We start from the raw sequence: 49,546 nt of genomic DNA on the forward strand, positions 1-49,546 counted from the left end.
CTTAGTCCCAGGCACGCCCGACAGGGCCGTCGGCGCAGACGCCGGCGGCCCTGTCGTCGTCCCGGCCCGGCAGGCTCGGCGAACCCGGGTCGGATGATCGGGCCGCCTTCAATACCAAAACGGACGTTTCACTTGCTGGGACGTCGACCGGGCGTACGATGACGGGGTACTTACGTGGAACTTCCACGGTTTACCCGTCGCGGTACATCCGGAGACCCAGATGCGGTTCCTGATCGTTCGCACCAGCATCCGCGCCGCCGCCGACACCGACATCACGGCCGCCTGGGCCGACGGTCACCGGCTGCGGGACGAGACCACCCGACCCGAGCTGCGCCGCCAGGTCGTCCACGCCGAGGACCGGGACGCCGCGTTCGTCCTCGCCCGAGCCCTGGCCACGGTCGGTGCCGTACGCGCCGGCAAGCAACGGATCAAGGTACTGCCGCTGGACGACCCGCGGCACCCGCCGGCCTGCCGACCGGCGCCCGACAGCTGACCCATCCCACGTCCGTCGTGGTCGACCGGCTCCCCCGCCGTGTTCCTCACCCAGCCGACCACGACGGCCCGTGTCCCCGGCCCGTGACCGCCGCGGCAACGACGGTCACGGGCCGGGGCCGCACACCACACGGGTATCGGCTCACCCGGCGGGTGGCCGCGCAGGGTCATCCCGATCCACCGCCGGGGCGTACCGGCCGGGGCCAGCTGACTCAGCAGTGCCCGTCGAGCCAACGGTGGATCAGGAACAACGCGATCGACGACGGCGGAGGCAACCGCAGCTCAGCGCCGCCCACGTCGACGGGCCGGCCGGCCAGCGCGGCGCCGATCTCCTGCCGCGAGAACCAACGCGCCTGGGCGATCTCCGCGGGGTCGACCCGCACCGGGTGCTCCGGGTCCGCGGTCGCCAGGAAGCCGAGCATCAACGAACCGGGAAACGGCCAGGCCTGGCTGCTCACGTACCGGACCTCGGTGACCGGTACGCCGACCTCCTCCTGAACCTCCCGTGCCACCGTGGCCTCGGCCGACTCCCCCGGCTCCACGTACCCGGCCAGGCAGGAGAACCGACGCTGCCCCTCGGCACTGGGCCAGGTGGCGTTGTTGCCCAGCAGGCACCGGCCGTCGACCCCGTCGACGCCGTCGTGCACGAGCACGATCATCGCCGGATCCGTACGCGGCCAGACCCGCTCGCCACCGCTGTCCACCCGGGACCAACCGGCCTCGTCCGACCTGGTCGGCTCGCCGGTCACCGGATGGTAGAGGTGGCGCAGGTGCCAGTTGGTCAACGCCAGCGCCGTGGTGAACAGGCCGGCGTCCCGGTCGCCGAGCAGGTGCCCGACCTGCCGCAGCTGCGCCGCCCGGGTGTCCGGCACGGCCGCCAACTCCGTGTGCACACAGAACACCGGCGCCCCGTCCGGCTCGACGCCAAGGAACATCGCACCGGCGGCCAACTCCGCCGGCAGGTCCACGGCGTCGACGAGGACCAGCGTCGGCACCGGGGCGTCGGTACGCACCAGGGCCCGCCCCCCGGACTCGACGTCCAGCACCAGCACCCGCGCCCCGGCCCACGCCTGGGCCAACCACTCCGGGTCGGTACGCCGGTGCGCCGCCCGGTCCAGGGTGGACCGGGCCAGCGGCGGGGCCGTCTCGCCGTGGCTGACCCGCCGGGCACCATCGCGCCGGGCACCATCCGGGCCGGCACCGTCGAGACGGGCGGTGGCGGGTCGGGTCACGACGGCACCGGCGCCGTCTCGACCGGGCTCAACGTGCTCAGCGACGAGGCGATCCGCTCGGCGTCGCCGAGCACCACGGTGACCGCCCGCGTCGGGGCAAGGTAGCGCGCCGCCGCCTCGGCCACGTCCTCGGCGCTCGCCCGGGCCAACCGGGCCGCGTGCTCGGCCAGGAAGTCCAGCCGCAGGCCGTTGCCCGCGTACGCGCTGACCAGCGATGCCAGTCCGGTCTGGGTGGAGACGCCGAGCTGGAGCGTGCCCAGCGCGTACTGCCGGGCCTGTTCCAGCTCCTCCGACGTCGGCGGCACGGTGGCCAGCCGGCCCAACTCGTAGCTGGTCTCCAGCAACGCCGGGGCGGTCACCTCGGTGGCCACCTCGGCGGAGGCCACCAGCAACGAGCCGGCCACCGAGTGCTCCACCAGCGAGTGCGGACCGTACGTGTAGCCCTTGTCCTCGCGGATGTTCTCCACCCAACGGGAGGAGAAGTAACCGCCGAAGACGAGGTTGGCCAGTTGCAGCGCGGCGTGGTCGGGATGGGTGCGCGGCACCGCCGGCAACGCCAGTCGCAGCGACGACTGCACCGAACCGGGCCGGTCGAACAGCTGCAACGGACCGGGCACCAGCGGCGGGGCCGGCGGCAACTCGGCGGGATACCCGTCGCCGTCCCAGCCGTCGAGGGCCTTCTCCGCCGCGTCCAGCGCCCGTTCCGGCCGTACGTCGCCGACCAGCACGAGCACCGCGCCCGCCGGACGCACCCGCTGGGCGTGCAGCGTCCGCAGAGCACCCGGGCGCACCGCCCGGACCTGCTCCGGCTCCGGCGTCTGCACCGCGTACGGGTGCCGACCGTAGATCCGCCTGAGCAGGGCGGTACGGGCCAGGTGAGCCGGCTGGCTACGGGCCACCTGGATCCCGTCGACCAACCGGTCCCGCTCGATGTCCACCCACTCGGCCGGGTAGCTGGCGCCGGTGAGCACCTCGGCGAGGATCTCCAGCAGCCGGTCCAGCCCGGTGGCCAGGCTGGTACCGGAGAGCATCAGCCGATCCGGGTCGAGCCCGGCGGAGAGTCCACCACCGATCCGCTGCAACTCGGCCGCGATCTGCACGCTGCTCATCGTCTCCGTGCCGGAGAGCATGGTCTGCGCGAGCAGATGCCCACGGGCCAGGTGCGCCCGAACGAACGGCATCCAGAGCCGAAGCTCGACCAGCGGGACCGCCGGGCGGCGTACCACGATCACCGTCAGCCCGTTACGGAGCGTCCGCTCGGCCTGGCGCGGCAGCTTCAGCCGACGGGTCGGACCAAGCGGCGGCAACGCCCGCACACTCATCGGGGCCACTCCTTCGTTCGCGACTGCGGGGCTCGCAAGACCGGCTCACTCCTCGCGCTCACCGAGCCCACTCCTTCGTTCGCGACTGCGGGGCTCGCAAGACCGGCTCACTCCTCGCGCTCACCGAGCACCTCCGGGGATGACTTCGACGGACGCGCGGCGTTCCGACCGCAGGGTGGTGGCGGCGGCGCGGACCTGGTCGTCGGTGACCTCGCCGACCAGTCTGGGCAGCTCGCCCAGCAGGCCCGGGTCGGTGCGCTGCTGTTCCAGCACCGCCATCCGCAGTGCCCGGCCGAGCACCGCGTCGGTGTCGCGCAGCAGGTGGGTGGCCATCCGGGCCTGGGTGCGGGCCAGCTCGCCGTCGGTGAGTCCGTCGGTGGCCAACCGGTCCAGTTCCTCGTCGACGGTACGCAGCACCTTGTCGACGTCGCCGCCGGGCGGCAGGTGCGCCTGGAGCAGCAACGCGGTCGGGTCGCGCACGTCGAACGGATCCCCCATGAACCCGAGGTACCCGCCCACGCTGGTCACCGCGCGGTCGGTGTGCACCAACCGCCCGACCAGCCGGGACGCGTCACCGTCGGTAAGCACCTCGGCCAGCACCACGTACGGCAGGTAGGCGGTGAAGTCGTCGATCGGGTCAGGCACCCGCCAGGCCGACGCCACCGCCGGCAGCGGAGCCAACTGATCGGTGTACGAGCTACGCCGCTCGGCGGTCAGCTCCGGCTCGGCGAAGTCCGGCCGATCCGGCGCCGGTCGGGCCGGTACGTCGCCGAAGTGGCGCTCGATCAGCCTGGCCGCCTCGGCCACGTCGAGGTCCCCGCTGACCGCGAGCACCGCGTTGCCACTGGCGTAGTAACGCCGGAAGAAGTCCGCCGCGTCGTCGACGGTGGCCGACTCCAGGTCGTCGAAGGAGCCGTAGCCGTCGTGCGCGTTGGGGAAGGTGTCGAACATGACCGGCGGCAGGGTCAGCCACGGGAACCCGCCGTACGGCCGGTTGAGCACGTTGACCCGGATCTCCTCCTTGACCACGTCGACCTGGTTGCGCAGGTTCTCCTCGGTCAGCCGCGGGCCGCGCATCCGATCCGCCTCGAGGAACAGCGCCCGCTCCAGGGCGTTGCTCGGCAGCGTCTCGTAGTAGTCGGTGTAGTCCAGGTGGGTGGAGCCGTTGAAGGTGCCACCGGCACCCTGCACGTGCCGGAAGTGGGCGAGCTTCTCCAGGTTCTCCGAGCCCTGGAACATCAGGTGCTCGAAGAGGTGGGCGAAGCCGGTACGTCCCTCGGGTTCGGAACGTATGCCCACGTCGTAGACGACCGCCACCCCGATGACCGGGGCGCTGCGATCGGGGGTGAGAACCACCCGCAGGCCGTTGTCGAGGGTGAACCGCTCGACCGGATACCTCGTCGCTGGGATTCTTGCTCTGCGCGTCGGCACGGATCCGACCCTAACCTCTCGGCGGACCCGAGACGTCAACCTATCCGCAGCCGACCCCCGCCGCGCCGGTCGACCGAACCGATAGTGCCGGTCATCCGGACGCGGTGCCGGGCGGGTCGGGCAGGTCCGCCGGGCCGTGCAGATCCACCAGGCTGGACGGTGCGGCCCCACCCGGCGTCACCGGCCAGGGCGTGAACGCCGCCGCCGTCGCGAGCAGCAGCCCGATCGCCGCCACCGCGACCACCAGGAGCAGTTCGCGTACCGTCGCGGAGCCCACCATGGCCCATCCTCCCCGCGCCGGGCCGTCGCCACGACGCTCCCCCAGGATCCAGCGTTCCTCGGTCGGAGGGTGCCGAACAGTCACCCACCCGACCGTCCGACGGCTGATTACCGACTCAGGGTTCCGGCGGACGGCACCGGATGTGCGAACGGCCGGGTCACCTCCGGCCGAACGTCGACCGGAGGTGACCCGACCGTTGCGATCAGGTCACGCACAAATCTCGCGCAGGCCAAAGGCGCGCGAGCCCGTGATCAGAGCGGGCGGATGTTCTCCGCCTGCGGGCCCTTCTGGCCCTGGACGACCTCGAACTCCACCCGCTGGTTCTCGTCCAGGCTGCGGTAGCCGGAGCTCTGGATCGCCGAGAAGTGGGCGAAGACGTCGGCGCCGCCGCCGTCCGGGGTGATGAAGCCGAAGCCCTTGTCAGCGTTGAACCACTTGACGGTGCCAATAGCCATGCTTGTTTCGTCTCCTTGACGGAACGTCGAACCCGCACCTGTTGCGGGGCCGGAGGGAGAAATGCCCCGTGCGGACGTGCGCGGAACACCTGTCGCTTCTGGTCGCCCCGCCCGGAGAACTCCGGACACAACAAAGTGCGCCTGGGTCGCAAATCCGCCAGGCGCACACAGAGCTGGTAACCAAAACTGCAACGCTGAGCACCGTACCACGGTTCCGGCCGGACGTCAGCAGTTCAGGACAGTTCCGGGACCGAGGCGAGCAACGCGGTGAGCCCGTCGACGTCGAGTAGGTCCGCCGGGCGGACGGTCACCCCCTCCCGCACGTAGTGGAAGGCCGCGCCGACCCGGTCGACCGGCACGCCGGCCAGCTCCGCCCAGGCCAACCGGTAGACCGCCAACTGCACCGCGGCCACCTCGGCGGCCGGGCCGGACGGGCGGGCCCCGGTCTTCCAGTCGACCACGTCGAACCGGTCGCCGGGCCGGCGGAACACCGCGTCCATCCGGCCCCGGACCACCACACCACCGATCACCGTGGCGAAGGGCACCTCCACCTCGATCGGTGCCCGGTCGGCCCACTCGCTGGCCAGGAAGCGCTGCTGCAACTCGGCCAACGCCTCGTCCGGCGCGGCGTCCGCGTCGGCCGCACCGGGCAGCTCGTCGGTGTCGAGCAGCCGGTCGGCCCCGAACCGCTGCTCCAACCAGGCGTGGAAGGCGGTGCCCCGGCGGGCGTACGGGTTCGGCTCGGTCGGCAACGGGCGGCGCAGCGTACGGGCCAACGCCACCGGATCCCGGCGCAGGGCGACCAACTGCGTCACCGACAGGTGCTCGGGCAGCACCACGTCGACCGGGCCGGACAACCGGCTCAGCTCCGCCCGCTCGGCCAGCAGCAGATCGGCCTCGCGCCGCCACCGGAGCACCTCCGGATCCACCGCGGCAGCGTCCTCGCCGGCCACGTCACCGTCGGTCAGGAACCGCCGTACCAGCGTCGCCGCCTCGGTCAGGGCCGGACGGCGCACGCCCAGCGGGTCGGCCGGCCACTCGGCACGCAACACCACCTCGGTGGTCGGGTTCACCGCGTCGGGCGTCGGCTCGGGCGCCCACTCGTCGACCAGATAGCCGGCGCCGCCGGCCAGGCAGGTGTGGTGCACCTCACGCAACAGCGCCGACGGCCCCCGTGGCCGCTTGGTGCCCTCCCCCCACCAGTGGCCCGAGCAGAGCAACAGCCGCCGGGGACGGGTGACCGCCACGTACGCCAGCCGCCGCTCCTCCCGCTCGTCGTGCGCCCGCCAGGCGTCGCCGAAGTCCGCCACCGCCCGGGCCACCCCGCGCTGGTCGTCCGCGTCGGCCAGGGCCAGTTCCGGCAGCCCGTCGGCGTCACCGCGCAGCGGGAACGGCAACACGCCCAACCCACCGAGCCAGTGGTCGGAGTTGCGTACCTGCCCCGGCCACACCCCGCGGCTGAGCCCGGCCACCGCGACCACGTCCCACTCCAACCCCTTGGCGGCGTGCGCGGTGAGGATCTGCACCGCGCCCTCGACCACCTCCACCTCGCCCGCGGCGAGCCCACGCTCCTCGTCCTCGGCCGCGGCGAGGTACGCCAGGAAACCGGCGAGCGTCGCGCCCGGGGTGTCGCCGCTGAACCGGGCGGCCACGTCGCCGAGCGCGTCCAGGTGACCACGGGCCAGGCCGGCGTCACCGGCACCGTCACGGCCGGCCCGCACCGCCACCTCGACGTCCAGGCCGGTGGTCCGTTCGATGTCCGCGATCAGCTCCGGCAACGTCTGGTCCAGCCGGTAGCGGAGCAGGCCGAGTTCCCGGGCGTACGCGCGCAACCGCGCGTACCCCTCCGCCGAGTACGCCGGTGCCGGGCCGAGATCCGCCAGCGCCTCGACCAGCGTCGCCTCGTCGAGCCGGTCCGCGACGATCTCCGGATCGCCGTCGTCGGCGAGTTGCCGGCGGGCCGCGGCGATGGCCTTGGCCCGACGGTGCAGGGCGACCAGGTCCCGCGGCCCGATCCGCCAACGGGCACCGGTGAGCAGGCGCAGCAGGGCGGCACCGTCGGTCGGGTCGGCCAGTACCCGCAGCGTGCACACCACGTCGCGGACCTCCGGGGTGTCCAGCAACCCGCCCAGCCCGACCACCTCCACCGGCAGCCCACGCTCGCGTAGGGCGGCGGCGATCGCCGGGATCTGGCTGCGCAACCGAACCAGCACCGCCGTCGTCGGGCGCAGCACGACCGGGATCTGTTCGGGCAGCGCACCGGGCATCCGGGCCGCTCCCCGCCAGGCGCCGAGCAGGCTGTCGGCGATCCAGTCGGCCTCGTCGGCGTACGTGGACAGCAGCGCGCAGTGCACGGTGCCGGCGGCGGCGCCGCGCGGGCTGCGGTGCCCGATGGGTTCGCGGACACTGAGCGCGGCGTGTAGTTCGGGCACCTGGGCACCGGCGGCCCGCAACGGGGTGGCCAGGGCGTTGGCCACCGCGAGGATCTCGGGGCGGTTACGCCAACTGGTGGTCAGCCCCAGCACCTGGGCCGGGCTGCCGTCGGTGCGGGCGAACTCGGTCGGGAAGCGGTCCAGGGTGCCGGCGCTGGCTCCCCGCCAGCCGTAGATGGACTGGCAGGGATCGCCCACCGCGGTCACCGGATGGCCGCCGCCGAACAGCGCGCCGAGTAGCACCACCTGCGCGTGGCTGGTGTCCTGGTACTCGTCGAGCAACACCACCCGGTAGCGGTCGCGCTCGATCTCGCCGACGCCCGGATGCTCCCGGGCCACCCGGGCGGCCCGGGCCAACTGGTCGGCGAAGTCCATCGCCTCGAAGTCGTCCTTGCGCCGGGCGTACGCGCGCACCAGCGGCAGCAGCTTCAACCGGGTCCGTTGCAGGGCCAGGGCCTTGCGCACATCGGCGTAGACCCGCCCCGGACGGGCCTGCACGTCGGCGAAGAACCGGCCCGTCCAGGCGGCCAGGACGTCCGGATCGACCAGGTGCTCGTCCAGCTCCCCGGCGAGCGCCAGCACCGCGTCCGTGACGGTGCTGGGCATCCGGTCCACCTCGGACATGTCCCCGTCGTAGTTGCGCACGATCAGGTCGACCAGCTGCCAGCGGGACGCCTCGGTGAGCAGCCGGGTGGACGGCTCGTAGCCGGCGCGCAGCCCGTGTTCGGTGACGATCCGTCCGGCGTACGAGTGGTAGGTGGCCACCGTCGGTTCCCCGGCCAGCGGATCGTCGAACGAGTCCCGACCGCGCCGCCCGATCCGCCGGATCAGCTGGTCGAGCCGGGTACGCACCCGGTGGGCCAGCTCACCGGCGGCCTTGCGGGTGAAGGTGAGGCCGAGGATCTGCTCCGGCCGGACGTACGAGTTCGCCACCAGCCAGACGACCCGCGCGGCCATCGTCTCCGTCTTGCCCGAGCCGGCACCCGCGACGACCAGCAGTGGCTCCACCGGGGCGGCGATGATCGCCGCCTGTTCCCGGGTCGGTGCCGGCAGCCGCAGCAGCTTGGCCAGCTCCACCGGGGTGTAGCGGGGACCGGAGTCGGCCGCCCGGGGCGCCGGTGCGCTCGGGTTGAACAGGGCGGGCTGGGTCACGGCTCGACCACCTGCCGGCCCTGCCCCGACACCGGGCAGCTGGTGCGTACCGGGCAGACCCGGCACTTCGAGTTGGCGACCGCGGCGAAGGTGGCCGCGGCCATCGTGTCGGCGGTGCGCCGGACCAGCGCGGTGGCCCAACCGGCCTCCGGTCCGTCGGTGCTGGCCGGTTGGGCCTGCTCCCGGGCGTCGCGGGCGCCGGTGCCGAGCTGCACCAGGGCCGCCCCGCCCGGCTCGTCGCCGAACTCGGCGAACGCCCCCGCCTCCACCGCCGCCTGGTACGCGCCCAGCTGCGGATGCTCGGCCACCTCACGCTCGGTGACCGCGGTGGACTTGCCGGTCTTGAGGTCGATCACCACCAGCCGCCCGTCCTCGTCCACCTCCAGCCGGTCCACCCGGCCGACCAGCTCGACCGGCCGCCGTGGGTCGTCGAGGCGTACCGCGAACTCGTGTTCGATGGCGAGCAGCCGGCGCGGGTTCGCGGCCAACCAGCGCAGCAGCTTGTCGACCATCGCCTCGGCGCGGGTCCGCTCCGGCCCGACCATCCAGCGGGCGGCCAGCTCGATCGCGTCGAACCGGGCGGCGACGTACTCCAGCAAGGCGCTGCGGTCGGCGCTGGCGTCCTCGGCGAGCATCGCCGCCGCGTGCACCAGGTTGCCGACGCCCTGCGCCGCGCTGGCCGGGGTGCTGCCGCCGTGCCGTTCGAGCAGCCAGCGCAGGCTGCACCGCAGCGCGCTCTCCATGCCCGAGGGGGTGACCCGGACCGCCTCCCCCGGGTCGACCAGCGGACGGTCGTCGGAGAGCGGCCGCAGCCCCCACCAGTCGTCCGGGTGCGCCCCGGGGACACCGGCGGCCGCCAACCGGGCCAACTCGGCCGCCGCCAGCCGGCGCCGGGCCGGCGACGCCGCCGGATCGACCGTCGCGGTACGCAGCTCCGCCACCAGCGCGGGCAGGGTGAGCGCCCGCGGCGGCCGGCTCACCGGCAGGGTACGCGGCCCCGCCTCGTCGCCCGCCTCGGCGCGCTCCGCACCGCCCGGCTCCGCACCGCTCGGCTCGGTCACGGGCAGCTCGGTCACGGGCAGCTCGGTCACGGGCGGATTCCGGGGGTCGTCGGCGGGTGCCGCGCAACCGCCACCCGGCCCCGTCGGACCGGCGGTGGACGGGGACGGGGAGCCGGTGCCGTCGGCGGGTGGCGTGCCGGGGCCGAGTTCGTAGAGGAAGCGGCTGGGTTGCTCCTCGTGGTCGTCGCCGCCCACGGCGGCGGAGGCGACCGCGCTGACCAGTAGCCGGCGCCGGGCCCGGGTCACCGCGACGTGGAACAGCCGCCGCTCCTCGTCCAGCAGTGCGGAGGTCTGCCCGACCCGGCTGGCCACCCCGTCCGCACCGTCCGCCCGGCCGGCCAGCACGTCGACCAGTCGTTCCGAACCGAGCAGACTGCCACGCAGGCGCAGGTCGGGCCAGACTCCCTCCTGCACCCCGGCGACGGCGACCAGATCCCACTCCAGTCCCTTGGCCGCGTGGGCGGTGAGCAGCCGGACGGCGTCCCCCCGGTCGGCGGTCGGGGCGAGGGTGTCGGCGGGCAACTCCTGACCGAGCACGTGGTCGAGGAAGACCTCGGTACGCGCACCGGGCAGCCGATCGGTGAACCGGGCGGCCGCGTCGAAGAGGACCAGCACGGCGTCCAGGTCGCGGTCGGCCGCCTCGGCCCGGCGACGGCGGGCGAGATCACCCTCACCGGCGACGGCCGGGCCCGGCGTCAGGGCCGACGACCACAGCTCGGCGAGCCCGCTGGCCCGCCACACGGCCCAGAGCACGTCCTCGACGGTGGCGCCCGGCCGACCGGCCGTCTCCCGGGCCACCGCCAGCAACCCGGCGACGGTCTGCGCCGGCTCGGCCCAGCGCCGCTGCACCGCGGCCAACTCGGCCGGATCACGCAGCGCCTCGACGATCAGCTCGCCGGAGGGGCGACGGTCGCCGCCGGCCAGGGCGATGGCCCGCAGCCCCTGCCGCAACCGCCGCTCGGCCAGCGGATCGGCGCCGCCGAGGGGCGAGTGCAGCAGGGCGACCGCCGCCTCCTCGTCGAGCCGCTCCGGCTCCAACGCGCAGCGCAGCAGCAACAACAACGGCGCGACCGCCGGTTGCAGGTGCAGCGGCAGGTCCTCGCCGTGCACCACGGTGGGTACCCCCGCCGCGTGCAGGGCCCGGCGTAGCGCCGGCAGCTGCCGGCCGGTGGAGCGGACCAGCACCGCCATCCGCGCCCAGGGCAGCCCGCCGAGCAGGTGCGCCTCGCGCAACGCGTGTGCCAGCCAGGCCGCCTCGCTGGTGGCCGAGCGGAAGGTGCGGACCTCCACCGCACCCGGCGGCGCGTCCGGCAACGGACGCATCCGGCGGTGCGTCGCCGGGCCGCGCAACCGTCGGGCCAGCCGGTTGGCGGCGGCCAGCAACCGCGCACCACCGCGGTGGTTGGTGGTCAGCAACACCTGCGCGGCGGGCGCCCCCGAGGCGGTCCGGAACCGGTGCGGGAAGGTCGTCACCCCGGCCGGGTCGGCGCCCCGGAAGGCGTACGTGGACGAGTCCGGGTCGGCGAAGGCGACCAGCGGTGGACCGCCACCGGCGACCGTCTCCAGCAGGTCGAGCTGGGCGGGGTCGGTGTCGGCCAACTCGTCGACATAGACGTGGGTCAACCGATGTCGCTCGGCGGCGAGCAGTTCCGGGTCGTCGCGCAGCAGCCCGGTGGCCGCCCGGACCAGTTCCGCCGGGTCGTATGCCACCGAGCCCCGGTTGGCGACGTCGCGCAGCGCGAGGACGGCGACGTACTCCCGGAGGAACCTCGCAGCGGCGGGCCAGTCATCGCGGCCGAGCCGCTCGCCGATGCGGGCCAACTGCGCCGGGCCCACCCCCCGCTCGGCCGCCCGCATCAGCAGGTCGCGCAGCTGGGCCGCGAACGCCCGGGTCCGCAGTGCCGGGCGCAGGTCCGCCGGCCAGCCGACCGGGTCGGCGTCCGGCTCCTCGCCGACCGCGTCGAGCAGCTCGCGGATGATCAGATCCTGTTCCGGACCGGTGAGCAGCCGGGGCGACGGCTCGCCCCGCTGGGCGGCCGCGCGGCGCAGCAGTCCGAAGGCGTACGCGGGGAAGGTACGCACCAGCGGCTCGCGCAGCACCCGCTGCCCGGTGGCGGCGATCCGCGCCTCGATCCGGTGCCGCAGGTCGGTGGCGCCCCGCCGGCTGAAGGTGAGCACCAGGATCCGCTCCGGGTCGACGCCCTCGGCGACCCGCGCGGCGACCGCCTCGACGAGGGTGTGGGTCTTCCCGGTGCCCGGTCCACCGAGGACCAGCATCGGCCCGGCGGTGTGCCCGACGACCTCGGCCTGCCCCGGGTCGTCCACCGGCCCTTCGGTGGAGCCGGGCCCCTCGGTCGACCCCCCGGACCCGCCAAGCCCCTCGGTCGACCCGGTGGGCCCACCAGGCACCTCGGTCGGCCTCCCGGGCCGACCGATCCCCCCGGTCGGCCCGCCGGGCCGACGCACCAGCCGGTACGCCTGCATCCCGACATCCCATCACGGCCCTGCGACAGCGGTTACCGCACCACGCCCGCCCGAGCCCCAGCTCACGCTCTGCCTGCCCGGCGGCGACGGGGAGTCAGGGCAGCTGCGATTCGATGGTGTCGAGGGCGGCGGGAACGGTGTCGACGAGCCGGAGCAGGTCGAAGCCGGCGGGTTTGAGGAAGGTCTGGTCGGTCAGCGCGCGCAGCCAGTCCAGCAGCGGGGCGTAGAAGCCGTCGGTGTCCACCAGCACCATCGGCTTGCGGTGCAGGGCGAGCGTCGCGGTGGTCCAGACCTCGAAGAGTTCGTCGAGCGTGCCGAGACCGCCGGGCAGCGTGAGGAAGGCGTCCGACTTCTCGATCATGACGATCTTCCGGCTGGCCATCGAGTCGGTGACCACCAGTTCGTCGGAGGCGAGGTCGGCGACTTCGAGGTCGACCAGCGCCTGCGGGATCACGCCGACCGTGCGGCCACCGGCCGCCCGGGCACCGTCGACCAGCGCGCCCATCATCCCGACGCAGCCGCCGCCGCTGACCAGGGTGTGCCCCCGCCGGGCGAGCTCCGCTCCGGTGGCCGCCGCCAGGTCCAGCCAGCGCTGGTCGAGGGTGCGGGAGGAGGCGCAGAACACGCAGATCGCCGCCATCTGGTCAGCGCTCCGATTCCGCGGCCGCCGCCTGCTGGTCGGCCGCGGTACGGGCCACCGCGTCCTCGCGTACCGCCTCCTGCTCGGCGTTGAGCGCGGCCTCGGCCTCCACGATGTGCCGGACCGCCGCCGCCACCTCGTCGGTGACGCAGATCAGGTCCAGGTCCACCGGACCGATCTTGCCCTCCGCGGCCATCGTGTCGCGCAGCCAGTCGAGCAGGCCCTGCCAGTAGTCGACGCCCATCAGCACCACCGGGAACCGGGTGACCTTGCCGGTCTGCACCAGGGTGAGCGCCTCGAACAGCTCGTCCATGGTGCCGAAGCCGCCGGGCAGGACGACGAACGCCTGGGCGTACTTGACGAACATGGTCTTGCGGGCGAAGAAGTAGCGGAAGTCGATGGCCAGGTCGACCCAGTCGTTGATGCCCTGCTCGAAGGGGAGCTCGATGCCGAGGCCGACCGACCGCCCGCCGGCCTCACTCGCGCCCCGGTTGGCCGCCTCCATCACGCCGGGACCACCACCGGTGATCACCGCGTAACCGGCCCTCGCCAGCGCCGCTCCCAGCGCCTCGGCGAGTTGACACTCCGGGCTGTCCGGTTTGCTGCGGGCCGAGCCGAAGACGCTGACCGCCGGCGGCAGGTCGGCGAGGGTGTCGAACCCCTCGACGAACTCGGACAGTATGCGCAGCGCGCGCCAGGAGTCCTTGGTCCGCCAGTCGGCTCGCGCCCGTGAATCCAGCAGCCCCTGATCGGCGGTGCTGGTGGGGATCGCCTGCCGACGCATCGTGACGGCGCCGCGATGCCGCTCCTGTCCTGGTTCGCGGTGGTTGCTCTGGCTCATGGGAGCAACCGTAGTGGAGTCCCGCCGAAGAACCCGGCAAACACTTCGTGATCTTGTGCAACCAAATCGCTTTGCCGTACGTCTTACTATTCACATACCGGGTATGCCCCGGCACGCAGGCTTCGGGGGAGGAGACGGCGTGATCACCAGTAACGAACGGATTCGGATCCGGCGCCAGATGCAGCGGCGCATCCGCGACGTGGTGGCCGAGCGCCGCCGGGCCCGCCTGCTGGAAGGCCCGCCCGAGCCGCCCACCGAACCCGCCGCCGAAGCCCACCTCACCGCGGTCTGACCTGCCGACACCGCGGCCTGAGCCGCCACGCCGCCGGCTGAACCGCCACGCCGCAGTGCTCAGGTCGAGGCGAGCCAGCGGTGCAGGGTGGCGGCGCCGTCGCGGATCTTGCCGATCTCGACGTGCTCGTCCGGGTGGTGGGCCAGGTTCGGGTCACCCGGGCCGAAGTTCAGCGCCGGGATGCCGAGCGCCGCGAACCGGGACACATCCGTCCAGCCCAGCTTGCCGACCGGAGCGGCACCGACCGCGGCCAGGAACTCCCGCGCCGGCAGGGCGTCCAGCCCGGGCAGCGCACCGGGTGCGCAGTCGGTCACCGTCAGCTCGTAGCCCGCGAGGACCTCGCGCAGGTGCGCCTCGGCCTCGGCCGGCGTACGGTCCGGCGCGAAGCGGTAGTTGACCTCGATCTCGCACCGGTCCGGCACCACGTTGCCGGCGACCCCGCCGTGGATCCGCACCGCGTTCATCCCCTCGCGGTACTCGCACCCGTCGATGGTGACCCGGCGGGCCTGGTACCCGGCGAGCCGGCGCAGCACCTCACCGGCGGCGTGCACGGCGTTGACGCCGTGCCAGGAACGCGCCGAGTGGGCCCGCACACCGGTGGTCACCACCGTCGCCCGCATGGTCCCCTGGCAGCCGGCCTCCACCAGGCCGTACGTCGGCTCCAGCAGCACCGCGAAGTCGGCCTCCAGCCACTCGGGATGCGCCGCGGAGACCAGGGTGAGCCCGTTGTACCGGGACTCGATCTCCTCCGCCTCGTAGAAGAAGTACGTCACGTCGTAGCGCGGGTCGGGCAGATGCACCGCCAGCTGGAGCGCGAAGGCCACCCCCGACTTCATGTCCGAGGTGCCGCAGCCGTACATCAGGTCGCCCCGCACGGTGGAGGGGAAGTTGTTGTTCAGCGGGACGGTGTCCAGGTGCCCGGCCAGCACCACCCGGGTGGCCCGGCCCAGGTCGGTCCGCGCCATCACCGTGTTGCCGTGCCGGTACGTGGTCAGGTGCGGCGCGGCACGTAGTACCTCCTCCACGCAGTCGGCGATGGCCTTCTCGTCGAGGGACACCGACTCGATGTCGACCAGGGCGCGGGTCAGCGCCACCGGATCGGCGAGGACCTCGGGGGTAAGCGGGTTCTCCATGGTCCGCACGGTACCGTCACAATCGGCGACCGCGAGACGCGAGCCCTTCGGCGCAGCGCGCGGAGTGCGCTCGCAAGCCCCGCGGCCGCGAGCAGCAGCCAGCACACGAAGCGCACGCAGGGCGTTCGCGAGCCGCAGTCGCGAGCACAGCCCGCGCAGCATGGGAACAAGGGGTGAGTAAGTGACGTCCACACAATCCGCGTGGGGCATCGGCCTGGCCACCGTCACCGCCGAAGACCAGGTCCTCGACACCTGGTACCCGACCGGCAAGTTGGGTCTGGGCGAGTTGCCGCTGGTGCCCGGCGAGGACGAGGCCGACGTGCTGGACCTGCCGCCGGGGGCGATCGGGGACCGGGCGCTGCCCGGTCTGCGTACCGTGCAGGTGGTCACCGTGATCGGCTCGCTGGACGACCCGATCAAGGACGCGGCCGACGCGTACCTGCGGCTGCACCTGCTCTCGCACCGCCTGGTGCGACCCAACGAGCTGAACCTCGACGGCGTCTTCGGCAAGCTGGCCAACGTGGCCTGGACCTCCGCCGGGCCGTGCCCGCCGGAGCGGGTCGACGAGCTGCGCGTGATCGAGCGGGCCGCCGGCCGCCACCTGGCCGTGTACGGGGTGGACAAGTTCCCCCGGATGACCGACTACGTGGTGCCCTCCGGGGTGCGGATCGCCGACGCCGACCGGGTCCGCCTCGGCGCCCACCTCGCCGCCGGCAGCACGGTCATGCACGAGGGCTTCGTCAACTTCAACGCCGGCACGCTCGGCACCTCCATGGTCGAGGGCCGGATCGTGCAGGGCGTGGTGGTCGGCGACGGCTCCGACATCGGCGGTGGGGCCTCCATCATGGGCACCCTCTCCGGTGGCGGCACCGACCGGGTACGCGTCGGCGAGCGCAGCCTGATCGGGGCGAACGCCGGAGTCGGCATCTCGCTCGGCGACGACTGCGTGGTCGAGGCGGGCTGCTACATCACCGCCGCCTCGAAGATCACCCTGCCGGACGGCCGGGTGGTCAAGGCCCGTGAGCTGTCCGGCGTCGACGGGCTGCTGTTCTGGCGCAACTCGGTCAGCGGAGCGCTGGAGGCGAAGCCGCGTACCGGGCAGGGCATCACCCTCAACGCCGCCCTGCACGCCAACGACTGAGACACGGGTGCCCCGGTGGGCCCGGCGCCACCGCGCCGGGCCCACCGTGCGGCTCACCGCAGGCGGTACGCCTGGATGGTCCGCTGGGTCACCGTGCTGCCGGTGCTGTCCTCGGCACTGGCCCGCAGCGACACGTGACCGGCACCGCGCGGGTGCCGCACGGTGGCCTGCCAGCCACTACCGACCTTCTTCACCTTGGCCCGCTGCCAGGTCCGGCCGCCGTCGTAGGAGACCTCGACGGTCAACGACCTGGTCCGCCCGGCCGAGGCGCCGCTCTGACGCTGCACCTGGACCGGGATGACGAAGGACCGGCCGGCCGGCGCGGCGTTGTTCGCGTCCAGTCGGGGCGCGAACCTGATCAGACCGACCGGCAGCCGGACCGGCTCGTCGCCCCGTACCTGCCGGGACCGGAAGGTCCACGTGGTGGCGACCTCCGTGCCCAGGTCGGTGAAGCTGCGCTTGGCCGACGTCTCCAGCCGGTACGTCGCCTTCCCGGCCGGTACCTCGAACTGTCCCCAACCGTGCTCGGGGCCCTCCCCGACCAGCTTGCCGTTGCGGTACAACGCGGTACGCGAGACGTCCGCCAGCGAACCACCCGGGTGACCCGCCGCGTCGCTGTGCATCGGTACGGCCAGCGTGATCACGTCACCCTGCCGGGTCACGCCCTCCTCCGGCCACCTCGGCTGCGGGAACGACGGCCCGTACGGCGCCCCGTTCCAGGTGTCCTGGTAGTGCCGACCAGCCCGGTACGTCATCGGCTCGGACCAGAAGGCGGCCACCAGGTCCAGCCACGGCAGGTCCTCGACCGGCGTGCCGAAGGCCAGTTCGGTACTCCAGCGCACCTGCCTGGTGTTGTAGTACTCGACCCGCTGCCCCGGCACCTTGACGTGCAGCACGGCCGCCCAGCCACCCAGGTCGGGTTCGGCGACGGGGAAGGCGAGCCGTTCGGCGAGGGCACCGGGATAGCCACCCTGGAACCGCTGGGTGACCTTGGCCAGGTCGGTGTTGCGGTAGTGCTTGGTCACCCCGTTGGGCAGCCGGCCGGGGAAGTACTCGGCCAGGCCGTAGAAGTACGGGCTGTTGGTCACCGCAAGGTCGGCGAACTGGCTGGCCACCGAGCCGACGAAACGGTCCGCCGGCACCGCCCGGCCGACCTGCCCGATGGCGAGGCCGGTGAAGTCCTCGGCGAGCACGCCGAAACCGGCGCTGCCGAGGTCGCCGAGCAGGAAGGTGGCGTCGGCGACGACCAACGCGGGCTTCGCCGAACGGTCCGGCACGGTCAGCCGCACCGGGCCCGCCTTGCGCGCGTCGAGCGTCATCGCGGTCGCCCCGTCGACGGTCAACTCCGGGCGGACCAGCATGGCCACGCTCTCGGTCGCCTCATCCCACAGGTAGCTGGCGACGCCGTACCGGCCCTTGGGCACCCGGATCTCGACGGTACCGGACGGGTCGTACGCGTAGACGTCGCTGAAGTCGTCCAGCCCGATCAGGAAGGTGAGGTAGTCGTCCGGCGCGGATCCGTCGAGGCCCAGGTGCCGCAGGGTCACCGGGTAGCTCTCCACCTCCTTGTGGACCGCCACCGGGGTCGTCGCCACCGTGTCACCGGAGCGGGCGAGCACCCGGCCGGTGTAGTAACCGTCGGGGCTGTCGACGCTGGTGTCGGCGGTGACGGTGACCGACGCCGTACCGCCGGCCGGCACCACGACCTGCTGGGCGCTCAGCGCGAACATGCCGGCCGGGGTCGGCTCCCCACCGGGGCCGGCGAGCTGGAGCGTGAGGTCCAGGGTGATCGCCGTGTCGCCGGTGTTGCGCCAGCTCAGCTCCCTGGTGATCGGCTCGTCGTCGTCGTGCGGCCAGAGGGTACGACCGAACGAGACGCTGGCCGGCTCGCTGACCACCGTCTGGGTGATCGCCCGGGCGACGTCGACCCGACCGGCCCCCTGCTGGTACGCGCTCAACTCCGGGTGGGGCTGGGCGGAGGCCATCAGGGTGGCCTTGAGCTGCTCGGCGGTGGCGTCGCCGCGCTGCTGGGCGAGCAGGGCCGCGGCCCCGGCCACGTGCGGCGCGGACATCGAGGTGCCGGAGAGCGAGACGTACTGCTCCCCGACCGGTTCGCCGAGCAGCGTGCCGGCGCCCCGAGCCGCGACGATGTCGACGCCGGGAGCGGTGATCTCCGGCTTCAACGCGTCGTCGCCGGTACGCGGACCCTGGCTGGAGAAGTAGGCGAGTTCGTCGTCCCGGTCGACCGCACCGACCGCGAGGGCGGCGTCCGCGCTGGCGGGCGAGCCCACGGTGCCAGCCCGGCCGCTGTTGCCGGCCGAGATGACGAAGAGCGCGCCGGTCTGCTCGGTCAGCGTGTTGACGGCCTCCTCCAGTGGGTCGACCTCCGGAGTGTCCATCCCGCCCAGACTCAGGTTGATCACGTCGGCCTGCTGGTCGACGGCGGCCCACTGCATGCCGGCCAGGATGGCCGACTCGGTGCAGCCGTACTCCTCGCAGACCTTGCCGGAGAGCAGGGTCGCGTCCGGAGCCACGCCCCGGTTCCGCCCGCCGGAGGCGGCACCGCTGCCGGCGATGATCGAGGCGACGTGGGTGCCGTGCCCCACGATGTCACCCGGATCCGCTTCCTCGGTGAAGTTGTACGCCTCGGCGACCCGCCCGGTCAGGTCCGGGTGGGCGGCGTCGACGCCGGTGTCCAGCACCGCCACGCGCACCCCCTGGCCGGTGTAGCCGGCCTGGTGGGCGGCGGGGGCACCGATCTGCGGCACGCTGTGCTCCAGCGTCAGCTGGCGCCTGCCGTCGAGCCAGACCCGCTCGACACCCCCCGCCACGTCGATTCGGGCCTGACTGCCGGCCATCGCGGCCCAGAGCTGGCCGACCCGCTGCTTGTCGGCGGTCGCCGCGGACCCGCCGATGGCCGGCAGGTCCCGGACCACGGTCACCGCGTCGGGTGCGGAGCTACGCCGGGCCGTACCCGCCTGGTAGGTCAGCAGCAGCGGCAGATCGTCCCGCCGGGCGTCGTCGTAGCCAGCGGCGATCAGCCCGGCCACGTCGAAGAGCCGCCGGTCGACCCGGCCGTCGCGGATCAACGGCAGGGCGTCCTGCGGGATGACCCAACGGTGGCCATCCTGCCGCTGGGTGAGGAAGCGGATGCCGGAGCGTCCCTCGGCGGGTCGTACGCTCGCCGCCCCGGACGCGCTCAGGGTGACCCGGTCACCGGTGATCAGGGTGACGGTCTGCTGCCCCACCGACGCCGGTGCGGCGGCGGTGACCTGGGTGGACTGTGGTGCGGTCGGTTCGGCGGGCGCGGCCGGCGCGGCGCCGGGCGCGCCGAGCACCAGCACCATCGCCAGTCCGATGGCGGTCAGTTTGCTGCTTCGTTGCAACTGATCCTCCTCGTGGAGCGTCTACATCGATGAGGACACATCGATGCCCCTAGACTTGCATACCGAGTATGCAAAGTGGAGTCCAGAATTCGACGAAGTTGATTCCAGACTTCGAACCCGGCGGGCATGATCGGCGGATGGGATCCATGAAGGAACGCATGCTGGCCGGCGAGGCGTACCTCGCCGACGACCCGGAACTGGTCGCCGACCACCTCCGCGCCCTGCGCCTGCTCGATCGGATCAACAACGGCGGCATCGACGACCGGGAGGCGCGGCGGGCGGCGCTGCGCGAACTGCTCGGCGAACTCGGCGAGGAGACCGGGATCCGACCACCGTTCTACTGCGACTACGGCTACAACATCCGGATCGGGCCGCGCAGCTTCGTGAACTTCAACGCGGTCTTCCTCGACGTCACACCGATCACCCTCGGCGCCGACGTGCAGGTCGGCCCGAACGTGCAACTGCTCACCCCGACCCATCCGGTCGACCCCGAGCAGCGCCGGGCCAAGTGGGAGGGCGGCCAGCCCATCACCATCGGTGACAACGTCTGGCTGGGCGGCGGCGTCATCGTCCTGGCTGGAGTCACGGTAGGTGACAACACGGTGGTCGGCGCGGGCGCCGTGGTGGCCCGCGACCTACCGGCCAATGTCGTCGCCGTCGGCAACCCCGCCCGGGTCGTACGTCAGATCGACTGACCCTCCACACCCCATCTCACCTGCATAAACATCTCCCCCGACGGGTGGCACTCGACAGCGAAGTCGAGCACTCTGGGTATCAGAGTCGTCACCGGGAGGCTGCACTATGGGAGGTCGCGTCCTCGAACTGCGGGTACACGGAGTGTCCAACACCCCGCCCGCCGAGATCCTGGGGCTGGCCTCCGAGCCGGGCGGTGAGGATCCTCAACCGCGGCTGGTGGCCGGTGGGCCGGTCACCGGCTTCTACCGCTCCGCCACCGCCTCCCCGGTCGATCCGGTCGCCGTCGAGGCGTACAGCTGGGGGCAGTTGACCTCCGGCGCACGGACCGCGCGCGACGTGGAACGGGCGTTGTGGACGCTGCTGCTGCCGTTCACCCTGGCCAACGTGGCGCTACACGCCAGGACCGACATCCCGGCCGACCCCAGAGACGAACGATTCACCGACCGGCCCGGCATCACCGCCTGGCTGATCCGGCTGTTCTGCCTGAGTCTGACCGCCACCCCGGTGCTCGCCCTCACCACCGTCGGCGTCGACCTGATCGGCTGGCAGTGCGTGGACGCGGCCTGCGTGAGCCGGATACCCGGGCCGTGGGACTTCCTCGCCAGCACCTGGTGGCAACAGGGCGGGCGGGCCCTCGCCGTCGGCCTGACCGTACCGCTCGCCATGATCGCGGTGCTCGGCGTGGTCACCTGGCGGACGTACCAGTACGAGGCGGTGATGCCCGCCGGGCCCACCGACCCACCGGTACGCCACGCGTCCGCGCCGACCGACGCCGACCCGCCGGCCGCCCAGCCGGTACCGGACCCGCCACCGGCGCCCGAGCCGCCCGCCGGGCCGCTCACCAACCCGCTCGAAGATCCCACCTTCTGGTGGGGCGAAGGACAGCTACGGCGGGCCGCCGTGCTGCACCTGTGCACCGCCACGGTGGGGGCGGCGGCAGTTCCCCTCGGCACCGTCCTCGTCCTGGCCCCGCCGGACGGCGCCCGCGCCACGGTCGCCTGGACCAGCGCGACGGCGCTCACCGCCGTACTGGTGATCACGCTCGTCGCGCTCGGCCGCCCCTTCCTCACCCGGCGCGACGGCGCCACCCCGCTCGGCCACTGGAGCGTGGCGGTCATCGCCCTCACCGGACTCGGCCTGGCCGGCACCGTCCTGGTGCTGATGCTGCCCGACGGTGCGGCCGGCGCCTCCTTCGCCGGGCTACGCCCACCGGTCGGCTGCGCGGCCGATCCGTCGCTGCCCGGCTGCCTGGAGGACCGTTCGCTGCCGGGCCTCGACCGGATCGTCACCCTGCTCGTCACCGGTCAGCTGCTCCTACTCATCGCCATCGGCGGTACCGCCCGCTCCGGCCGCCGGGGCGGCGCCCCACCCGCCGTCGCCACGGCGCTGCTCGCGGTCGCGACCGCCTGGTGCCAGGGTTGGCTGCCCGGCGTCGGGCCGGCCCCGCTGCAACTGTGGCAGGTCGCCCTGGCCCTGCTGCTCTTCGCCGTCGTCGGCCTGCTGCTGCCCCGCACCCGCACCGAGGTCGGCAAGCAACCGCTCGGGGCCCACACCGACCTGGCGTGGCGCGGCCAGGCCCCGGCCGTGATCGCCGGCTTCGGTTGGCTGCTCTGCCTGGCGTACTGCACCGGACTGCTCTACTGGGTCACCGACCGGCTCAACGGCGACGCCACGCCCAGCGGCCGTTCGGTGGTCGCCCCACCCACCCCGGTGACCTGGGCCGGTCTGCTCTTCGGCATCGCGCTGCTGGTGCTGGTCATGATCGTGGTACGGGCCATCGTGCTGTTCCGCCGGCTGCGTCAGCAGGAGTACGCCGAGCTGCGGGCCAGCGGCCCGCTCTCCGCCCACGACCTGCGCCGCGGCCGGGACGTGAGCACCCATCGGGCCCTGCACCGACTGGTCGGCGAACACGCGCTACGCCTGATCGGTTGGTACGCCGCCGCGATGTGTGTGCTGGCCGTCCTCGGCTGCGTCGCGGCGCTCTCCCCCGCCCGGTCGCACCCGGTCTCGGCGACCGGCAGCGCCGCCGTGGTCAAGTTCGTCGCCGACGTGGGCGACTCGCTGCTCGGCTGGCTGCCGGTGGCGGTCGCCGCCATCGGGCTGATGGTCTTCCGCAACAACACCGTCCGGCGGTCCGTCGGGGTGGTCTGGGACGTCGGCACGTTCTGGCCACGCGCCGCGCATCCGCTCGCCCCACCGAGCTACGCCGAGCGGGCCGTGCCCGAACTGCTCACCCGCACCGCCGGACTGCTCGCCCTGGCCGAACACGACCCCCGGCGGATGGAGGGCATCATCCTGTCCGGGCACAGCCAGGGCACGGTGATCTGCGCGGCGGTCCTGCTGCAACTGCCCCGCCGCTGGCGGCGCCGGATCTGGTACTTCTCGTACGGCTGTCAGCTGACCCGGCTCTACGGCCGGATCTTCCCCGCCTACTTCGGACCGGAGCGGCTGCCGGTGCTGAGCCGGGCGTTGGCCCGCCCCGGCGGCGGTACCAGGTGGACGAACTTCTGGCGGGACACCGACCCTCTCGGCTGGCCGGTCAGCGCCGGCGAACGCGACGTGGCCGTGACCGACCCCGAGGCGCTGCACCCCAGCGACGGTGAGGTGGCCGACCCGCCGATCCGCAGCCACAGCGGCTACCCGGAGGCCGCCGAGTTCCAGCGGGAACGGTCCCGGGTCGCCTGGCTGCTGCGGCGCAGCGTGCCGTCACCCCGCCCCAGGGGGCTCGGCTAGCCGTACCACCAGGTCGGCCCGGTCGACGGTGCCGTGCGCCAGCGCCGCGTTGACCTCGTCGCTACCCAGCGCCCAGGCCCGGGCCTCCTCCGCCGACCGCCCGTACGCCATGTGCCGGGCGACCAGTCGGCGGCGGCGCAGGTCACCGTCGAGATCGAGGAACCACGCCTGGTGCAGCAGCGCCCGCACCTCGTCCCAGGGCCACTCCCGGACCAGCAGATAGTTGCCCTCGGTCACCACCAGCCGCACCTCCGGAGGTATCTCGATCGCACCCGCGATCGGCTCCTCCCACTCCCGGCGGAACTCCGGCGCCCAGACCGAGGTCGGTTCCTTACGGCGCAGCCGACGCAGCAGGGAGACATAGCCGTTGGCGTCGAAGGTGTCCATCGCGCCCTTGCGCGCCGCCCGACCGAGCCGGTGCAGCTCCGCCTGGGCGAGGTGGAAGCCGTCCATCGGCACCAGCCGGGCGGCCGGGCCGACCGCCGCCACCACCTGCGCGGCCAGGGTGGACTTGCCCGCGCCCGGGGCGCCGGTGATGCCGAGCAGCTGCCGCGGGCCGGCGTCGGCCAGCGTACGGGCACGGGCCAGCAACTCCTCGACGGGCAGCACCTCGGCGGGCGGCATCAGGACAGGACCGGCCGGCTGATCGTGAACCGCGCCCGAACGGCCGCGTGCACCCCCTGCGGCTGCGGGTCCAACTCCAGCTCCGGCTGGCCACCGGCCGCCGCACCGCCCGCGTCGAACGCCATCCGAGCCATCATCGGTTGCCCGGTCCCGCCCTCGTCGGCCAGCTCGATCAGCTCGGTCACCTGGGCGCCGAGCGCTGCGGCGTACTCCCGGGCCCGTTGCAGCGCGTCGGTGATCGCGTCGTGCCGGGCCTGCCGATAGGTCGGGCTGTCGGGGCGCAGCGACCACCACGGACCGGCCACCTCGACCTGATCCTGGTCGGCCAGCCGCAACATCAGCTCACCGAGGGCGGTGAAGTCGCTGACCGTCACCGTGGTCACCACCGAGCCGTGCCAGGCCACGATCCGCTCGCCGGAACGTCGCGTCTCGGGTCGCACCCGCAGGTCGCCGGTCTCCCGGCGGTCGATCGACGACTCGGACGAATCCAGCAGCACCCGGACGGCGGCGGCCCGCTCGGCCAGTCGGGTCAGGGCCGCCTCCCGGTCGCGGTCGCGGGCGAGCGCGGTCACCGTGAACCGGGCGACCTCCGGATCGACCTCGCGGTACGCCTCACCGCGCACCGTCACCACCGGTCCGTCCACCATGCCCTCACCCTAGCGGCGGGGCCCGCACCGCGCCCACCGATGCGCCCGCGCGACCGGCCGGCGGCGACCCCCGCCCGACGGCGTTCAGTCGGCCTGTGGCAGCTGCGCGGTGTAGGCGACGACGGCGCCGTCGACCCAGCATCCGGTCAGGTGACCGCCGGCCGCGCCCACCCCGTACAGCCAGGCCAGTTCGTCGCCGCGCCCGCCGACCGGGAACGACCGGAGCTGCTCCCGGTACGGCCGGCCGGTCAGCGCGCGGCGGGCCGCGGCGGCCTCGGCGTACCGGGCGGTGAGCAGTTCGCCGTCGCCGGTCCGCAGCGCGCCGGCCAACTCGTCGAGGACGGCGGTGACCTCGGCCAGCGCGGCCAACACCTGCTCCCGGTTACCGCGCAACATGTTCGCCGTACGCCCCGCCGGGGTGCCGGCGACCCGGGTGCCGTCGCGGAAGCTGCCCGCGGCCAGGGTGAGCACCGCGTCGCGCAGCGACGACCGTTCGGCCGCGCCGGCGAGCGCCCCGGCGAGCAGGTGCGGCACGTGCGACGCGAGGGCGACCACCGCGTCGTGCCGGTCCGCCGCCATCGGCACCACCCGCGCGGCGAACACGTCGGTGACCACGGCGGCGAGCCGACGGAACGCGGTCAGCCCGTCCGGGGCGGGGCAGAGCACCCAGGCGGCGCCCGCGAACAGCTCGGGCGACGCCGCGACCAGGCCGGCCCGGTCCGTGCCGGCCATCGGATGACCGGGGACGAACCGGTGGGTGAGTCCCCGCGCCGCGGCCAACGCCGCCAGCTCCGCCTTGGTGCTGCCCACGTCGGTGAGCAGGCAGTCCTCGCCGGTCGCGGCGGCGACCTCGACCAGCGTCGCGGGCAGCGTGGGCAGCGGCCCGCCGAGGAAGACCAGGTCCCGGTCGGCGACCGCGTCGGCCAGCCGCTCCGCGGTCGGTACGCCCGCCAGCCGGGCCCGCCGACGGGTCGCCTCGTCCGGATCCCAGCCGGTCACGTCCCACCCGGCGGCGTGTAACCGGAGCAGCACCGACCCGCCGATCAGGCCGGTGCCGACCACCGCCACCCGGGGCTGTGCGCCGTCCCTGACCACCATCGCGCACCTCGGCGTCCCGTGTCGGGCGTGGGGCCAGCCGGCCGCACGCGAAGTCCGGGCCGAGGATATCGCCCGATCGGGCGGACCCGGTCCCGCGCGCGGGCGCCGGGGCCGATGCCGTCGCCGGTAACCGGGGCGGTCGAGCCCGGTCCCGGGGGCGGAGGTCGGGCCGTAAGGGGGATGTCCACGACGGATGATCAACCCGTAGCGTGCCTGCGCCACCGCCACGACAGGCGGTTTTCTCACGGGGAGGAACACCATGGCCGCGACGTACCGGGCACTCGCCTCGGTGGTCATGTTGATAGGTTTCTATGTGGTCGCGCTACTCCAGCTCGTCGCCGTCGGCGCGCTGTTCTGGTGGATCGCCAGCAAGACCAACGGTCTCGCGGCCACCAAACTGATGCTGCCGCTGATCGTGGCGCTCGGCGCGGTGGCCGTCGGGCTCTGGAAGGCGATCCGCACCAGGCACGAGCCGGCGCCCGGCCTGGTGCTCGACGAACGGGTGGCACCACAGCTCTGGGCCACCGTCCGCGAACTGGCCACCGCGGTCGGCACCCGGGCGCCCGACGAGATCCGGCTGGTGCCAGAGGTGAACGCGGCGGTCGGCGAGGAGAGTCGCCTCCTCGGCCTGGTCGGCGGCCGACGCACCCTGTACGTCGGCCTGCCGCTGCTGCTGGGGCTGCGGGTCGACCAGCTCCGCTCGGTGCTCGCCCACGAGCTGGGTCACTACTCGGGCAAGCACACCCGGCCGGGCGCGGTCGCCTACCGGGGCCGGGTGGCGATCGGGACCACGATCGAACGGATCAAGCCGCGCAACCCGGTCGGGCTGATCTTCAGGGGCTACGCCAAGCTCTACCTGATGGTGGACAACGCCGCCTCTCGGCGGCAGGAACTGGAGGCCGACCGCGCGGCGGTGCAGCTCGCCGGGCACGAGGCGGCCACCTCCGCGCTGCGCAGCCTGCCCGCGCTCGACGCCGCCTGGAACTTCTACATGGGCGGGTACGTCCAGTCCGGCTGGCAGGCCGGCCTGGCCCCGGACGACCTGTTCGGTGGCTTCGGCCAGCTGCTTCAGGGCCGCCGGGACGAACTCGAACAGCTTCGGCAGGAGGAGCCCGACCGGGAACCCTCGCGGTGGGACACCCACCCGCCGATCGGGATCCGGATCGACGCGATGGCCCAACTGCCGGCCGTCACCGGCACACCCGACGAACGCCCGGCCTCGATCATGCTCGCCGACATCGACGACGCCGGCCGCCGGCTGCAGGACGCGGTGGTCGAACCCGGCGACCGCCAGGTGCTGCCCTGGGCGGAGTTCACCCACGCGTCGATCGCCGCCGACCTGCAACGGCAGGTCGACGGGATCTACCGGGCGGCCGGCCGGTTCACCGGCGCCGCCCAGCCGGGTCTGCCGACCATTCTCGACCTGGTCCGGGAGCGGCGGCTCGGCGAGTTCGCCGAGCAGTTCTTCGACAACGCCACCCGCAAGGAGGCGGCGGTCCGCTTCGCCGGCCCGATGACGATCCTGCTCACCAACGCCGCGGTCCGCGCCGGCCAGGCCCGCTGGGAGCTGTCCTGGACCGGCCCGGCCCGGTTCGTCGGCACCGACGGCGAACCCTTCGACCTCGCCGAGATCGCCAAGCTCGCGGTCGACCCGCAGACCCTGGACGAGGCGTTGACCCGGCTGGCCGAACTCGGCATCGATCCGGCCACGTCGACCGTCGTACGCAGCCGTGCCACCGCCGACAACGCCGGCCTGATCGGCGCCATCGGCAACGTCAAGATCGACGAAGTGCAGCACGACCTGCTGATCCTCGACCGGGGGTTGATCCTGGTCGGGGATCCGGGCAAGGCCGGCGACGGCGAGAAGCGACTCACCGCCCTGCTGGAGTCGGCGCCGGTGGCGAAGCTGGCCACCTGGCACCAGTTCCTACCGTACGAGGAGGTGGTGTCGGTGAACGTGACCAGGGAGATCCCGTTGCGGGCCGAGTTGACGTTGCACGACGGCCGGGTGCTCGCCATGAAGGAGTTGTACGGCAGCGTGCTGCTGGAGCGGCGCAGCCGGGACAACCTGCTGAAGGTGTTCGCCCGCATCAACGAGGACTGACCGGCCCCGGCCCGCTCCCGACCCCAGGAGCGGGCCACCGGCGAACCGGCCCGACGCGGGACCGCCTCAGCGTTCGGCGAACCGGCCCGACGCGGGACCGCCTCAGCGTTCGGCGAACCGGCCCGACGCGGGACCGCCTCAGCGTTCGGCGAACCGGCCCGACGCGGGACCGCCTCAGCGTTCGGCGAGCCGGCCGGCGACCGCGGCGATCCGCTCGTCGGACTCGGTAAGCGCCACCCGGACGTGCTCGCGGGCACCGGGACCGTAGAAGACACCGGCGGCGACCAGCACGCCCCGCCGGGCCAGCCAGTCGACCGTAGCCCAGCAGTCCTCGCCCCGGGTCAGCCAGAGGTAGAGCCCCGCCTCGGAGTGCTCCACGGTGAAACCGGCACCGGTGAACGCCGCCCGCAACGTCTCGCGCCGCGCCCGGTACCGCGCCCGCTGCTCGTCGGCGTGTCGCTCGTCGCGCAGGGCCGCCACCATGGCCGCCTGCACCGGCGCGGGCACGATCATCCCGGCGTGCTTGCGTACCTTGAGCAACTCGGCCACCAGGGCCGGGTCACCGGCGACGAAGCCCGCCCGGTAGCCGGCCAGGTTGGATCGCTTGGACAGCGAGTGCACCGCCAGCACCGAGTCGTACGACCCGCCGCAGACCTCAGGCGAGAGCACCGAGACCGGCTCGGCCGCCCAGCCCAGCGGCAGGTAGCACTCGTCGCTGGCGACCACGGCACCGCGCTCCCGGGCCCAGTCCACCACCTTGCGCAGGTGGGTGGCGGGCAGCACCCGGCCGGTCGGGTTGCTCGGCGAGTTCACCCAGACCAGGCGAACCCGCGAGGTCGGGCCGACGGCGGTCAGCGAGTCGGCGCGTACCGTGGTGGCGCCGGCCAGCCGGCCCCCGTCCTCGTACGTCGGGTAGGCGATCGACGGGACCACCACCACGTCACCCGGCCCCAGCCCGAGCAGGGTGGGCAACCAGGCGACCAACTCCTTCGAGCCGATCGTCGGCAGCACCCCGAGCCCGTCGACCCCGGCGCCGCAGGCCCGGGCCACCCAGGCCGCGATCGCGTCCCGCAGCACCGCGGTGCCGGCGGTCAGCGGGTAGCCCGGCGCGTCGGCCGCGTCGGCCAGCGCCGCCCGGATCACCTCCGGCACCGGGTCGACCGGCGTACCCATGGAGAGGTTGACCAGGCCGTCCGGATGCGCCGCGGCCAGGGTGGCCGCGGCGTCCAGGGTGTCCCAGGTGAACTCGGGCAGCCGCGACGAGACCGGCGCGGGCCGGTTCAGTGGCCCTCGCCGCGCGGCGGCTGCGCGGCGACGAAGGTGGCGTCCTTCTCCACCTTGCCGATCTTCGAGGCGCCACCGGGCGAGCCCAGTTCCTCGAAGAACTCGTAGTTGGCGGCGGTGTAGTCCTTCCACTGCTCCGGGACGTCGTCCTCGTAGAAGATCGCCTCCACCGGGCAGACAGGCTCACAGGCACCACAGTCGACGCACTCGTCGGGGTGGATGTAGAGCATCCGGTTGCCCTCGTAAATGCAGTCGACCGGGCACTCCTCGATGCATGCCTTGTCGAGCACATCCACGCACGGCTCGGCGATGATGTAGGTCACCGGTCTTCTCCTCCGCAAGACACGCCGCGATCACCCGCGACGGTAAGAGCCTAGTATCTCGCCCGGGAGGAGGTCGATCGTGCTCCGAGAGCAGGATGTGGGACACCGGATCGTGGTCCGTCGGGTGGTCGGGGTCCGCGCCGGTCGCCCGGTGTACTCCGACGCCCTCGGCGAGTTGGTCGAACTGACCGAGACCCACCTCACGCTGACCACCCGCCAGGGGCCGCTACGCGTCCCGATGGCGCAGGTGCACCGCGCGAAACGGGTTCCGCCGACCCGGCGCCCGGCCGCCGACGCCGTGGTCGACCTGGAACTCGCCGCCGCGCAGGCCTGGCCGGCACCGACCCAGGCCCGCCTCGGCGACTGGCTGCTGCGCGCCGCCGACGGGTGGACCGGGCGGGCCAACTCGGCCCTGCCGGTCGGCGACCCGGACCGGCCGCTGCCGGCCGCGCTGGACGCCGTCGAGCGCTGGTACGCCGAACGGAACCTACGCGCGATGGTCAACACGCCGTTGCCGCTGGCCGCACCGGTCGGTGCCGAACTCGACCTGCGCGGCTGGGGCAGCCGCCCGACCGTCCTGGTGCAGACCACCCCGCTGGCCGTGCTCGCCGCGTCGGCCGCCGCCGCCCGCCGCCACCCGAGCCCGCCCCCCGCCACCGCCCGCCCGGCGACCCCGCCACACGCCACCGCCCGCCCGGCGACCCCGCCACACGCCACCGCCCGGCCGGCGCCGCCCGACGCCACCGCCCGCCCGGCGCCGCCCGACGCCGCCCCCACGGTGCTGGTCGAGTTGGCCGGGCTGCCGTCCGAGGAATGGCTGGCGGTGGCGTCCGGCCGCAAGGGCGGACTGCCCAACGCCGCCCGGCACGTACTGACCGCCGTGGACCAGGTCCGCTTCGCCCACGCGTACGCCGATGGCACCCTGGTCGGGATCGGCCGGGGCTCGGTGACCGGCCAGGGCCGCTGGCTCGGACTGTCGTTGATCGAGGTGCTGCCTTCCGCCCGTGGCCGGGGCTACGCCACCGCCGTCGTCCACGCGCTGGCGAGCTGGGCCGAGACGGTGGGCGCGACCGACGCCTTCCTTCAGGTGGAGCAGCGCAACGCCGCCGCGGTGTCGCTCTACCGCAAGTTGGGCTTCACCACCCACCACACCTACCGGACCCGGGTCGCCCCTGACTGACCCGTCCCGCTCGGCCGGCCCCGCCTGGCCGCCCCGGCTCCGCCCGGCCCGCTCCGGCTCCGCCCGGCCCGGCCCGGCCCGCTCCGCCCGGCTGCCTGCCCGGCTGCCTGCCTGCCTGCCTGCCTGCCTGCCTGCCACAAGATCGTGCTCGATCCGGGATCGAGTGGCCTCAGCCGGCCGGGTAGGCACTCGATCCCGGATCGAGCGACAACGACCAGGACCAGCAGGACCAGCAGGACCAGCAGGACCAGCAGGACCAGCAGGCCAGCAGGCCAGCAGGCCAGCAGGCCAGCAGGCCAGCAGGCCAGCAGGCCAGCGGGCCAGCGGGCCAGCGGGCCAGCGGGTCAGCGGCGGACGATCCGGCGCGGCTTCGCGGTGCCGCTCTCGGCGTACCGCTGCAGGCTGCGCGAACGGTAGTCCCGGCCGAGCGTGGTGAGCACCAGGTGCCCCAGGATCGCGCCGAGGCTGGTCGCCACCAGGTAGAGCACGGCCTGCCAGAAGAAGGTGGCGCTGCCGTCGGCGAACGGGCTCCGGCCGACCAGCAACGGCCCGACGAACATGGTCAGGGCCAGCGCGATCCCGATCGCGGCGGCGATCTCGGCGCCCCACTGGGCGGGCGGACGGGACCGCCCCCAGGCGATGGCGGTCCCCGCCAGGGTCAACCCGATCACCACGAACATCCCGAGCGTCACCCGGTCCGCAGCGGCCTCGTCACCGTCGAAGCCGAACCGGATGATCAACCGGGCGACCACGTTGACCGCGAACAACGCAATCGTGAGTGCCCCGACCGCGCGCCACCGCTGCCCCATCGCACGCCTCCCGCCGTACCGCCCGCCCCGATGGCGGATCTCCTGGCAGGAATGTCTACCACCCGGGACGCGACAGCGTCAGTACCGGCGGGGCGGCTGGGCAGCCAGGATCGACCGGAACGCCATCACCGCGAAGGTCATCGCGCCGACCACCACCAGGACGAACCCGACCCAGTTGCCGATCAGCAGGACGTCGCCCTCGCTGGTTCGGTCGGCGGCAGCCACCATGATCACCACCCAGGGCAACGCGGGCAGGGCCACCGCCCAGCGGCTCCCCACGGTCTCGATGGCGAACCAACTGAGCGCGGCGTTGGCGACCACGGCCACCAGCACCGCCACCCCGATCGGGTACCCGCCGATCCGCAGCGGGGCGAGCAGCAGTTCCAGCACCGCGGTGACGGTCCCGGCGACGACCGCGATCAGGCCACCGGCCACCCGCAGCGCGGCGTCGAGGATCCGCCGCACCGGGGACGGCCGGGGCGGCTGCGGCGTCTGCTCCGGCGGGGCGACCGACATGGCGATCGGCGAGGTCACCGGTGACCGGCCGAGGTCACCGGGGTACGCCGTCGGTCCGGCTCGACCGCCAGCCCGGCGAACAGGTCGGCTTCCCAGCCGTACCGGCCGCCGCCCGGCCCCTTCGTGCCGACCGCCAGCGTGAAGTACTCCACTCCCATGAACTCGGCGCCGAAGTTGCCGGCGATCGAGTAGAGCCAGGAGGTGGCGGGGATCTGGGTGGCGTGCGCGCGCATCGCCGCCTCCTTCGCGGCGTGCTGCTCGGTGGCGTCGATCCGGGCCGCGATCTGCTCGTCCGGAGTGCAGAAGGGCAGCTCCGTGGCGTCGGAGATGCCGGCGAAGGGGTTGTCGGAGGACTCCTCGAAGTGCTTCATGCCGGCCTCCAGGACGCTCTGCGGCATCGCCGTCCAGTAGACCTTCGCCGGGGCTAGACCCTCGCGGGCGGCCAGTTCGGCGGCCCGCATCGCGACCCGGTGCGCCTGGATGTGGTCGGGGTGCCCGTAGAAGCCGTTCTCGTCGTACGTGATCATCACCTGCGGGCGTACCTCCCGGATGGTCTCCAGCAGGTAGCCGGCGGCCTCGTCGAGGTCGGCCTGCCAGAACGCCCGGGGGTGCTGGTTGGTGGGCAGGCCCATCATGCCGGAGTCGCGGTAGCGACCGGCGCCACCGAGGAAGCGGTGGTCGGTGACGCCGAGCTCGGCACAGGCGTCGGCCAGTTCGGCGATCCGGTACCCGCCGAGCTGGTCGGCCTCGGCCGCGGCGAGACCCGCCAACTCCGGTACGTGGATCTCACCCTCCTCGCCCAGCGTGCAGGTGACCAGGGTGACGTGGGCACCGGTGGCCGCGTAGTGGGCCATCGTCGAGCCGGTGCCGATGGACTCGTCATCAGGATGCGCGTGGACCAGCAGCAGGCGGCGGTCAGGCAGCGTCGTCACGACGGTCACTCTAACCGGCGGTTTGTCCGCACCGGCCCAGACGCGTCCGCCTGGGTCCGGCACATCGCGCTGCGCACCGGCCTACGATCTGGCCTGTGGACTTTCCCGAGCTGGCCGCCCGCACCCGCAGGTTCAGCCACGGGGCGCCGCGCGCCGTCTCCGTGGCCGACGACGGCGCCCGAGTGATCTTCCTACGTTCCGCCGGACCGGAAGATCCGGCGGACGCGCTCTGGCAGCTGGACGTCGCCACCGGCGAGGAGCGCCTGGTCGCCTGCCCGGTCACGCTGCTCGGCGCGGACGCCGACCCGGGCGCGCTCAGCCCCGGCGAGCGGGCCCGGCGGGAACGGCTGCGGCTGACCGCCGGCGGCATCGGCTCGTACGCCCTCGACGCCGCCGGACGGGTGGCGGTCTTCGCCCTGGCCGGCCGGCTGTTCCGGGCCGACCTGGTGCACGGCGACGTGATCGAGGTGCCCGCCGTCGGGCCGGTACTGGATCCCCGGCCCGACCCCACCGGCCACCGGCTGGCGTACGTGACCGACGAGGCCGAGGGGGTACGCCGGGGTCAGCTACGGGTGGTCGACGCCGACGGCACCGACGCCATCCTCGCCGGTGAGGACTCCGGGGTGGTCTGGGGTCTGGCGGAGCACATCGCGGCGGAGGAGTTCCGGCGCCACCGCGGGTACTGGTGGGCTCCGGACGGCCGGTCGGTGCTGGCCACCCGGGTCGACGAGTCGCGGGTGCCCCGTTGGCACCTGCACGACCCGGCGCATCCGGGCGTCGCGCCGGTCAGTGTGGCGTACCCGGTGGCCGGTGGCCCGAACGCGGAGGTCAGCCTGCACCTGCTCGACCTCGACGGTGGCTGGGTCGACGTGCACTGGGACCGGGAGACCTACCCGTACCTGACCGCCGTGCACTGGGCCGAGGGCGCTCCGCTGATCACCGTGTTGCGCCGCACGCAGCAGCACGGCCTGGTGCTCGCGGTCGACCCGCGCACCGGTGAGACGCAGGTACACGCCGAACTGGCCGATCCCCGCTGGGTGGAGCCGATCGCCGGTACCCCCGCACACCTGCCCGACGGGCGGGTGCTGGTCGGCGGCGAACTGGCCCACGACGGGTACGACGCCCGCTGCCTCTTCGCCGACGGCACCCTGCTCACCCCGCCCTCGCTGTACGTACGCCGGGTGGTGGGCCGGCTGGCCGCCGCGAGCGGCCCGGCTGACCTGCTGGTGGAGGCGAGCGACGGCGAGCCCAGCGAGCAGCACCTGTTCCGGGTACGCACCAGCATCGGCGGCGGGGTGGACGCCCGCCGGCTCACCACCGACTCGGGCTGGCACACCGCCGCGGTCGGCGGCGACGTGCTGGTCGTCGGCACCGCCTCGCTCGACCACGCGGGCGTGCGGTGGACGGTCCGCCAGGGCGACCGGGAGGTGGGCACGCTGCGGTCGCTGGCCGCCACCCCGTCGTACGCCCCGTTGCCGTTGCTGGAACGGGTTACCGACCGGCGGCTGCCGTCGGCGGTGCTCTACCCGGACAACCACGTCACCGGCCGGCGGCTGCCGGTGCTGCTGGACGTCTACGGCGGGCCGGGGCACCAGGAGGTGGTGGCGGCGCGGGCGGCGTGGCTGGAGCGGCAGTGGTGGGCCGACGCCGGCTTCGCGGTGGTGGTCGTCGACAACCGCGGTACGCCGGGCATCGCACCCTCGTACGAGAAGGCCATCCACCGGCGGGTCGCGGACGTGATCCTCGCCGACCAGGTGGAGGCGCTCAACGCGCTCGCCGACAAGCACCCGGACCTGGATCTGGGTCGGGTGGCGGTGCGCGGCTGGTCGTTCGGTGGCTGGCTGGCCGGCCTGGCGGTGCTGCGCCATCCGGAGCTGTTCCGGTGTGGGATCGCCGGTGCGCCGGTCACCGACTGGGCGCTGTACGACACCGCCTACAGCGAGCGGTACCTGGGCCTGCCCGACGACGGCATGGACGTGTACGCCCACCACTCGCTGGTGGAGTTGGCCGCCGACCCGGTCACCGGACCGGGGCAGGCCCGACCGTTGCTGCTGGTGCACGGCATGGTGGACGACAACGTGGTGGCGGCGCACACGCTGCGGCTGTCGGCGGCGTTGCTGGCCACCGGCCGTCCGCACGCGGTGCTGCCGCTACCGGGCGCCACCCACATGGCCGCCGGTGGGCTGGCCGAGCGCCTCCTCCGGCTGGAGCTCGACTTCCTCCGCACCCACCTCGACGTAGCGTGAGGAACCTCAGGGTCGGACGTGGGCGTTGACGAGGGAGGGGTGGCCGAAGACGCTGGAGACGAAGACACCACCCACCTTGGAGCCGTGCACCAGGTACGCCACGTCGACGTAGAGCGGCACCACCGGCGCGTGCTCCCGCATGATCCGCTCGTCGAGCCGGGCCCACTCGGGCCCCTGCGCACCCGGGGGCAGGGCGAGGATCCGGTCGAACTCGGCGTCGACCGCCGGATGGTGGAAGTACGCCTCGTTGCTGTTGCCCGCGGCCCTGATGCCGCGCCCGTCGTAGAGGACCGGCAGGATCGACGCGCCGCTCGGCCAGTCCGCGGCCCAGGAGCTGAGGTACAGGTCCCAGGGGTTGTCCCGCTTCTTGATCTCGTCGAACTTGGCGCCGACCGGGATGTTGCGCACCGTGATCTTGAAACCGGCGCGTTCCAGGTTGCCCTTGAGCTGCGTCACGACCTGCTGCTCGACCGAGTTGTCCGCCGCGCCGAGGACCAGTTCCGGGGTCTGCCCGGCGAGCAGTTCCCGCGCCTTCTCCGGATCGCCGTTCGGCCCTGCCGGATAGGCGTCGTACGCCTGGAAGCCGATCGTGGCCGGCGGCATCAGGGTGGTCATCGGCGCCGCCACGTTCGGCCCGCCGAGCACCTTGATCAGACCCTCCCGGTCGACGGCGTAGTTGAGCGCCCGACGCACCCGCAGGTCGGTGACCCGCCGGTTGTTGATGATCAGATGGTTCGCGCTCGGCGTCGGGGAGAGGATCGTCCGGGAGCGCAGCCCCGGGTCGCCAGCGACCCGGGCCACCAGCGAGGCGGGCACGTAGTTCCAGGACAGCGCGCGCTGGTCGGCGCCGTTGTCGGCGATCACCCGGTTGGCCGCGGCGTCCGGGGTCGGGCCGAAGGTCCACACGAACCGGTCCGGGTACTGGTGGCGGACCGGATCGGTGGCGGCGTCCCAGTGCTCGTTGCGCTCCAGCACCACCTCGACGCCCGCCTGGTAGCGGGTGACCTTGTACGGGCCGGACGAGAAGGGTGCGTTGCCGAGGTTGAGCCCGGTGTCCCGATCGGGCGGCAGGGGCGCGGTGCTCGGCAGGGACACCGCGAACGGCAGGTCACAGCGCGGCCGGGCGAACTCGAAGCGCAGGGTCCGCTCGTCCGGTGTGGTCAGGCCGGGTGGCAGCGTGTTCCGGTTGGCCCGGAAGTCCCACGCGGTGTCGTACTGGGGGGTGTCGGCGAGCCACTCCTGAAGGTAGGTGGGGCCACCGGCAAGGTCCGGGTCGAACGAGCGGGCGATGCCGTAGCCGATCTCCCGGGCGGTGATCGGGCGGCCGTCCTCGAACTTCACCCCATCCTTGATCTTGAACTCCCAGACCCGGCAGTCGTCGTCGACGTCGGTGCCCGGCGTCTCGGCGAGGTCTCCGACCAGCACCAGGTTGCCCTTGCCGTCGTCCTTCCAGGTGGTCAGGAAGCGCGCGAACAGCGGCGTGGCCATCAGGCCGACGAACGAGTACGTCCGCTGCGGATCCAGGTGCGCGATCGGGGTCTCCCGGATGATGGTGAAGGTGCCGCCGGCCTGCGCACCGGGCACCTCGGGTGCCGGCCCGGCCGAGTCCCGTGGGTCGGTGGCGATGACCCCGGTGTGCTGCCGACCGGTGTCCACGGTGGCGCCCTCGCCGGAGTTCTCCGTGCACGCGCCGAGGGCCGCCACCAGTGCGACCGCGGTACCCGCACCGGCCACCACGCGTGGTCTCATCCGCTACCTCCTCAGTGATCCAGGCAGTTACCGGCAAGTTTCTACCGGAGCCCTCCGACGATCGTGGCGCTCAACCGAGCCGGACCCGCGGATCGACAGCCGCGTAGAGAACGTCCACCAGCAGATTCGCCAGCACCACGAAGACGGCGGCGATCAACACCGTGCCCATGATGGTCGGCAGGTCACCGGCGCGTACCGCGTCGACGGCCGTCCGACCGAGTCCCTGGATGCCGAAGGTCGTCTCGGTGATCACCGTGCCGCCGAGCGCCGCACCCACGTCCAGGCCGGCGACGGTGACCACGGGCGTGATCGCCGCGCGCAGCGCGTGTCGCCCGTACACCCGTGCCCGGCCCAGGCCCTTGGCCCGCGCGGTACGGATGAAGTCCTCGCTCAGCGTCTCCAGCAGTTGGGCCCGGAACAGCCGGGCGTAGCTCGCGGAGAAGAGCAACGCCAACGAGCACCAGGCGAGCACCAGACCGCCCGCCCAGCGCACCGGATGCTCGGCCAACGGGGTGTAGCCGGGCACCGGCAACCAGCGCAGCGTGTAGACGAAGACCAGCATCAGCACCGCGCCGACGAAGTAGAGCTGCAACGAGGCACCGGTCAGCGAGAAGCCGATCGCTGCCCGGTCCAGCCAACTGCCCCGCCGCAACGCGGAGACCAGGCCCAGGCCCACGCCGAGCAGCAGCCACAGCACGGCCGCCGGCACGACGATGCTCAGGGTCACCGGCAGCACCCGGGCGAGGGTGTCGGTGACCGCCTCGTTGTTCACGTACGACCAGCCCAGGCAGGGCGCGTCGCACCGACCGCCCTGGGCGGTGCCCAGCTCCCGGCCGGTGAAGATGCCCTTGAGGTAGCCGGCGTACTGGCTGACCAGCGGGTCGCGCAGCCCCAGTTCCTGACGTACCCGCGCCAACCGCTCCGGGTTGCAGTTCTTCGGGCACATGCCGCTGACCGGGTCACGGGGCAGGGCGAAGAACATCAGGAAGGTCAGCACGCTCACCGCGAAGAGGGTGAGCACCGCGGAGAGGATCCGCTGCACCAGGAAACGCACCATGTCGGCTACCTCGACGAGCGGGGGTCGAGGGCGTCGCGCAGCGCGTCCCCGAACAGGTTGAACGCGCACACCAGCGCGAAGATCGTGACGCCGGGGAAGAAGACGAACGCCGGATCGGTCTGTAGGTAGTCCAGGCTCTGGTAGATCATCCGGCCGAAGCTGGGGGTCTCCTCGGTCAGCCCGACACCGATGAAGGACAGCGCCGCCTCGCCGGTGACGAACTGTGGCACCGCCAGCGAGAAGGAGACCAGGATTGGCGCCCAGAGGTTCGGCAACAACTGCCGGAACAGCATGTGACCAAGGCCGGCGCCGCTGGCCCGGGCCGCCGCCACGAACTCCCGTTCCCGAAGGCCGAGCACCTGGCCACGGACCAGCCGGGCGGTACCCGTCCAGCCGAACAGGGCGAAGACCGCGATCAACACGCCGACTCCGAAGGCCGCCGGCACCGCGTCCCGCGGCCCGTAGAAGCGCAGGGTCACCGTCGGGGTCAGGGCGAGCGCGATGACCAGGAAGGGCATGGCCAGCGTCAGGTCGGTGACCCAGCTGAGCACCGCGTCGAGCCAGCCGCCGAGGTATCCGGCCAGCGCACCGAGCACCACCCCGAGCACGGTGCTGAGCACCGCCGCCGTGAGGGCGATGAACAACGAGGTACGCAGGCCGTACACCAAGCGGATGAAGACGTCCCGCCCGAGTCCGGGCTCCAGCCCGAAGAAGTGGTCGCCGGAGACCCCACCGGCGTAGCCGAGCGGCATACCGGACGCGTCCAGCCGGTCCTGGAACTGGTCCCGCGGCCCGATCCCGTACGCCAGCTCGATCAGTGGCGCGGCGAGGGCCAGCAGTACGAACAGCACCAGCATCGCGCCGCTGACCTGGGCGGTGCGGTCGCGGTACAGCCGCCGCCAGGCGAGCTGCCCGGGCGAGCGGCCGACCACCCTCACGCGCCGTGCTCCGGATCCAGCGGTCCCGCCTGGGGGAAGTGACAGGCGACCGCCGCCGCGCCGTCGTCGGGCTGGACGAGGGCCGGTTCCTCGACGGCACACCGGTCGCGCGCGTTCGGGCAACGGGTCCGGAAGCGACAGCCCGAAGGCGGGTCCAGCGCGCTGGACACGTCACCGGTGAGCCGGATCCGGCCGGCCGGACCGAGCCTGGTCACGTCCGGTACGGCCGACAGCAGCGCGCGGGTGTACGGGTGTCGCGGGTTCCGGTAGACCTCCGCCCGGTCGCCGATCTCCACAATCCGGCCCAGGTACATCACCGCCACCCGTTGGCAGAGGTGCCGGACCACGGCCAGGTCGTGCGCGATGAACAGGAACGCCAGGCCGAGTTCGCGTTGCAGGCCGCGCAGCAGGTTGACCACCTGCGCCTGGATGGACACGTCCAGGGCGGAGACCGGCTCGTCCGCCACCACCAACCGCGGCCCGGGCGCCAGGGCCCGGGCGATGCCGACGCGTTGCCGCTGACCGCCGGAGAACTCGTGCGGGTACCGGTCGTGGTGCTCCGGGTTCAGGCCGACCAACTCCATCAACTCGCGTACCCGGGCCCGGATGCCGCCGACCGGGGTGATCCCGTTGACCCGCAACGGCATCGCGATGATCCGGCCGACGGTGTGCCGAGGATTCAGCGACGCGTACGGATCCTGGAAGATGATCTGTAGTTGCGGTCGGAGTGGACGTAGTGCCCGTCGCCCGGCGTGGGTGATGTCCCGCCCGGCGAACTCGATCCGTCCCCCGGTCGGTTCGAGCAGCCGCACCAGCATCCGGCCGGTGGTGCTCTTGCCGCAGCCGGACTCGCCGACCAGGCCGAGCGTCTCCCCCGCCCGCAGGTCGAGGTCCAGCCCGTCCACCGCCCGCACCAGCCCACCGCGCGCCGCGAAGTGCTTGGTCAGCCCGCGGACCCGCAACAGCGGCTCGTCGTCGTGGCCCTCGTCCGCCCTCATCGGGCCACTCCCACCCGGGCGACGTCCTCGGCGTAGCGCCGGGCCCGTTCCTCGCCGGGCAGGTGGCAGGCCGCCCGCTGCCCGGGCGTACCGGCCGGGCGCAGTTCGGGGCGTTCGGTCGGACACCGGCCGCCGGCGTACTGCGGGTAGCGGCAGCGCGGGTGGAAGGCGCACCCGCTCGGCACCTCGACCAGGCTCGGCGGGTGGCCGGGGATCGGTCTGAGGTCCACCTCCGGGTCACCGCGCAACGACGGCACGCTGGACAACAACCCCCAGGTGTACGGGTGCTGCGGACGACGCAGCACCGACTCGGCGCCGCCCTGCTCCACCACCCGGCCGGCGTACATCACCAGCACCTCGTCGGCCACCTGGCCGACCACCCCGAGGTCGTGGCTGACCAGGACGATCGCGGTGCCGAACTCGGCCTGCAGGTCGGCCAGCAGGGCCAGGATCTGCGCCTGCACGGTGACGTCCAGCGCGGTGGTCGGCTCGTCGGCGATCAGCAGGTCCGGGTCGTTCACCAGGGCCATCGCGATCATCACCCGCTGCCGCATGCCACCGGAGAACTGGTGGGGATAGTCGTCGTAGCGCCGCGCCGGCTGCGGGATCCCCACCCGGCCGAGCATCTCGACCACCCGTCGGCGGGTCGCGGCCCGGCCGGCCCGGGGATGATGCACCCGGTACGCCTCGGCGACCTGTCGGCCGACCGGATAGTACGGGTGCAGCGCCGACAGCGGATCCTGGAAGATCATCGCCATGTCCCGGCCGCGCAGCCGACGAAGCTCGCGCTCCGGCCGGCCGAGCAGCGGGCGCCCGCCGAGGGTTATCTCACCGGTGACGGTGGCCCGTCGGGGATCGTGCAGGCCGAGGATGGCCAGCGAGGTGACGCTCTTGCCCGAGCCGGACTCGCCGACCACCGCGAGCGTGCGCCCGGGGTGCACCGCGAACGAGACGCCGTCGACGGCACGCACCACCCCGGCCGGGGTGGTGAAGCCGACCCGCAGGTCGTCCACTCGCAGGTAAGGGTCCACGATGCCTCCCTCCGGCGCCCCGAGGAAGGGAAACTACAGCAGAAACGTGAAACCAGGAACAAAGCTACGCGGGGGTCGAAGCACCCCTGCGCTGCCGAACGAGGGCGACTCGCTCAACCACCTTCCACCCCACCCACCGGCACGACTGGTGCGACCATGAAGAGCCATCACGGCAGGATCCGGCGGTACGGGTGGAGGTGACCATGACCGTGGCGGTGCCCTACGTCGAGCATCGGTCGGCCAGGCGCGGCGAGACGTTACAGCTGGCGTCACCCGTGCGGGCCACCATCCGACCGGACGATCTCGTCCCCTGACGGCTGTCGGTGCGCTCGCCTAGGGTCTATGCATGAGCGAGTTCGACGCGGCGGCCGCCGCGGTGCAGGCCGCCCTGGACACCGGGGCCCGGTATGCCGACGCCCGGGTGATGCACCGCCGCTACGAGTCGATGTCCGCCCGCAACGGCGAGGTCGAGGCGCTGACCCAGGACGAGAGCGTCGGGCTGGGCGTACGCGCGCTGGTCGGTTCGAGTTGGGGGTTCCACGCCGTACCGGAGCTGTCCGACCGGGCTGCCCGCGACGCCGGTCACCGGGCCGCGCGGACCGCCGCGGCGAGTGCTCTGGTGCCGGGCCCGCAGGTCGACCTGGTGCCGGTCGACCCGGTCGTCGCGAGCTGGTCGTCGCCCTGCGAGGTGGACCCGCTCGGGGTCTCCCTGGCCGTCAAGGGTGACCTGCTGGTGGCCGCCACCGCGACGATGGCCGGGCACGGCGCCGATCTCGCCGAGGGCCTCTACCAGGTCTGGGACACCGCGAAGTGGTTCGTGTCCAGCGAGGGACACCGGATCGACCAGCACATCCGCGAGTGCGGCGCCGGCATCGCGGCCACCTCGATCGGCGATGGCGAGACGCAACGACGATCCTGGCCGAGCTACCGCGGCCAGTACGGCACCACCGGCTGGGAGCTGGTGGAGTCCCTGGAGCTGACCGCGCACGCGGCCCGCATCGCCGAGGAGTCGCGGGAACTGCTCACCGCGCCGCTCTGCCCGACCGGCGAGACGGACCTGATCCTCGGCGGCGAGCAACTGGCCCTGCAGATCCACGAGTCGGTCGGGCACGCCATCGAGCTGGACCGCATCCTCGGCTGGGAGGCCGCCTTCGCCGGTACCTCGTGGCTGGACCTGGCCCAGCTCGGCTCGCTGCGCTACGGCTCCGACCTGATGAACATCACCATCGACCCGACCATCCCCGGCGCGCTGGGCAGCTTCGGCTACGACGACGAGGGCTCACCGGCGGTCAAACGCCACGCGGTACGCGACGGGCGGTGGGTGGGCGTGCTGGCCGGGCGGGACTCGGCCGCCGTGGCCGGCCTCGACCACGGCGGCAGCGTACGCGCCGACGGGTGGGCGCGGCTGCCGATGGTCCGGATGACAAACGTCGGCCTGGAGCCGGGCCCGCACACGCTGGAGGAGATCGTCGCCGCCACCGACAACGGGGTGCTGATGGACGTCAACCGGTCCTGGTCCATCGACGACAAGCGGCTGAACTTCCAGTTCGGCTGCGAGATCGGGTGGGAGATCCGCAACGGCCGACGAGTACGGATGCTGCGCAACCCGACGTACACCGGTATCGGCCCGCTGTTCTGGCGCTCGATGGACATGCTCTCCTCCGAGATCGTCTCCTGGGGCACCCCGAACTGCGGCAAGGGCCAGCCGGGTCAGGTCGGGCACACCGGCCACCCGGCCGCGCCGGCCCGGTTCCGCAACGTCCGACTGGGGGTACGTGCGTGAGCGCGAGGAGTGAGCCGATCCTGCGAGCCCCGCAGCCGCGAACCAGGGTGGCACCGTGAGCGCGAGGAGTGAGCCGATCCTGCGAGCCCCGCAGCCGCGAACCAGGGTGGCACCGTGAGCGCGTCCGAGCTGGACCTCGCCGGTCGGGTGGTGGAGCTGGTCGCCGGGCTGGCCGGGCCGGACGCGCAGGCCGAGGTGACGGTGGGCCGGGCGGAGCTGGCGTTGACCCGGTTCGCCAACTCCGCCATCCACCAGAACGTCGCCGAGTCCGCCGTGGAGGTCCGGCTACGGCTGCACGTGGAGGGCCGCACGGCCGCCGGCAGCGCCAGCACGGCGACCGCCGACGGCCTGCGTACGCTGGTGGAACGGGTACTGGTCGCGGCACGGATCACGCCGCCGGACCCGGCCTGGCCGGGGCTGGCCCCGCCCGCGCCGGTGGCGCCCTCGGCGGAGTGGGACGCGGGCATCGCGTACGCCGAGCCGGCCGACCGGGCCGCGCTGGTGCGGGCGTTCGTCGACGCGGCCGACGGGCTGACGACCGCCGGCTACTGCCGCACCGCGGTACGCACGGCGGCCTTCGCGAACTCGGCCGGACACGCCGCGCGGGGCCGCACTGCCGAGGCGGCGATGGACGGGATCGCGCGGGCCGGGGGTGTCGACGGCACCGCCCGGCACAGTGTCGACCGGCTGGCCGACCTCGACGGTGCGGCGTTGGGCCGGCGGGCCGCGGCGAAGGCCCGGGCGGCGGCCGACCCGGTGGAGCTGCCACCGGGCCGGTACCCGGTGGTCCTGGAACCGGCAGCCGTGGCCGACCTGCTACAGAACCTGGCCTGGTACGGCTTCAACGGCAAGCGGTACGCCGAGCGGCAGTCCTTCGCCGTGCCCGGCGTGGCCCAGCTCGACCCGGCGGTGACCCTGGTCGACGACCCGTTGCGCGGTGCCGGGTTGCCGTTCGACCTGGAGGGCACGCCGACCCGCGCGCTGACCCTGGTGGACGCGGGCACCACCCGGGCCGTCGCGCACGACCGGCGCAGCGCCGCCGCGACGGGTGCCGAGTCGACCGGTCACGCCGGGGTCGGCAGCAGCACCTTCGGCCCGGTCCCGCACCACCTGCGCCTCGCCCCGGCCGGGGCGGCGAACCCGACGGCGAGCACACCGACGGTGAGCCCGTACGGCGCGGCGGCCGACGCGGACACCGCCGCACTGGTGTCCCGGATGGGGCGAGGTCTGCTGGTCAGTGACTTCTGGTACACCCGGGTACTGGAACCGAAGAGCCTGGTGATCACCGGCCTGACCCGCAACGGGGTGTGGCTGGTCGAGGACGGCCGGATCACCCGGGCGGTGCGCGACCTGCGGTTCACCGAGTCGTACCCGCGGGCGCTCGGGCCGGGGTCGGTGCTGGAGGTGGGCCGGCGGACGGCCCGCCAGCCGGATGGTCTCGACGGTGTCTGGTGGGATGCGCCTTCGCTGCGACTGGCCTCCTGGAACTTCACCGGCGGCGCGTCCGGATGACCTCGGCTACGCCGCTCGTCGATCTTTTTCGGACGCTCGCATATTGATCATGGCGAAAGGCTTTCCAAAGGTCGGGACACACGGGACACTGCCTTGCGCGGACGGCCCGCCTAGATCGGCGTAACGTGTGTCACTTAGCTGCTCCGGTACGCCGGGTGCGGTCGTTGGTGTGCGCATGACGTGGCACGTGGGCGCGGGATGACCGGTCCGCCTGCCGACCGGAAGTGTTCCGCCGCCCGTGACAGGGCCCCGTCAGGGAGACGACGCGAATGACATCATCGGCAACGAGACCGAAACCGCGGGGGGCGCGGGCACGTGCCGCCATCGCGGCGAAGACGTTGCGTACGGACCGCTGGTGGCTCGCCCCGCTGATCACCGTCATCGGGCTCGGCGCGTGGATCACGTACGCGACGGTCCGGGTCTTCATGCACAAGTGGTACTGGGTCGAGGAGTACCACTACCTCACCCCGTTCTACTCCCCGTGCGTGACCGACCGGTGCATCCCGGAGGCGTCGCACTTCGGGCAGTACCTGCCCGGCTGGTGGATCGTTCCCGACGCCGCGTTCACCCTGCCGTTCCTGCTGCTGTTCCGGCTGACGTGCTACTACTACCGCAAGGCGTACTACCGGTCGTTCTGGCTCTCGCCGCCGGCCTGCGCGGTGCCGGACGGTCACGCCTCCTACGGTGGTGAGACCCGGTTCCCGCTGATCGTGCAGAACTCGCACCGGTACTTCTTCTACTTCGCCGCGATCATCTCGCTGATCAACACCTGGGACGCGATCGCCGCCTTCCGCAGCCCCGAGGGCTTCGGGTTCGGCCTGGGCAACCTGATCCTGGTCGGCAACGTGGTGATGCTCTGGGCGTACACCATCTCCTGCCACTCCTGCCGGCACATCATCGGCGGGCGACTGAAGCACTTCTCCAAGCATCCGGTCCGGTACCGGGCCTGGGGCTACGTCTCCTGGCTGAACGTCCGGCACATGCAGCTCGCCTGGATCACGCTCGGCACCTTGGCGCTCACCGACTTCTACGTCATGTCCGTCGCCGCCGGGTGGATCTCCGACCTGCGGTTCATCAACTAAGGGCCCCGCTGACATGACGAACGACTCACACCGCGACACGAGCGCTACCACTCGCATCGAACGACACCACTACGACGTCGTCGTGATCGGGGCCGGCGGCGCCGGCCTGCGCGCGGCGATCGAGGCCCGGCTGGCCGGCAAGAAGACCGCGATCATCTCCAAGTCGCTGTTCGGCAAGGCGCACACGGTGATGGCCGAGGGCGGCGCCGCCGCGGCCATGGGGAACGTGAACAGCCGGGACAGCTGGCAGGTCCACTTCCGCGACACCATGCGCGGCGGCAAGTTCCTGAACAACTTCCGGATGGCCGAGCTGCACGCGAAGGAGTCACCGCAGCGGATCTGGGAGCTGGAGACGTACGGCGCGCTGTTCGACCGGACGAAGGACGGCAAGATCTCGCAGCGCAACTTCGGCGGCCACGAGTACCCCCGACTGGCCCACGTCGGTGACCGGACCGGCCTGGAGCTGATCCGTACCCTCCAGCAGAAGATCGTCTCGTTGCAGCAGGAGGACAAGCGCGACCACGGCTCGTACGACGCCCGGATCAAGGTCTTCGCCGAGACCACCATCACCGAGCTGCTGCTCGACGGCGACCGGGTCGCCGGCGCGTTCGGTTACTACCGGGAGTCCGGCGAGTTCGTCCTCTTCGAGGCGCCGGCCGTGGTGCTGGCCACCGGTGGGGTCGGCCGTTCCTACAAGGTCACCTCGAACTCGTGGGAGTACACCGGGGACGGTCACGCGCTGGCGCTGCGCGCCGGAGCGAATCTGATCAACATGGAGTTCCTCCAGTTCCACCCCACCGGCATGGTCTGGCCGGTCTCGGTCAAGGGCATCCTGGTCACCGAGTCGGTACGCGGTGACGGTGGCATCCTGAAGAACTCCGAGGGCAAGCGGTTCATGTTCGACTACGTCCCCGACGTCTTCCGCAAGCAGTACGCGGAGACGCCCGAGGAGGCGGACCGCTGGTACACCGACCCGGACAACAACCGGCGTCCGCCGGAGCTGCTGCCCCGCGACGAGGTCGCCCGCGCGATCAACAGCGAGGTCAAGGCCGGTCGGGGTACGCCGGCCGGCGGCGTCTACCTGGACATCGCCTCCCGGCTGCCGGCCGAGGAGATCCGCCGCCGGCTGCCGTCGATGCACCACCAGTTCAAGGGCCTGGCCGACGTCGACATCACCAAGGAGCCGATGGAGGTCGGTCCGACCTGCCACTACGTGATGGGCGGCATCGAGGTCGACCCGGACAGCGGCGCCGCGTACGGCTCGGTGCGGGGCCTGTTCGCCGCCGGTGAGGTCTCCGGCGGCATGCACGGCTCCAACCGTCTGGGCGGCAACTCCCTGTCCGACCTGCTGGTCTTCGGCAAGCGGGCGGGCGGCCACGCGGCCGGCTACGTCGACCAGCTCGCCGCCCGGCCCCGGGTGGAGGTGGCCGCGGTGGAGACCGCGGTGGAGACCGCGTTGGCGCCGCTGCAGCGGGACACCGGCGAGAACCCGTACACCCTGCAGCAGGACCTCCAGGCGGTGATGGGGGATTTAGTCGGCATCATCCGGCGGGAGGCCGAGTTGGCGGACGCGCTGGTCCGGCTGGCCGAGCTGCGCGAGCGGGTGGCGAAGGTCAGCGCGGCCGGTGGCCGCCGCTACAACCCGGGCTGGCACCTCGCGTTGGACCTGCGCAACATGCTGGTCGTCTCGGAGTGCACCGCGAAGGCGGCACTGGAGCGACGCGAGTCGCGTGGCGGGCACACCCGCGAGGACTACCCCACGATGGATCCGCAGTGGCGGCGGCTCAACCTGGTCTGCTCGCTGGAGGGCGACACCGTCCGGCTGGACCGCAAGCCGCTGCCGAAGATGCGTACCGAACTGCTCGGCCTCTTCGACCGCGCCGAGCTGGCCAAGTACCTCACCGACGAGGAACTCGCCGAGTTCGACGCCCTCGCCGCCGCCGATGCCGCCGATGCCGCCGGGAAGGAGACCCACTGATGGGTACGAAGCGCAACTTCCGGATCTGGCGGGGTGACGCCGACGGAGGCGAGCTGACGGACTACGCCGTCGAGGTGAACGAGGGGGAGGTGGTCCTCGACGTGATCCACCGCCTGCAGGCCACCGACGCGCCCGACCTGGCCTGCCGGTGGAACTGCAAGGCCGGCAAGTGCGGCTCCTGCTCCATGGAGATCAACGGGATGCCCAAGCTCGGCTGCATGACCCGGATGTCGACGTTCGAAGAGGACGAGACGGTCACGGTGACCCCGCTGCGGACCTTCCCGGTCATCCGGGACCTGGTCACCGACGTCTCGTTCAACTACGAGAAGGCACGGGAGACGCCGGCCTTCGCTCCCCCGGCCGACCTCGCCCCCGGCGACTACCGGATGCAGCAGGTCGACGTGGAACGCTCGCAGGAGTTCCGCAAGTGCATCGAGTGCTTCCTGTGCCAGAACGTCTGCCACGTGATCCGCGACCACGACGAGAACAAGCCGGCGTTCTCCGGGCCGCGATACTTCATCCGGGCCGCAGAACTGGACATGCATCCCCTCGATGCCAAGACCGACCGCAAGGAGTACGCGCAGTCGGAACAGGGCCTCGGCTTCTGCAACATCACCAAGTGCTGCACCGAGGTCTGCCCCGAGCACATCAAGATCACCGACAACGGGATCATCCCCATGAAGGAGCGGGTCGTCGACCGCAGGTACGATCCACTTGTATGGCTCGGTAGCAAAATCTTCCGGAGGGGTCAGGTGCCTCAGACCAGCGTGACCAGCGAACACTCCCCGGGCGCCGTGCGCTCCAACGCGGCGGGTGGCGGTCTGCACTCGCACGCGGGCGGCTCACACGATCCCGCCGCGGAGACCCAGGCCCAGCAGGGCGTCAACTGGCACCGCGAGGTGCCGCACCCGACCGCCCCCGCGGTCGACGCGAGCGGCAAGCTTCCCCTGACGGAGCTCACCTTCGACCGCGCGGCGGCACCCTCCCCCTTCGGGGACGACGTCACCTTCCCGCTTCCGCCCGAGCACCTCAACTTCGCCCACCCCGACCAGGACCAGAAACACTAGAAGGTGGCCACACCCCCCTCCCCCCCTCCCCCCCTCCCCGCGTTAGGCGCGTTGATCATGAGGTTGGCGGCGAAGTGGATCTCCCCAGCTGCCGCCAACTTCATGATCAACGCGGCGAGGAGCCGAGTTGTCCACAGGCGGGGCGGAGGTTGTCCACAGGGGCTGCGGTAGGGACGGCGGCGTGGGCAGGGTTGGGGGGTGGATCGAGAGTGGCGGATTCGCCGGATAGCCGGACGGCAGGATGGGCTCGTGCGCCGCGAGCAGGCGCTGACGAACGGGTTCACCCGTCACGAGGTGGACAATCTCGTCGCCTTCGGGCGCTGGCAGTCACTCGCCCGGGCCGTCTACCTACCGCAGCCCGTCTCTGCGGTGCAGCCGTCCCGACGCCAGCAGGTCCGGGCCGCACTACTGTCGCTGGGCCCGGCCGCGTTCGCGGTCCTCGGAACCGCCGCCGAACTCCACGGCATTGCCGGCCTGCCCTCGTCCGACGAGATCCATGTCGGCCTACCCGGCACGGCCGCCAAGCGAGCCCGGGTCGGGCAACCCCAGGTCGTACTGCACCAACTGGAGTACGCGGCGGAGTCACTGGTCAGCCTGGGCGGGTTGGCAACCACCGATGCCATCTCCACAGTCAGCGACGTCATCCTGCGCGCCGGGCGCTACCCCGCCGTCTCGATGCTCGACTCGGCGCTGAACCGAGGCCTACTCGGCGAGGACGATCTGGCGACCATCGCGCGCCGGATCCGGCGTCGGCGGGGAGCGGTGGCGGCGCGCGGTTACCTCACCCAGGCGGATGGTCGAGCCCAGTCGCCGCTTGAGACCCGCACCAGACTTCGCTGCGTCGACGGCCGGGTGCCACCGGACGTACTGCAACTAGAGGTACGCGACGACGACGGTTACCTGCTCGGCATCGGCGACCTGGGCTGGCGTGGCCCCAGAGTGATCGCGGAGGCGGACGGCCGCGGCCCGCACAGCGCGCCGGAGGCGATCTTCGCCGACCGCCGCCGACAGAATCTCCTGGCCAACGCCGGTTGGACGATCCTCCGCTTCACCTGGCAGGACACTCTCGATCCGGCGTACATCCCCTGGATAGTCCGCCAAGCCATCAACCCCCGCCCCTAACCCCGCCCCTAACCCCCACCCCACCCATCGCGCCGCACCCATCGCGCCGCACTCATCGCGCCGCACCCATCGCGCCGCACCGCGCCGCGTCGCGTCGATCATGAGGTTGACGGCGAAGTGGATCTCCCAAACTGCCGCAAACCTCATGATCAACGGGGTGAGTCGGTGGGGAAGGGGTCAGGAGGGTGGGGGTGGAGGGAGGAGGGGGAGTGGGAGTGGGGGTGGGGGTGGGGGGGGAGGAGGGGGCGGAGGGCGGCGACGAT

Annotated in this window: 38 protein-coding genes; 14 read left to right on the forward strand and 24 right to left on the reverse strand. The window is 72.8% G+C overall.

Annotated features, from left to right (window positions below; genetic code table 11):
- The first annotated feature begins 220 nt into the window (after positions 1–220).
- Positions 221–493 (forward strand): hypothetical protein, encoded by a 273-nt coding sequence (locus D2L64_RS24150; protein WP_119579499.1) that lies wholly within the window; start codon positions 221–223, stop codon positions 491–493.
- Positions 494–704: 211 nt separating this feature from the next.
- On the opposite strand, the gene nudC is transcribed toward D2L64_RS24150, so the two are convergent.
- The 9 genes from nudC to D2L64_RS24195 all read right to left on the reverse strand — a co-directional run bounded on the left by nudC (position 705) and on the right by D2L64_RS24195 (position 13,822).
- Positions 705–1,625: an NAD(+) diphosphatase gene (nudC, locus tag D2L64_RS24155; RefSeq protein ID WP_233559129.1), complete on the reverse strand. Its 921-nt coding sequence runs from the start codon at positions 1,623–1,625 to the stop codon at positions 705–707.
- 95 nt (positions 1,626–1,720) lie between these two features.
- On the reverse strand, positions 1,721–3,046 hold the full coding sequence (locus tag D2L64_RS24160; protein WP_119579501.1) for a M16 family metallopeptidase: 1,326 nt from the start codon (positions 3,044–3,046) through the stop codon (positions 1,721–1,723).
- Between the two features lie 120 nt (positions 3,047–3,166).
- Positions 3,167–4,477 carry a M16 family metallopeptidase gene (locus D2L64_RS24165; RefSeq protein ID WP_119579502.1) on the reverse strand — a complete coding sequence of 437 codons (1,311 nt, stop codon included), beginning with the start codon at positions 4,475–4,477 and terminating at the stop codon, positions 3,167–3,169.
- Between the two features lie 91 nt (positions 4,478–4,568).
- The gene (locus D2L64_RS24170) at positions 4,569–4,757 is read right to left on the reverse strand and encodes a hypothetical protein (protein WP_119579503.1); all 189 of its coding nucleotides are present in this window, start codon (positions 4,755–4,757) and stop codon (positions 4,569–4,571) included.
- 251 nt (positions 4,758–5,008) lie between these two features.
- Positions 5,009–5,212: a cold-shock protein gene (locus tag D2L64_RS24175; RefSeq protein ID WP_013735772.1), complete on the reverse strand. Its 204-nt coding sequence runs from the start codon at positions 5,210–5,212 to the stop codon at positions 5,009–5,011.
- A gap of 233 nt (positions 5,213–5,445) precedes the next feature.
- Entirely contained in the window at positions 5,446–8,796 is a 3,351-nt protein-coding gene (locus D2L64_RS24180) for an ATP-dependent helicase (RefSeq protein ID WP_119579530.1), read from the reverse strand.
- Positions 8,793–12,341 (reverse strand): ATP-dependent helicase, encoded by a 3,549-nt coding sequence (locus D2L64_RS24185; protein ID WP_119579504.1) that lies wholly within the window; start codon positions 12,339–12,341, stop codon positions 8,793–8,795. The genes D2L64_RS24180 and D2L64_RS24185 overlap by 4 nt, the downstream gene beginning before the upstream one ends.
- A 94-nt stretch (positions 12,342–12,435) precedes the next feature.
- The gene (locus D2L64_RS24190) at positions 12,436–12,981 is read right to left on the reverse strand and encodes an LOG family protein (RefSeq protein ID WP_119579505.1); all 546 of its coding nucleotides are present in this window, start codon (positions 12,979–12,981) and stop codon (positions 12,436–12,438) included.
- A 4-nt stretch (positions 12,982–12,985) separates the two neighbouring features.
- A complete protein-coding gene (locus tag D2L64_RS24195) occupies positions 12,986–13,822 on the reverse strand; it encodes an LOG family protein (protein ID WP_119579506.1) in 837 nt (278 codons plus the stop codon).
- A gap of 139 nt (positions 13,823–13,961) precedes the next feature.
- Here D2L64_RS24195 and D2L64_RS27680 point away from each other — a divergent pair, with 139 nt between their 5' ends.
- On the forward strand, positions 13,962–14,114 hold the full coding sequence (locus tag D2L64_RS27680; RefSeq protein WP_199714741.1) for a hypothetical protein: 153 nt from the start codon (positions 13,962–13,964) through the stop codon (positions 14,112–14,114).
- A gap of 59 nt (positions 14,115–14,173) precedes the next feature.
- On the opposite strand, the gene dapE is transcribed toward D2L64_RS27680, so the two are convergent.
- Positions 14,174–15,247, reverse strand: a complete 1,074-nt coding sequence (gene dapE / locus D2L64_RS24200) for a succinyl-diaminopimelate desuccinylase (protein ID WP_119579507.1) — start codon at positions 15,245–15,247, stop codon at positions 14,174–14,176.
- A gap of 181 nt (positions 15,248–15,428) precedes the next feature.
- On the opposite strand from dapE, the gene dapD reads away from it, so the two are divergent.
- Positions 15,429–16,388, forward strand: coding sequence for a 2,3,4,5-tetrahydropyridine-2,6-dicarboxylate N-succinyltransferase (gene dapD / locus D2L64_RS24205; protein ID WP_119579508.1), 960 nt, complete (start codon positions 15,429–15,431; stop codon positions 16,386–16,388).
- A 53-nt stretch (positions 16,389–16,441) separates the two neighbouring features.
- Here the strand turns inward: dapD and D2L64_RS24210 are convergent, their stop codons facing one another.
- A complete protein-coding gene (locus D2L64_RS24210; RefSeq protein ID WP_199714743.1) occupies positions 16,442–19,735 on the reverse strand; it encodes a S8 family serine peptidase in 3,294 nt (1,097 codons plus the stop codon).
- A gap of 176 nt (positions 19,736–19,911) precedes the next feature.
- On the opposite strand from D2L64_RS24210, the gene D2L64_RS24215 reads away from it, so the two are divergent.
- Positions 19,912–20,469, forward strand: a complete 558-nt coding sequence (locus D2L64_RS24215) for a sugar O-acetyltransferase (RefSeq protein ID WP_119579510.1) — start codon at positions 19,912–19,914, stop codon at positions 20,467–20,469.
- Between the two features lie 106 nt (positions 20,470–20,575).
- Entirely contained in the window at positions 20,576–23,203 is a 2,628-nt protein-coding gene (locus tag D2L64_RS24220; protein WP_119579511.1) for a hypothetical protein, read from the forward strand.
- On the opposite strand, the gene D2L64_RS24225 is transcribed toward D2L64_RS24220, so the two are convergent.
- From D2L64_RS24225 to D2L64_RS24235, 3 genes are all read right to left on the reverse strand, one after another.
- Positions 23,177–23,827: a nucleoside/nucleotide kinase family protein gene (locus D2L64_RS24225; protein ID WP_119579512.1), complete on the reverse strand. Its 651-nt coding sequence runs from the start codon at positions 23,825–23,827 to the stop codon at positions 23,177–23,179. The two genes, D2L64_RS24220 and D2L64_RS24225, sit on opposite strands and share 27 nt — an antisense overlap.
- On the reverse strand, positions 23,827–24,474 hold the full coding sequence (locus D2L64_RS24230) for an SIMPL domain-containing protein (protein WP_119579513.1): 648 nt from the start codon (positions 24,472–24,474) through the stop codon (positions 23,827–23,829). The genes D2L64_RS24225 and D2L64_RS24230 overlap by 1 nt, the downstream gene beginning before the upstream one ends.
- 84 nt (positions 24,475–24,558) lie before the next feature.
- Complete coding sequence (locus tag D2L64_RS24235) at positions 24,559–25,572, reverse strand: prephenate dehydrogenase (RefSeq protein ID WP_119579514.1); 1,014 nt, start codon at positions 25,570–25,572, stop codon at positions 24,559–24,561.
- 259 nt (positions 25,573–25,831) lie between these two features.
- Here D2L64_RS24235 and D2L64_RS24240 point away from each other — a divergent pair, with 259 nt between their 5' ends.
- Positions 25,832–27,676 (forward strand): M48 family metallopeptidase, encoded by a 1,845-nt coding sequence (locus D2L64_RS24240; protein ID WP_119579515.1) that lies wholly within the window; start codon positions 25,832–25,834, stop codon positions 27,674–27,676.
- A 174-nt stretch (positions 27,677–27,850) separates the two neighbouring features.
- On the opposite strand, the gene dapC is transcribed toward D2L64_RS24240, so the two are convergent.
- Entirely contained in the window at positions 27,851–28,960 is a 1,110-nt protein-coding gene (dapC, locus tag D2L64_RS24245) for a succinyldiaminopimelate transaminase (RefSeq protein WP_325049925.1), read from the reverse strand.
- Positions 28,957–29,283: a ferredoxin gene (gene fdxA, locus D2L64_RS24250; RefSeq protein ID WP_119579517.1), complete on the reverse strand. Its 327-nt coding sequence runs from the start codon at positions 29,281–29,283 to the stop codon at positions 28,957–28,959. The genes dapC and fdxA overlap by 4 nt, the downstream gene beginning before the upstream one ends.
- A gap of 79 nt (positions 29,284–29,362) precedes the next feature.
- Here fdxA and D2L64_RS24255 point away from each other — a divergent pair, with 79 nt between their 5' ends.
- A complete protein-coding gene (locus D2L64_RS24255) occupies positions 29,363–30,463 on the forward strand; it encodes a GNAT family N-acetyltransferase (protein ID WP_119579518.1) in 1,101 nt (366 codons plus the stop codon).
- Between the two features lie 344 nt (positions 30,464–30,807).
- Here D2L64_RS24255 and D2L64_RS24265 read toward each other — a convergent pair whose 3' ends face one another.
- The 3 genes from D2L64_RS24265 to mshB all read right to left on the reverse strand — a co-directional run bounded on the left by D2L64_RS24265 (position 30,808) and on the right by mshB (position 32,729).
- On the reverse strand, positions 30,808–31,272 hold the full coding sequence (locus tag D2L64_RS24265; RefSeq protein WP_119579519.1) for a hypothetical protein: 465 nt from the start codon (positions 31,270–31,272) through the stop codon (positions 30,808–30,810).
- A 78-nt stretch (positions 31,273–31,350) separates the two neighbouring features.
- On the reverse strand, positions 31,351–31,794 hold the full coding sequence (locus tag D2L64_RS24270; protein WP_407663188.1) for a hypothetical protein: 444 nt from the start codon (positions 31,792–31,794) through the stop codon (positions 31,351–31,353).
- Positions 31,795–31,802: 8 nt separating this feature from the next.
- Positions 31,803–32,729 carry an N-acetyl-1-D-myo-inositol-2-amino-2-deoxy-alpha-D-glucopyranoside deacetylase gene (gene mshB, locus D2L64_RS24275; protein ID WP_119579520.1) on the reverse strand — a complete coding sequence of 309 codons (927 nt, stop codon included), beginning with the start codon at positions 32,727–32,729 and terminating at the stop codon, positions 31,803–31,805.
- An 86-nt stretch (positions 32,730–32,815) separates the two neighbouring features.
- Here mshB and D2L64_RS24280 point away from each other — a divergent pair, with 86 nt between their 5' ends.
- Positions 32,816–34,966 carry a S9 family peptidase gene (locus tag D2L64_RS24280; RefSeq protein ID WP_119579521.1) on the forward strand — a complete coding sequence of 717 codons (2,151 nt, stop codon included), beginning with the start codon at positions 32,816–32,818 and terminating at the stop codon, positions 34,964–34,966.
- A 6-nt stretch (positions 34,967–34,972) separates the two neighbouring features.
- Here the strand turns inward: D2L64_RS24280 and D2L64_RS24285 are convergent, their stop codons facing one another.
- The 5 genes from D2L64_RS24285 to D2L64_RS24305 all read right to left on the reverse strand — a co-directional run bounded on the left by D2L64_RS24285 (position 34,973) and on the right by D2L64_RS24305 (position 40,739).
- Positions 34,973–36,715, reverse strand: a complete 1,743-nt coding sequence (locus D2L64_RS24285; protein WP_119579522.1) for an ABC transporter substrate-binding protein — start codon at positions 36,713–36,715, stop codon at positions 34,973–34,975.
- A gap of 70 nt (positions 36,716–36,785) precedes the next feature.
- The gene (locus D2L64_RS24290; RefSeq protein WP_119579523.1) at positions 36,786–37,772 is read right to left on the reverse strand and encodes an ABC transporter permease; all 987 of its coding nucleotides are present in this window, start codon (positions 37,770–37,772) and stop codon (positions 36,786–36,788) included.
- A gap of 5 nt (positions 37,773–37,777) precedes the next feature.
- Positions 37,778–38,710 (reverse strand): ABC transporter permease, encoded by a 933-nt coding sequence (locus tag D2L64_RS24295; protein ID WP_233559126.1) that lies wholly within the window; start codon positions 38,708–38,710, stop codon positions 37,778–37,780.
- Positions 38,707–39,708 (reverse strand): ABC transporter ATP-binding protein, encoded by a 1,002-nt coding sequence (locus tag D2L64_RS24300; RefSeq protein WP_119579524.1) that lies wholly within the window; start codon positions 39,706–39,708, stop codon positions 38,707–38,709. Before D2L64_RS24300 ends, D2L64_RS24295 begins: the two co-directional genes overlap by 4 nt.
- Complete coding sequence (locus tag D2L64_RS24305; RefSeq protein ID WP_119579525.1) at positions 39,705–40,739, reverse strand: ABC transporter ATP-binding protein; 1,035 nt, start codon at positions 40,737–40,739, stop codon at positions 39,705–39,707. The genes D2L64_RS24300 and D2L64_RS24305 overlap by 4 nt, the downstream gene beginning before the upstream one ends.
- 346 nt (positions 40,740–41,085) lie before the next feature.
- On the opposite strand from D2L64_RS24305, the gene D2L64_RS24310 reads away from it, so the two are divergent.
- From D2L64_RS24310 to D2L64_RS24335, 6 genes are all read left to right on the forward strand, one after another.
- On the forward strand, positions 41,086–42,522 hold the full coding sequence (locus D2L64_RS24310; RefSeq protein WP_119579526.1) for a TldD/PmbA family protein: 1,437 nt from the start codon (positions 41,086–41,088) through the stop codon (positions 42,520–42,522).
- A gap of 114 nt (positions 42,523–42,636) precedes the next feature.
- The gene (locus tag D2L64_RS24315) at positions 42,637–44,034 is read left to right on the forward strand and encodes a TldD/PmbA family protein (RefSeq protein WP_233559127.1); all 1,398 of its coding nucleotides are present in this window, start codon (positions 42,637–42,639) and stop codon (positions 44,032–44,034) included.
- A 269-nt stretch (positions 44,035–44,303) separates the two neighbouring features.
- Positions 44,304–45,116, forward strand: coding sequence for a hypothetical protein (locus D2L64_RS24320; protein ID WP_119579527.1), 813 nt, complete (start codon positions 44,304–44,306; stop codon positions 45,114–45,116).
- A gap of 13 nt (positions 45,117–45,129) precedes the next feature.
- Entirely contained in the window at positions 45,130–47,094 is a 1,965-nt protein-coding gene (locus tag D2L64_RS24325; RefSeq protein WP_119579528.1) for a fumarate reductase/succinate dehydrogenase flavoprotein subunit, read from the forward strand.
- A complete protein-coding gene (locus D2L64_RS24330) occupies positions 47,094–48,161 on the forward strand; it encodes a succinate dehydrogenase/fumarate reductase iron-sulfur subunit (protein WP_119579529.1) in 1,068 nt (355 codons plus the stop codon). The genes D2L64_RS24325 and D2L64_RS24330 overlap by 1 nt, the downstream gene beginning before the upstream one ends.
- A gap of 249 nt (positions 48,162–48,410) precedes the next feature.
- Complete coding sequence (locus D2L64_RS24335; protein WP_233559128.1) at positions 48,411–49,283, forward strand: endonuclease domain-containing protein; 873 nt, start codon at positions 48,411–48,413, stop codon at positions 49,281–49,283.
- Positions 49,284–49,546: the final 263 nt, after the last annotated feature.

It is taken from the genome of Micromonospora radicis, assembly GCF_003583405.1.
GTDB classification, from domain to species: domain Bacteria; phylum Actinomycetota; class Actinomycetes; order Mycobacteriales; family Micromonosporaceae; genus Micromonospora; species Micromonospora radicis.

Coding starts and splice junctions, on each gene's coding strand:
- D2L64_RS24150 (WP_119579499.1), top strand. CDS start 221: ATGCGGTTCCTGATCGTTCGCACCAGCATCCGCGCCGCCGCCGACACC.
- D2L64_RS24160 (WP_119579501.1), bottom strand. CDS start 3,046: ATGAGTGTGCGGGCGTTGCCGCCGCTTGGTCCGACCCGTCGGCTGAAG.
- D2L64_RS24170 (WP_119579503.1), bottom strand. CDS start 4,757: ATGGTGGGCTCCGCGACGGTACGCGAACTGCTCCTGGTGGTCGCGGTG.
- D2L64_RS24175 (WP_013735772.1), bottom strand. CDS start 5,212: ATGGCTATTGGCACCGTCAAGTGGTTCAACGCTGACAAGGGCTTCGGC.
- D2L64_RS24185 (WP_119579504.1), bottom strand. CDS start 12,341: ATGCAGGCGTACCGGCTGGTGCGTCGGCCCGGCGGGCCGACCGGGGGG.
- D2L64_RS24190 (WP_119579505.1), bottom strand. CDS start 12,981: ATGGCGGCGATCTGCGTGTTCTGCGCCTCCTCCCGCACCCTCGACCAG.
- D2L64_RS24195 (WP_119579506.1), bottom strand. CDS start 13,822: ATGAGCCAGAGCAACCACCGCGAACCAGGACAGGAGCGGCATCGCGGC.
- dapE (WP_119579507.1), bottom strand. CDS start 15,247: ATGGAGAACCCGCTTACCCCCGAGGTCCTCGCCGATCCGGTGGCGCTG.
- D2L64_RS24210 (WP_199714743.1), bottom strand. CDS start 19,735: ATGGTGCTGGTGCTCGGCGCGCCCGGCGCCGCGCCGGCCGCGCCCGCC.
- D2L64_RS24215 (WP_119579510.1), top strand. CDS start 19,912: ATGGGATCCATGAAGGAACGCATGCTGGCCGGCGAGGCGTACCTCGCC.
- D2L64_RS24220 (WP_119579511.1), top strand. CDS start 20,576: ATGGGAGGTCGCGTCCTCGAACTGCGGGTACACGGAGTGTCCAACACC.
- D2L64_RS24225 (WP_119579512.1), bottom strand. CDS start 23,827: ATGCCGCCCGCCGAGGTGCTGCCCGTCGAGGAGTTGCTGGCCCGTGCC.
- D2L64_RS24230 (WP_119579513.1), bottom strand. CDS start 24,474: ATGGTGGACGGACCGGTGGTGACGGTGCGCGGTGAGGCGTACCGCGAG.
- D2L64_RS24235 (WP_119579514.1), bottom strand. CDS start 25,572: ATGGTGGTCAGGGACGGCGCACAGCCCCGGGTGGCGGTGGTCGGCACC.
- D2L64_RS24240 (WP_119579515.1), top strand. CDS start 25,832: ATGGCCGCGACGTACCGGGCACTCGCCTCGGTGGTCATGTTGATAGGT.
- D2L64_RS24265 (WP_119579519.1), bottom strand. CDS start 31,272: ATGGGGCAGCGGTGGCGCGCGGTCGGGGCACTCACGATTGCGTTGTTC.
- D2L64_RS24285 (WP_119579522.1), bottom strand. CDS start 36,715: ATGAGACCACGCGTGGTGGCCGGTGCGGGTACCGCGGTCGCACTGGTG.
- D2L64_RS24290 (WP_119579523.1), bottom strand. CDS start 37,772: ATGGTGCGTTTCCTGGTGCAGCGGATCCTCTCCGCGGTGCTCACCCTC.
- D2L64_RS24300 (WP_119579524.1), bottom strand. CDS start 39,708: ATGAGGGCGGACGAGGGCCACGACGACGAGCCGCTGTTGCGGGTCCGC.
- D2L64_RS24310 (WP_119579526.1), top strand. CDS start 41,086: ATGAGCGAGTTCGACGCGGCGGCCGCCGCGGTGCAGGCCGCCCTGGAC.
- D2L64_RS24320 (WP_119579527.1), top strand. CDS start 44,304: ATGACATCATCGGCAACGAGACCGAAACCGCGGGGGGCGCGGGCACGT.
- D2L64_RS24325 (WP_119579528.1), top strand. CDS start 45,130: ATGACGAACGACTCACACCGCGACACGAGCGCTACCACTCGCATCGAA.
- D2L64_RS24330 (WP_119579529.1), top strand. CDS start 47,094: ATGGGTACGAAGCGCAACTTCCGGATCTGGCGGGGTGACGCCGACGGA.